Annotated in this window: 53 protein-coding genes, 4 tRNA genes and 1 pseudogene (1 of these 58 cut by a window edge); 33 read left to right on the top strand and 25 right to left on the bottom strand. The window is 59.1% G+C overall.

Going from position 1 to position 55,960, the window contains the following annotated elements; all coding sequences use genetic code 11:
• The 4 genes from prmC to AACY44_RS23710 form a co-directional block, all read left to right on the top strand.
• On the top strand, positions 1–154 hold the end of the coding sequence (prmC, locus tag AACY44_RS23725; protein WP_339436860.1) for a peptide chain release factor N(5)-glutamine methyltransferase. The gene continues 677 nt to the left of window position 1, outside the view; the window shows 154 of its 831 coding nt (coding positions 678–831); its start codon lies beyond the left edge, outside the window; the stop codon is at positions 152–154.
• Complete coding sequence (locus tag AACY44_RS23720) at positions 148–903, top strand: molybdopterin-synthase adenylyltransferase MoeB (protein WP_339436859.1); 756 nt, start codon at positions 148–150, stop codon at positions 901–903. The genes prmC and AACY44_RS23720 overlap by 7 nt, the downstream gene beginning before the upstream one ends.
• Positions 896–1,690, top strand: a complete 795-nt coding sequence (gene murI / locus AACY44_RS23715) for a glutamate racemase (protein WP_339531176.1) — start codon at positions 896–898, stop codon at positions 1,688–1,690. The genes AACY44_RS23720 and murI overlap by 8 nt, the downstream gene beginning before the upstream one ends.
• Positions 1,691–1,803: 113 nt before the next feature.
• Complete coding sequence (locus tag AACY44_RS23710) at positions 1,804–2,322, top strand: acyloxyacyl hydrolase (protein ID WP_339419586.1); 519 nt, start codon at positions 1,804–1,806, stop codon at positions 2,320–2,322.
• Positions 2,323–2,398: 76 nt separating this feature from the next.
• On the opposite strand, the gene AACY44_RS23705 is transcribed toward AACY44_RS23710, so the two are convergent.
• The 12 genes from AACY44_RS23705 to AACY44_RS23650 form a co-directional block, all read right to left on the bottom strand.
• Positions 2,399–2,704: a YkgJ family cysteine cluster protein gene (locus AACY44_RS23705; RefSeq protein ID WP_339419584.1), complete on the bottom strand. Its 306-nt coding sequence runs from the start codon at positions 2,702–2,704 to the stop codon at positions 2,399–2,401.
• Positions 2,705–2,756: 52 nt separating this feature from the next.
• On the bottom strand, positions 2,757–3,242 hold the full coding sequence (locus tag AACY44_RS23700; RefSeq protein ID WP_339419583.1) for a DUF2878 domain-containing protein: 486 nt from the start codon (positions 3,240–3,242) through the stop codon (positions 2,757–2,759).
• Entirely contained in the window at positions 3,235–4,506 is a 1,272-nt protein-coding gene (locus AACY44_RS23695; RefSeq protein ID WP_339419581.1) for a cyclopropane-fatty-acyl-phospholipid synthase family protein, read from the bottom strand. Before AACY44_RS23695 ends, AACY44_RS23700 begins: the two co-directional genes overlap by 8 nt.
• A complete protein-coding gene (locus AACY44_RS23690) occupies positions 4,493–5,302 on the bottom strand; it encodes a DUF1365 domain-containing protein (protein ID WP_339531174.1) in 810 nt (269 codons plus the stop codon). Before AACY44_RS23690 ends, AACY44_RS23695 begins: the two co-directional genes overlap by 14 nt.
• The gene (locus tag AACY44_RS23685) at positions 5,299–6,546 is read right to left on the bottom strand and encodes an NAD(P)/FAD-dependent oxidoreductase (protein ID WP_339419577.1); all 1,248 of its coding nucleotides are present in this window, start codon (positions 6,544–6,546) and stop codon (positions 5,299–5,301) included. Before AACY44_RS23685 ends, AACY44_RS23690 begins: the two co-directional genes overlap by 4 nt.
• Positions 6,543–7,325 carry an SDR family NAD(P)-dependent oxidoreductase gene (locus AACY44_RS23680; protein WP_339419575.1) on the bottom strand — a complete coding sequence of 261 codons (783 nt, stop codon included), beginning with the start codon at positions 7,323–7,325 and terminating at the stop codon, positions 6,543–6,545. The genes AACY44_RS23685 and AACY44_RS23680 overlap by 4 nt, the downstream gene beginning before the upstream one ends.
• Positions 7,322–7,744 carry a nuclear transport factor 2 family protein gene (locus AACY44_RS23675; RefSeq protein ID WP_339419573.1) on the bottom strand — a complete coding sequence of 141 codons (423 nt, stop codon included), beginning with the start codon at positions 7,742–7,744 and terminating at the stop codon, positions 7,322–7,324. Before AACY44_RS23675 ends, AACY44_RS23680 begins: the two co-directional genes overlap by 4 nt.
• Positions 7,737–9,182: a deoxyribodipyrimidine photo-lyase gene (phrB, locus tag AACY44_RS23670; protein WP_339439080.1), complete on the bottom strand. Its 1,446-nt coding sequence runs from the start codon at positions 9,180–9,182 to the stop codon at positions 7,737–7,739. The genes AACY44_RS23675 and phrB overlap by 8 nt, the downstream gene beginning before the upstream one ends.
• Positions 9,183–10,112 (bottom strand): MerR family transcriptional regulator, encoded by a 930-nt coding sequence (locus AACY44_RS23665; protein ID WP_339439081.1) that lies wholly within the window; start codon positions 10,110–10,112, stop codon positions 9,183–9,185.
• A gap of 3 nt (positions 10,113–10,115) precedes the next feature.
• On the bottom strand, positions 10,116–11,075 hold the full coding sequence (locus AACY44_RS23660; RefSeq protein WP_339419567.1) for a YbgA family protein: 960 nt from the start codon (positions 11,073–11,075) through the stop codon (positions 10,116–10,118).
• Positions 11,076–11,187: 112 nt separating this feature from the next.
• On the bottom strand, positions 11,188–11,403 hold the full coding sequence (locus AACY44_RS23655; RefSeq protein ID WP_049710090.1) for a TIGR02450 family Trp-rich protein: 216 nt from the start codon (positions 11,401–11,403) through the stop codon (positions 11,188–11,190).
• Positions 11,400–12,386, bottom strand: a complete 987-nt coding sequence (locus tag AACY44_RS23650) for an NAD(P)/FAD-dependent oxidoreductase (protein WP_339419564.1) — start codon at positions 12,384–12,386, stop codon at positions 11,400–11,402. The genes AACY44_RS23655 and AACY44_RS23650 overlap by 4 nt, the downstream gene beginning before the upstream one ends.
• 210 nt (positions 12,387–12,596) lie before the next feature.
• On the opposite strand from AACY44_RS23650, the gene AACY44_RS23645 reads away from it, so the two are divergent.
• Together AACY44_RS23645 and hemH are read left to right on the top strand one after the other, a co-directional pair.
• Entirely contained in the window at positions 12,597–13,496 is a 900-nt protein-coding gene (locus AACY44_RS23645; RefSeq protein ID WP_339531172.1) for a TIGR01777 family oxidoreductase, read from the top strand.
• A 14-nt stretch (positions 13,497–13,510) separates the two neighbouring features.
• Positions 13,511–14,536 (top strand): ferrochelatase, encoded by a 1,026-nt coding sequence (gene hemH / locus AACY44_RS23640; RefSeq protein ID WP_339419561.1) that lies wholly within the window; start codon positions 13,511–13,513, stop codon positions 14,534–14,536.
• 83 nt (positions 14,537–14,619) lie between these two features.
• On the opposite strand, the gene AACY44_RS23635 is transcribed toward hemH, so the two are convergent.
• Positions 14,620–16,716 carry a TonB-dependent siderophore receptor gene (locus AACY44_RS23635; protein WP_339436855.1) on the bottom strand — a complete coding sequence of 699 codons (2,097 nt, stop codon included), beginning with the start codon at positions 16,714–16,716 and terminating at the stop codon, positions 14,620–14,622.
• 112 nt (positions 16,717–16,828) lie between these two features.
• Positions 16,829–17,983, bottom strand: coding sequence for a Do family serine endopeptidase AlgW (gene algW / locus AACY44_RS23630; RefSeq protein WP_339531169.1), 1,155 nt, complete (start codon positions 17,981–17,983; stop codon positions 16,829–16,831).
• Positions 17,984–18,085: 102 nt separating this feature from the next.
• Here algW and AACY44_RS23625 point away from each other — a divergent pair, with 102 nt between their 5' ends.
• From AACY44_RS23625 to cysN, 4 genes are all read left to right on the top strand, one after another.
• Positions 18,086–18,844 (top strand): Nif3-like dinuclear metal center hexameric protein, encoded by a 759-nt coding sequence (locus AACY44_RS23625; protein WP_339419555.1) that lies wholly within the window; start codon positions 18,086–18,088, stop codon positions 18,842–18,844.
• 245 nt (positions 18,845–19,089) lie between these two features.
• Positions 19,090–20,007, top strand: coding sequence for a sulfate adenylyltransferase subunit CysD (gene cysD, locus AACY44_RS23620; protein ID WP_339531167.1), 918 nt, complete (start codon positions 19,090–19,092; stop codon positions 20,005–20,007).
• Positions 20,008–20,110: 103 nt separating this feature from the next.
• Positions 20,111–20,452, top strand: coding sequence for a four helix bundle protein (locus tag AACY44_RS23615; protein ID WP_339436854.1), 342 nt, complete (start codon positions 20,111–20,113; stop codon positions 20,450–20,452).
• Between the two features lie 53 nt (positions 20,453–20,505).
• Positions 20,506–22,404 carry a sulfate adenylyltransferase subunit CysN gene (gene cysN / locus AACY44_RS23610; RefSeq protein WP_339419551.1) on the top strand — a complete coding sequence of 633 codons (1,899 nt, stop codon included), beginning with the start codon at positions 20,506–20,508 and terminating at the stop codon, positions 22,402–22,404.
• A gap of 106 nt (positions 22,405–22,510) precedes the next feature.
• On the opposite strand, the gene AACY44_RS23605 is transcribed toward cysN, so the two are convergent.
• The 3 genes from AACY44_RS23605 to AACY44_RS23595 form a co-directional block, all read right to left on the bottom strand.
• Positions 22,511–23,410: an acyltransferase gene (locus AACY44_RS23605; RefSeq protein WP_339439091.1), complete on the bottom strand. Its 900-nt coding sequence runs from the start codon at positions 23,408–23,410 to the stop codon at positions 22,511–22,513.
• Entirely contained in the window at positions 23,411–25,510 is a 2,100-nt protein-coding gene (gene pta, locus AACY44_RS23600; RefSeq protein WP_339427187.1) for a phosphate acetyltransferase, read from the bottom strand. It abuts the gene before it with no gap.
• A 79-nt stretch (positions 25,511–25,589) separates the two neighbouring features.
• The gene (locus AACY44_RS23595) at positions 25,590–25,880 is read right to left on the bottom strand and encodes a DUF3565 domain-containing protein (protein ID WP_339419699.1); all 291 of its coding nucleotides are present in this window, start codon (positions 25,878–25,880) and stop codon (positions 25,590–25,592) included.
• Between AACY44_RS23595 and AACY44_RS23590 the strand changes: the two genes are divergently transcribed.
• The gene (locus AACY44_RS23590; RefSeq protein ID WP_058412780.1) at positions 25,879–26,364 is read left to right on the top strand and encodes an FKBP-type peptidyl-prolyl cis-trans isomerase; all 486 of its coding nucleotides are present in this window, start codon (positions 25,879–25,881) and stop codon (positions 26,362–26,364) included. The two genes, AACY44_RS23595 and AACY44_RS23590, sit on opposite strands and share 2 nt — an antisense overlap.
• Positions 26,365–26,609: 245 nt before the next feature.
• Here the strand turns inward: AACY44_RS23590 and rpsT are convergent, their stop codons facing one another.
• Positions 26,610–26,888 (bottom strand): 30S ribosomal protein S20, encoded by a 279-nt coding sequence (rpsT, locus tag AACY44_RS23585; RefSeq protein ID WP_003188401.1) that lies wholly within the window; start codon positions 26,886–26,888, stop codon positions 26,610–26,612.
• Positions 26,889–27,141: 253 nt separating this feature from the next.
• Here rpsT and murJ point away from each other — a divergent pair, with 253 nt between their 5' ends.
• The 6 genes from murJ to ispH all read left to right on the top strand — a co-directional run bounded on the left by murJ (position 27,142) and on the right by ispH (position 34,672).
• Complete coding sequence (gene murJ / locus AACY44_RS23580; RefSeq protein WP_339427186.1) at positions 27,142–28,680, top strand: murein biosynthesis integral membrane protein MurJ; 1,539 nt, start codon at positions 27,142–27,144, stop codon at positions 28,678–28,680.
• A gap of 119 nt (positions 28,681–28,799) precedes the next feature.
• Positions 28,800–29,738 carry a bifunctional riboflavin kinase/FAD synthetase gene (gene ribF, locus AACY44_RS23575; protein ID WP_339427185.1) on the top strand — a complete coding sequence of 313 codons (939 nt, stop codon included), beginning with the start codon at positions 28,800–28,802 and terminating at the stop codon, positions 29,736–29,738.
• A 14-nt stretch (positions 29,739–29,752) separates the two neighbouring features.
• A complete protein-coding gene (ileS, locus tag AACY44_RS23570) occupies positions 29,753–32,584 on the top strand; it encodes an isoleucine--tRNA ligase (RefSeq protein ID WP_339419534.1) in 2,832 nt (943 codons plus the stop codon).
• A complete protein-coding gene (gene lspA / locus AACY44_RS23565; protein WP_339439094.1) occupies positions 32,577–33,086 on the top strand; it encodes a signal peptidase II in 510 nt (169 codons plus the stop codon). The genes ileS and lspA overlap by 8 nt, the downstream gene beginning before the upstream one ends.
• A 7-nt stretch (positions 33,087–33,093) precedes the next feature.
• Entirely contained in the window at positions 33,094–33,531 is a 438-nt protein-coding gene (fkpB, locus tag AACY44_RS23560) for an FKBP-type peptidyl-prolyl cis-trans isomerase (RefSeq protein WP_010213263.1), read from the top strand.
• Between the two features lie 193 nt (positions 33,532–33,724).
• Complete coding sequence (gene ispH, locus AACY44_RS23555; protein ID WP_049710073.1) at positions 33,725–34,672, top strand: 4-hydroxy-3-methylbut-2-enyl diphosphate reductase; 948 nt, start codon at positions 33,725–33,727, stop codon at positions 34,670–34,672.
• On the opposite strand, the gene AACY44_RS23550 is transcribed toward ispH, so the two are convergent.
• On the bottom strand, positions 34,626–35,207 hold the full coding sequence (locus AACY44_RS23550; protein WP_339436851.1) for a GspH/FimT family pseudopilin: 582 nt from the start codon (positions 35,205–35,207) through the stop codon (positions 34,626–34,628). The two genes, ispH and AACY44_RS23550, sit on opposite strands and share 47 nt — an antisense overlap.
• A gap of 193 nt (positions 35,208–35,400) precedes the next feature.
• Between AACY44_RS23550 and pilV the strand changes: the two genes are divergently transcribed.
• From pilV to thiO, 5 genes are all read left to right on the top strand, one after another.
• Positions 35,401–35,886 carry a type IV pilus modification protein PilV gene (gene pilV / locus AACY44_RS23545; protein WP_339419527.1) on the top strand — a complete coding sequence of 162 codons (486 nt, stop codon included), beginning with the start codon at positions 35,401–35,403 and terminating at the stop codon, positions 35,884–35,886.
• Positions 35,883–36,590, top strand: coding sequence for a PilW family protein (locus AACY44_RS23540; protein WP_339427184.1), 708 nt, complete (start codon positions 35,883–35,885; stop codon positions 36,588–36,590). Before pilV ends, AACY44_RS23540 begins: the two co-directional genes overlap by 4 nt.
• A 6-nt stretch (positions 36,591–36,596) precedes the next feature.
• Positions 36,597–37,127, top strand: a complete 531-nt coding sequence (locus AACY44_RS23535; RefSeq protein WP_339419523.1) for a pilus assembly PilX family protein — start codon at positions 36,597–36,599, stop codon at positions 37,125–37,127.
• Positions 37,128–37,138: 11 nt separating this feature from the next.
• On the top strand, positions 37,139–37,540 hold the full coding sequence (locus AACY44_RS23530; protein ID WP_339419521.1) for a type IV pilin protein: 402 nt from the start codon (positions 37,139–37,141) through the stop codon (positions 37,538–37,540).
• 62 nt (positions 37,541–37,602) lie between these two features.
• Positions 37,603–38,712 carry a glycine oxidase ThiO gene (gene thiO, locus AACY44_RS23525; RefSeq protein WP_339531164.1) on the top strand — a complete coding sequence of 370 codons (1,110 nt, stop codon included), beginning with the start codon at positions 37,603–37,605 and terminating at the stop codon, positions 38,710–38,712.
• Here the strand turns inward: thiO and AACY44_RS23520 are convergent.
• Both AACY44_RS23520 and AACY44_RS23515 read right to left on the bottom strand, forming a co-directional pair.
• The gene (locus AACY44_RS23520) at positions 38,699–38,932 is read right to left on the bottom strand and encodes a PP0621 family protein (RefSeq protein WP_339419518.1); all 234 of its coding nucleotides are present in this window, start codon (positions 38,930–38,932) and stop codon (positions 38,699–38,701) included. The genes thiO and AACY44_RS23520 overlap by 14 nt on opposite strands.
• Before the next feature lie 124 nt (positions 38,933–39,056).
• The gene (locus tag AACY44_RS23515; protein WP_339419516.1) at positions 39,057–40,082 is read right to left on the bottom strand and encodes an outer membrane protein assembly factor BamD; all 1,026 of its coding nucleotides are present in this window, start codon (positions 40,080–40,082) and stop codon (positions 39,057–39,059) included.
• A 149-nt stretch (positions 40,083–40,231) separates the two neighbouring features.
• Here AACY44_RS23515 and rluD point away from each other — a divergent pair, with 149 nt between their 5' ends.
• The 7 genes from rluD to AACY44_RS23480 all read left to right on the top strand — a co-directional run bounded on the left by rluD (position 40,232) and on the right by AACY44_RS23480 (position 45,341).
• Positions 40,232–41,194, top strand: coding sequence for a 23S rRNA pseudouridine(1911/1915/1917) synthase RluD (gene rluD / locus AACY44_RS23510; protein ID WP_049710064.1), 963 nt, complete (start codon positions 40,232–40,234; stop codon positions 41,192–41,194).
• Entirely contained in the window at positions 41,191–41,916 is a 726-nt protein-coding gene (gene pgeF / locus AACY44_RS23505) for a peptidoglycan editing factor PgeF (protein ID WP_339419514.1), read from the top strand. Before rluD ends, pgeF begins: the two co-directional genes overlap by 4 nt.
• Before the next feature lie 130 nt (positions 41,917–42,046).
• Positions 42,047–44,611 carry an ATP-dependent chaperone ClpB gene (gene clpB, locus AACY44_RS23500; RefSeq protein ID WP_339419512.1) on the top strand — a complete coding sequence of 855 codons (2,565 nt, stop codon included), beginning with the start codon at positions 42,047–42,049 and terminating at the stop codon, positions 44,609–44,611.
• A gap of 316 nt (positions 44,612–44,927) precedes the next feature.
• Positions 44,928–45,003 (top strand) — tRNA-Asn (locus AACY44_RS23495).
• A 9-nt stretch (positions 45,004–45,012) separates the two neighbouring features.
• A tRNA-Pro gene (locus AACY44_RS23490) sits at positions 45,013–45,089 on the top strand.
• Between the two features lie 5 nt (positions 45,090–45,094).
• A tRNA-Lys gene (locus AACY44_RS23485) sits at positions 45,095–45,170 on the top strand.
• Positions 45,171–45,264: 94 nt separating this feature from the next.
• Positions 45,265–45,341 (top strand) — tRNA-Pro (locus AACY44_RS23480).
• Positions 45,342–45,513: 172 nt separating this feature from the next.
• Here AACY44_RS23480 and AACY44_RS23475 read toward each other — a convergent pair.
• The 3 genes and pseudogenes from AACY44_RS23475 to AACY44_RS23465 form a co-directional block, all read right to left on the bottom strand.
• A complete protein-coding gene (locus AACY44_RS23475) occupies positions 45,514–46,566 on the bottom strand; it encodes a site-specific integrase (RefSeq protein ID WP_339457460.1) in 1,053 nt (350 codons plus the stop codon).
• 16 nt (positions 46,567–46,582) lie between these two features.
• Positions 46,583–46,651 (bottom strand): annotated as a pseudogene (locus AACY44_RS23470) (hypothetical protein); the annotation flags it as partial.
• A 134-nt stretch (positions 46,652–46,785) separates the two neighbouring features.
• Positions 46,786–47,559, bottom strand: a complete 774-nt coding sequence (locus AACY44_RS23465) for an SDR family NAD(P)-dependent oxidoreductase (RefSeq protein ID WP_339437747.1) — start codon at positions 47,557–47,559, stop codon at positions 46,786–46,788.
• A gap of 185 nt (positions 47,560–47,744) precedes the next feature.
• Here AACY44_RS23465 and gcvA point away from each other — a divergent pair, with 185 nt between their 5' ends.
• A complete protein-coding gene (gene gcvA / locus AACY44_RS23460) occupies positions 47,745–48,662 on the top strand; it encodes a transcriptional regulator GcvA (RefSeq protein WP_339531161.1) in 918 nt (305 codons plus the stop codon).
• A gap of 328 nt (positions 48,663–48,990) precedes the next feature.
• Here gcvA and AACY44_RS27850 read toward each other — a convergent pair whose 3' ends face one another.
• A complete protein-coding gene (locus AACY44_RS27850) occupies positions 48,991–49,236 on the bottom strand; it encodes an outer membrane protein transport protein (protein WP_445261933.1) in 246 nt (81 codons plus the stop codon).
• Positions 49,237–49,613: 377 nt separating this feature from the next.
• Here AACY44_RS27850 and tssI point away from each other — a divergent pair, with 377 nt between their 5' ends.
• The 3 genes from tssI to AACY44_RS23445 are packed head-to-tail and all read left to right on the top strand — an operon-like array spanning position 49,614 to position 55,800.
• Entirely contained in the window at positions 49,614–51,683 is a 2,070-nt protein-coding gene (gene tssI, locus AACY44_RS23455) for a type VI secretion system Vgr family protein (protein ID WP_339457496.1), read from the top strand.
• Positions 51,680–52,531, top strand: a complete 852-nt coding sequence (locus tag AACY44_RS23450) for a DUF4123 domain-containing protein (RefSeq protein ID WP_339531158.1) — start codon at positions 51,680–51,682, stop codon at positions 52,529–52,531. The genes tssI and AACY44_RS23450 overlap by 4 nt, the downstream gene beginning before the upstream one ends.
• Positions 52,528–55,800, top strand: coding sequence for a toxin VasX (locus tag AACY44_RS23445; RefSeq protein ID WP_339531156.1), 3,273 nt, complete (start codon positions 52,528–52,530; stop codon positions 55,798–55,800). The genes AACY44_RS23450 and AACY44_RS23445 overlap by 4 nt, the downstream gene beginning before the upstream one ends.
• Positions 55,801–55,960 lie beyond the last annotated feature (160 nt).

Genomic DNA, 55,960 nt, shown 5'->3' with positions numbered 1-55,960 from the left:
CCTGAATGCCGGCGGCCGGCTGTTGCTGGAGCACGGTTACGACCAAGCCCCGGCTGTGCGCGATCTGCTGTTGAGTGAAGGCTTTGAAGAGGTACACAGCCGTATCGATCTCGGCGGACACGAGCGCATCACGCTGGGACGCCGGCCGTGCTGAGCGATCAGGAGCTGTTGCGCTATAGCCGACAGATTCTGTTGCAGCATGTCGACATCGACGGCCAGTTGCGCCTGAAAAACGGCCGTGCATTGATCGTTGGTCTTGGTGGGCTGGGCGCACCCGTTGCGCTGTACCTGGCGGCCGCGGGTGTGGGTGAGTTGCATCTGGCGGACTTCGACACGGTCGACCTGACCAACCTGCAACGCCAGATCATCCATGACACCGACAGCGTTGGGCAGACCAAGGTCGACTCGGCCCTGCGCCGCCTGAGCGCCATCAACCCCGAAATCAAGCTGACTGCCCACCGCGCTGCGCTGGATGCCGATTCCTTGGCTGCCGCGGTTGGTGCGGTCGATGTTGTGCTCGATTGCAGCGACAACTTCTCCACGCGCGAGGCGGTCAACGCTGCTTGCGTTGCCGCCGGCAAGCCATTGATCAGCGGCGCGGCGATTCGCCTTGAAGGCCAATTGTCAGTGTTCGACCCGCGTCTCGCCGAAAGCCCGTGTTACCACTGTTTATATGGGCACGGCAGCGACACCGAGCTCTCCTGCAGCGAAGCCGGCGTAGTTGGTCCGCTGGTGGGCGTGGTGGGCAGCCTGCAGGCGCTGGAAGCCTTGAAACTGCTGGCCGGTTTCGGCGAACCCTTGGTGGGCCGCCTGTTGCTCATCGATGCCTTGACCACGCGTTTTCGCGAGCTGCGCGTTAAGCGTGACCCCGGCTGCAGCGTGTGCGGGACCCAACATGGTTAAGGGCGCGCCCATCGGTGTGTTCGATTCCGGTGTTGGCGGCTTGTCGGTACTGGCCGAAATTCAGCAATTGCTGCCCCATGAGGCGTTGCTGTACGTGGCCGACTGCGGGCATATCCCCTATGGCGAGAAAACCCCGGCGTTTATTCGTGAGCGTTCGCGGCAGGTTGCGGCATTTCTGCGCGACAAGGGCGCCAAGGCATTTGTGATTGCCTGCAACACCGCGACCGTCGCGGCAGTCGCCGACTTGCGCCAGGACTATCCCGACTGGCCACTGGTGGGCATGGAGCCCGCCGTAAAACCTGCTGCCGCCGCCACCCGCAGCGGCGTGGTCGGTGTGCTTGCCACTACCGGCACCCTGCACAGCGCCAAGTTCGCTGCGCTGCTGGACCGCTTCGCCACTGATGTTCGGGTCATCACCCAACCCTGCCCAGGCCTGGTGGAGCTGATTGAAACCGGCGACCTGAACAGCCCCGCCCTGCGCCAGTTATTGCAGGGTTACATCGAACCGCTGCTCAGCGCCGGTTGCGACACCATCATCCTCGGCTGCACCCACTATCCCTTCCTCAAGCCGCTCCTGGCGCAGATGCTGCCCCCCAGCATCATCCTTATCGACACCGGTGCCGCCGTGGCCCGCCAGCTCAAGCGTTTACTGAGTGAGCGCGATCTTCTGGCCGTCGGCGACCCTGAACCGGCACACTTCTGGACCAGTGGCGATCTGCAACATTTCAGAAACATCCTACCTACATTATGGAAAACTTCCGGAAATGTGAGTGATTTCAGCTTGTGAAAAATTCGTGAAAAAATCACGGTTTTCGACTGAACTTCTGCATTAACGGCGACTTCTATAGCACGTTAGCCTGTACATAAAATCTTACAACGTCGTTTGAAGGGATGTTTCATATGAAGCGTTTTCTCTGTTTGGCTGCGCTTGCGGCTGCGGTAATGGGACACTCTTTTTCGGCGCACGCCGCCGGGTTGGAGTTTGGTCTGGGGGCAACCAGTGATTCAACGCTGACCTATCGGCTGGGGTTGACGTCCGATTGGGACAAGAGCTGGATGCAGAGCGATACGGGTCGCCTGACGGGCTATTGGAGCGGTGCTTACACTTACTGGGAAGGTGACGATCGCGCCGGTGCCAGCAGCCTGTCGTTCTCGCCCGTGTTTGTGTATGAGTTTGCCGGACAGTCGGTCAAACCCTACATCGAAGCCGGGATCGGCGTAGCGGTGTTCTCCCGTACCCAGCTGGAAGACAACAACATTGGCCAAGCCTTTCAGTTCGAAGACCGCCTGGGTTTTGGTCTGCGGTTTACCGGTGGGCATGAAGTGGGCATTCGTGCCACGCACTATTCCAACGCCGGGATCAGCAGCAATAACGACGGGGTAGAGAGCTACTCGTTGCATTACACCATGGCGCTGTAATCTTCAGGCCACTGAAGATCCCCTTGTGGGAGCGGGCTTGCTCGCTTCCACATTTGGATTTCTACCTGTTTCAAGGTCAGCGATACGCCGTCGCAATCCCTTCGCGTTCGGTCAAGCACTCCGGCGCACCCATCTCGAACTCTCGGCAAATCAACGGCCGTCGCTCATAGATCGTGCACATCATCGTGTCCCGATCCAGCGCTGCGCACCAGCCGTCTTCCAGGCGCAGCATCACTTCGCCGCCCCAATCGTCGGTATCGATATAGCGCTCCGGCACGCCGGTGTCGGTAATCAGCATCACTTCCAGCTGGCAGCAGCAGGCCGCGCACGTCGAGCAGGTGACGGCGGGTTCAGCGATTTGGGTGTGGGGGATGTTGGACATGGCGGCAGCTTCCAGCTTTGAGCGGCAAGCTGCAAGTAAAAGCCGACCGACTTCAGTTTTTTCTGGCAACGCTTGCCAGGAGTATGAAGAGTAAAGCCCACAGCAGTGCCAATCCCACCAGGCTCGGCCCCAGGGCGTAACCGAAGCTTACCCCGGCCAGCTGACTGCCTGCGAAATAAGACATCGGACCGCCGACGGCCCCCAGTAACGCTGCGAGCCACCGAGGTTGGGTGCTCCAAGCCAGGCAATGACGTAGCGTGGTTGCCAACAGCGCCCATAGCATCACTAACCACAGCGGAATCAAAGGCCCAGGCTCACTGAACTGAAAAAAGCCGACGGTGCGTAATGACGTATCGACCAACGTGCCCAGCAAGGTCACGCCCAGGATCAACCTGCCGTCTTGCGCCCATGAACTTATCCACAGCAGATGAATGCCCAGTACAGCCAGCCCTACCAGTAACCATAAGCTGTCACCGCCGAGCACACAGGCGAACCAGCCGCACTGAAACAGCACGGCATTGGCCAATGTCTTAAGCACTGAAGCGGCCAAGCAACGGCGGGTTGATCGCCGACGGTTTGGCCAGCAGCAATTGCGCGGTGCCAATGGTGCGCTCCATAAAGCCGCCTTCGCAGTAACACAGGTAAAACTCCCACAGCCGAAGGAAGTATTCGTCGTAGCCCAATTCGGCGAGGCGGCCATGGGCGCGGCGAAAATTCTCATGCCACAGGCGCAAGGTTCGTGCGTAATGCAGGCCGAAATCCTCCATGTGCAGCAGGTTCATATCGGTGTCGCGGCTGACGATGTGCAGCATGTTCTGCACACAGGGCAAAGCGCCGCCTGGGAAGATATAGCGCTGGATGAAATCCACACTGCGCTTGGCCTGTTCAAAGCGTTGCTCACGAATGGTGATGGCTTGCAGCAACATCAGGCCGTCACTTTTGAGCAGGTGCGCGCACTGTTTGAAGTAGGTCGGCAGAAAGCGATGGCCCACTGCTTCGATCATCTCGATGGACACCAGCTTGTCGTACTGGCCGGTCAGGTCGCGGTAATCCTTCAGCAACAAGGTGACCTGGCTTTGCAGCCCCAGGACCTCGATGCGTTTTTCAGTGTAGGCAAACTGTTCCTTGGACAAGGTCGTGGTGGTGACCTTGCAGCCGTAATGCTGCGCCGCATACAGCGCCATGCTGCCCCAGCCGGTGCCGATTTCCAGCAGGTGGTCGCTGGGCTTGAGCGCCAGCTTCTGGCAGATGCGCTCAAGCTTGTTCAGTTGCGCCTGCTCCAGGGTGTCGTCGGGGGTCAGGAATTGCGCCGCCGAGTACATCATGGTGGGGTCGAGGAATTCTTCGAACAGGTCGTTGCCGAGGTCGTAGTGGGCGGCGATGTTTTTTTGCGAACCCTTGTGTGTGTTGCGATTGAGCCAGTGCAGGCCCTGGGTGAACGGCCGGGCCAGGCGTGCTAGGCCGCCTTCCATCGCATCCAGCACATCCAGGTTGCTGACCATCACGCGCACCACGGCGGTCAGGTCCGGGCTGCTCCAGTAACCGTGAATAAACGCCTCGCCAGCGCCAATAGAACCGTTGGCCGCCACTAGGCCCCACACGGCGGGGTCGAGGATCTGGATCTCCCCCAGCAAGTGCGCTTCGCGCGCGCCGAATACTTGCTGCTCGCCATCCTCGATCACCACCAACTGGCCATGGCGCAATTGGCTGAGTTGGCGCAGTACGCCTTTGCGCAACAGCGCGGTGGTCATGCCGTTGACGTTCAGGCGGTTGGCCTTGACCGATACGTTAGGGGATTTCATGGCGGCGATCCTTGGAATAACCGACTGCGGTGCGGGAGGCGCCATCGGCGGCCCGGTGAGGAAAAATCGGTGTGCGTTTAAGCAACAGGCGCATGGCTTGCCAGTAGATCGCCAGGCAGGTCTTGGCGGTCATCCAGGGGAAGCGCCTTAGGTAACGATGCAAACTGGTGCGGTTCAGCGCTTCCTTGTGCAGGCTCAAGGTGGCGTCGAACACTTTCAGCTCGCCCTGCCAGTCGGCCATGTGCACGCCGAGTTTGGCGGCGGGTGCGCTGAAGCTCATGCGGTATTCCAGGTCGCGCGGCAAAAACGGCGACACATGGAAGGCCTTGGCCACGGCGAAGTGCTGGTGTTCATCTGCGCCGAGGGTCTGGGCGGGCAGCACGTAGTGATAGCGCTCGCGCCATGGGGTGTTGGTCACTTCACACAGGATCGCGGCCAGACGTCCGTCGACCTCGAAGCAGTAGAAGAAACTCACAGGGTTAAAAGCCAGGCCCCAACTGCGAGCCTGGGTCAGTAGGCAGATAACGCCCTGAGGTGTACGCCCCAGTGCCTTGCCGACTTCCTGGCGCACGGCATCGCTCAAGCTCATGCCGGTGCGCGTCAATTCACGCAGGTAATCCTGTTGGCGAAAACCAAAGGGCGCCAGCCAACTGCGCCCGGCCAGGGGCGAGAGCCCAAGCACTTCGTGTTCTTCGCTCAAGTCCAGGTACAGCAGGCCGATGCGGTAGCGAAAGGCGTGGGCCTTGGGCGTAAATCGGCGATGGGCAATCCAGCCGCTGTACAGGGCGCTGTTCACAGGGTTTCCCCAAACGCCTGGGCGACGCGCAAAGCGCTGACCACGCCGTCTTCGTGGAAACCGTTGGCCCAGTAGGCACCGCAATAGAAGGTGTTACGCACGCCAGACACTTCCTCCCAACGGCCTTGGGCCGCCACCGCTGCCAGGCTGTATTGCGGATGGGCGTAGGTGTAGCGCGCCAGGACCTTCAGCGGGTTGATCATCGACGTCTGGTTCAGGCTCACGCAAAAGGTCGTGGCGCTGTCGATGCCTTGCAGTATGTTCATGTCATAGGTCACCGCCGCCGGCGCCTGCCCATTGCCGGTCAGCCGATAATTCCAGCTGGCCCAGGCCAGTTTGCGGTCGGGCAGCAGGCGGGTGTCGGTGTGCAGCACCACTTCGTTATCGGCATAGGGCAGGGCGCCGAGGACCGCTTGTTCGGCTGGGCTTGGATCGGCCAGCAGCGCCAGGGCCTGGTCGCTGTGGCAGGCGAAGACCACTCGATCAAATGCCTCGCTGCCGGCCGGGCTGTGGATAACCACGCCGTCGTCGGTACGCTCAACGTTATGCACAGGGCAATTGAGGCGGATCTGTTCGCGGAAGCTGCGGGTCAGCGGTTCGATGTAACGGCTGGAGCCACCCTCGATCACGCACCATTGCGGGCGGTTACTCACCGAGAGCAAGCCGTGATTCTTAAAGAAGCGCACAAAGAACTGCAAGGGGAATGCAAGCATGTCAGCCAGGGACATCGACCAGATCGCCGCGCCCATCGGCACGATGTAGTGCCGGATAAACCGCTCGCCGTAGTGACCGGCGTTGAGGTAGTCACCCAGGGTCATTTCGGCGCTGATGCGTTGGTCTTGCAGGTCCAGCGGTGCCTGGCGATTGAAGCGCAAGATGTCGCGCAACATGCCCCAGAAGCCCGGCGAAAGGATATTGCGACGCTGGGCAAACAGGCTGTTGAGGTTGTTGCCGTTGTACTCGAACCCCGTCTGCTCATCGCACACCGAAAAGCTCATCTCGGTAGGTTTGAACGTTACCCCTATCTGCTCCAGCAGGCGGATGAAGTTGGGGTAGGTCCAGTCGTTAAACACGATGAAGCCGGTGTCTACCGCGTAGCTTTTGCCCTCGACGGTCACGTTGACCGTGTGGGTATGCCCGCCAATACGATCACCCGCTTCGAACAGCGTAATCTCATGCTGGCGGCTGAGCAGGTAAGCACTGGTCAGCCCCGCGATGCCGCTGCCGATGATGGCGATCTTCACAGGTCGTCCTTTTTCGGCGGCGGACTGCGCAACATGCGTTTACCGATGATCAACTGCGCGCGATTCGGCAATTTCGACAGCGGCCAGAGGGTGGCGATAAAGAGTGCAGGAAAGGCGATTTCCAGCGGGCGTTTTTCCAGCTTGGCGAAGATGTGCCGCGCGGCTTTGTCTGCCGACCAACTGAGGGGCATGGGGAAGTCGTTGCGTTCGGTCAGCGGCGTGTCGACAAAGCCTGGGCTGATCACGGTAACGTCGATGTTTTCCGGCGAAAGGCTGATGCGCAGTGCCTCGAACAGGTAGCGCAAGCCGGCCTTGGACGCGCCATAGGCTTCGGCGCGAGGCATCGGCAGGTAAGTCACGGCGCTGGCGACACCCACCAGGTGGGGGCTGCGCCCTGCCCGCAAAAGCGGCAGGGCTGCTTCGATGCAATAGCTGCTTGCCAGTAGGTTGGTGCGCACCACGTGCTCGATGATTGATGAATCAAACTGCTTGGCGTCCACATATTCACAGGTGCCGGCATTGAGGATCACCGTGTCCAGGGAACCCCAGGCCACGCCGATATGTTCGCCGATCTCGCGCACGGTCTGGCTGTTGGTCAGGTCGCCGGCCACCACCAGCACTTGGCCGGGGTAACGTTGGGCGAGTGCTTCCAAAGGCTCTTTGGTGCGGGAGCTGAGTGCGACGTGTGCGCCGCTGTTGAGCAGCTCCACGGCCAGCGCTGCACCGATACCACTGCTGGCGCCGGTCAGCCAATAACGACGGGGCGGTACTGCGTTCATCCCACTCTCCTTTTCAGCCAACTGACGAGTCTGCCCAGTACCGGCAAATGTTCGTACAGCATGGCGCCGGCATCGAAGTAGTCACGGTGGCGGTACACCTTGTCACGCCACATCAAGTGCGAGCAGCCTTCCACCCGAATCACCTTGCCCTTGGCCAGGCGCGGGTGGCAGAAACTCATTTTCCAGCGCAGGTAACCTTCGCCCTCGGCCACTTGGTCGAAACCGTGGAAGTCGAAGCGTAGCTGGCTGACGTTGCCATACAGCTCGCTGAAGTAACGGTGCAAGTCGGGCAGCCCATGGACTTCGTGGAGCGGGTCGGTAAAGACGATGTCCTTGCTGTACAAGCTGTCGAGCAGGTGCAGGTTGTGCTTGTCCAGCGTGGCAAAGGCCTGTGCGAAGCGGCGCAGGAAATCACTCATATTCGCCCCCTGCGGCTTGTCGCGAGGGCAGGCTACGGAAGGCGGCCAGGGCGCGTTCGCGGGATTTCTTCAGGTCGACAATCGATCGTGGGTAGTCGGCCACGCCGAACAAACCACCGGCTGCATCCGGGTTGTGCACGCCCTTTTTATTCAGTGCGGCAAGTTCCGGCAGCCAGTGCTTGATGAAGACGCCTTCGCTGTCGAATTTTTCCGACTGGCTCAAAGGGCTGAAAATCCGGAAGTACGGCGCCGAGTCGGTGCCGGTGGATGAACTCCACTGCCAGCCGCCGTTATTAGCGGCCAGGTCACCATCAATCAGATGGCGCATAAAGAAGCGCTCGCCTTCGCGCCAATCGATCAGCAGATTTTTAGTCAGGAACATCGCCACGACCATGCGCAGGCGGTTGTGCATCCAGCCAGTTTCAAGCAGTTGACGCATGGCGGCGTCGATGATCGGCAGGCCGGTGCGCGCTTCCTGCCACGCGGCGAGATCTTTGGGTGCATTGCGCCAAGCCACGGCTTCGGTTTCGGGGCGGAACGCACGGTGGCGCGACACCCGTGGGTAACCCACTAGGATGTGCTTGTAGAACTCGCGCCACAGCAATTCGTTGATCCAGGTGATGGCGCCCATGTCGCCACTCTCGAACTCGCCACCGTTGGCTTGTAACGCGGCGTGCAGGCATTGGCGCGGCGAAATCACCCCCGCCGCGAGGTAGGCAGAGAGCTGGCTGGTGCCGGGCTTGGCCGGGAAGTCACGCTCGTCCTTGTAGTAGCTGATCTGCTGGTCGGCGAAGGCGTCGAGGCGCCGCTGGGCCTCGTCTTCACCGGCGGGCCAGAGGGCACGCAGCGTGTCGCTGGGCGGCTCGAAACCTTCGACCGTGTTCGGGATGGGGTCGCTTTTCAGCTTGAGCGCAGCCTGGGCCTTTGGCGCAGCGACCCTCTGGGGTAACGCGCTGTGCAGGCGGGTGTAGCAAACCTTGCGGAACTGGCTGTACACCTGAAAGTAAGTGCCGGTCTTGGTCAGCACACTGCCAGGCTGGAAGAACAGTTGATCCAAGTAGCTGTGGAAAGTGACACCTGCCTCTTCCAATGCCTTGGACACTGCCGCATCGCGACGGCTTTCATGAATGCCGTATTCCTCGTTGACGTGCACCGACTCCACCGAGAGTTCGCGGCACAGCGTGCCCAGCACGCTGGGCGCCTGGTCCCAGGTGGCGGCGGTGCGAATCAGCAGGGGAATGTTCAGCTCGCCCAGCGTTTTACTCAGCGCTTGCAGGTTGCGCAGCCAGAAATCCACTTTGCACGGCGCATCGTCGTGGGCCAGCCATTGCTCGGGTGTGATCAGGTAGACGGCCGCCATCGGACCCCGCTGGCTCGCGGCGGTCAGGGCGGTGTTGTCGTGTTGGCGCAAGTCTGTGCGCAGCCAGATCAGATGCATTTAAAGAAGTCCACGCTGGATCAGTAGCTGATGAGCCGACAACGGCTCTTCGGCGACGAGCAACTCAGGGATGTCATGGGTTAATACCGCCAACTCCGCCTGGTGGATGCACACCGTTGGTCCGACGATCAACTTAGGGCAACTGATGCCGCCCAGAAGTTTCGCGAATGTCGACAACTGCAGCGCCTTGCTCGAATACAGCAACACGGCGCGCGGCCGCAGGTGTTCCACCGCCAGGGCCAGCTCGCCGACGGGCAGCGGCCAGTCGAACACTTCCACCGGGCAGTCGGCACTGCTGGCCAGCCAGGCGCTGAGCCACAAATGCGGTTCCAGTGGCAGGTCGGACTGGTTGACCAGCAGCAATGGCGCACCCTGCAGCTGGCGATTGTTGTGGTAGATGCGCGCACCAAACTTGCTTCGCAGCCAGGACAAGAAAAATACCCGTTCCATCTGCGCGCGGAATTGACCTTGCCAACGCTGTTCCAGCTCCTGCAGCAGCGGTAACAGCAGTTGCTCGCATAAGGTGCGTGGCGGGTACAGTGCCATGGCCTGGTTGAAGGCGTCGTCGACCCGGCGCTCAGTCAATTCACTGATGGCGTGTACCAGGTTCTGGCGCAGGGTGTGCCATTCATTTTCCACGGCATGGGGAATGGCCTGGGCGGAGTCGATCAGGCCTTTGACTTGGCTGACCGGCACGCCACGATTGAGCCAGGTGAGAATGGTGTGGATGCGTTGCACATGCTCGGCGCTGAACAGCCGGTGGCCCTTGGGCGTGCGCTGGGGCACGATCAGGCCGTAACGGCGCTCCCAGGCGCGCAGGGTCACGGCATTAACGCCGGTCTGGCGCGCCACTTCGCGGATTGGCAGCCAGCCTTCTTGGAGGGCTTGGGCGATGTCTTCGCCGGGTTCGTCTAGCAGGGCAGCTCTCATGGTCTAGATCGCATTTCGCAGGCTGAGGTTTTCCGGGTGCGGTTGCAGGTAGGCCTGCTGCGCGATGTAGCGGTCCGGGTGTTGGCGAAAGTGGTGCTTTAGCAGGGTCAACGGCACCACCAGCGGTACGATGCCGTGGCGGTATTGGCCGATGACGGTTTGCATTTCCTGCTTGTCTTCGGCGCTGATGGCCTGTTTGAGGTAACCGCTGATGTGTTGCAATACATTGGAGTGGGTGCCACGGGTCGCACATTTGCTCAGGCCGGTCATCAGGTCGCTGAAATAACAGCTGGCCAATTCGTCGAGGTTGGCGCCCTTGGTCATGCTGCCCAGCAGGTGGCCAAGGCTTTTGTAATGCGCCGGGCTGTGGGCCATCAGCAAGTATTTATAGCGCGAATGAAAGGCCAGCAAACGGTGGCGTGTCAGTCCTTCGGCCAGCAGTTGTTGCCAACTGGCGTAGACGAATACACGGGCCAGGAAATTTTCCCGCAGCACGGGGTCATTCAGCCGACCGTCCTCTTCCACCGGCAGGTTAGGGTGGCGTTCACAAAATGCCTGGGCGTAGATGCCACGCCCGCCTCCGTCCACCGGGGTGCCGTTGTCGCGGTACACCTTGACCCGCTCCAGGCCACAGGACGGCGACTTCTGCATAAAGATGTAGCCACACAGGTCGGTGTGTTCCGCGGCCATTTGCTGGCCGTAGTCGTCGAGCGGCTGGGTCACGTTCAGTGCGCGATTAACGGTGCCGACAGCTTGCGGATGGGTCGCGTCGCCCACCAGGCGGATCGGTTCGCGGGGGATACCCAGACCGATCGCCACTTCAGGGCACAACGGCACAAAGTCGAAATAGTCAGCGAGGGTCTGACTGCACAGCAGTGATTGTTTATGGCCGCCGTTGAAGCGCACGTTTTCGCCCAGCAGGCAGGCGCTGATGGCGATCTTCGGTTTGGTAGTGCTGGACATAAACCAACCCTCTGCAAGGTTCCTGTACAACATAAAAATGTTGTACAACTAAGCCTCATCATAGGTTCGGTGCTGTACAAGTCAAATTATTTGTACAAGTTTTGCGTGCGGTCTATTTCCAGCCGATTTTCCAGGCGTCGATATCTTGCAGGGTTTGCCAGGGCAGGCGTTCGCTGCGCCGGGTCATGACGGCTTGCAGTTCTATTTCCAGTACGGTGCCTTCATCGTCGCGAAACAATTCGGTGACCAGAAAGTGTTTTTCCTTGTTTCGGGGGCGTGCTGCTGTCCACTTCGACAGCAGCAATTTGGCGGGATTGATACGGTTCATTGCAGGTGCTCGATCAAGCGTCGCGCGGCTTCCTGGCCGCTGAGCCATGCGCCCTCGACGCGGCCCGACAGGCACCAGTCGCCACACACATACAGGCCGAGGTCGGCATCAGCCAGCACGCCGAATTCGTGGCTGCTGGATGGTCGTGCGTAGAGCCAGCGGTGCGCCAGGCTGAACGACGGCGCGGGCATGGCGCTGTGCAGCAGTTCGGCGAAAGCACCGTGCAGGTGCTCGATCACGGCCTCTCTGGACAGGTCCAGGTGGGCCTTGCTCCAGGCACTGGTGGCGTGCAGTACCCAGGTGTCGAGTGTGGCGTCGCGCCCTGGTTTGCTGCGGTTGCGCGCCAGCCAATCGAGGGGGCTGTCTTGTACAAAGCAGCCTTGCATGGGCGTATCCAGGGGGGTGTCGAACGCCAGGGCGATGGCCCAGGTAGGGTCCATTTTCACACCGGCGGCGGCACTCGCCAGCTTGGGAGCGGCGGCCAGCAGCGCGGTGGCTTGCGGAGCCGGGGTGGCGATGATCACGTGGCTGAACGGGCCGTGGTTCTCGCCGTCGGCGTCCAACAGGTTCCAGTGTTGTTTGCCCTGGAACACTTCGGTGATGCGGCAACCAAACGCCACCGGCAGGTCGTCGAGCAGGGCGCGGGTGATCGCGCTCATGCGGGGAGTGCCGACCCAGCGGATCTGTTCATCGGGGGAGGGTGTGAGTTGGCCGGACTTGAAGTTGTACAGCTGGGGCTTCCATTGCTCGGCCCAACCGTTACTTTGCCAGCGCTGGACTTCGTTGACGAAACGCCGGTCGCGGGCGGTGAAGTACTGCGCACCCATGTCCAGGGCACCGGCATCGCTGCGCTTGCTGGACATGCGGCCACCGCTGCCGCGGCTTTTATCGAAGAGTTGTACAACGTGCCCCGCGTCTTGTAACGCTCGGGCGGCGGAGAGACCGGCGATGCCGGTGCCGATGATCGCGATGGGAACAGTCATGGGAGGCCTCGTTTTACCGTTGGGTACAGACTACGCCGACACCAATAGCTGTACAATATTGTTTTTTGGTATAAGTTTTGGCTTACCTGTTCTTACGGCGTGACCTATGGTTAACCCATAGGCTTAATCCAACGTTACGCCCGTTCAAATTGATCCCTGCTTATAAAATAGACCAGTGATCGGCGGCGAACGTTACATGAGGAGCGTCCCATGCACATTTTGCTGACCGGCGGTACTGGCCTGATCGGCCGCCAACTCTGCCAACACTGGATTGCGCAGGGCCATCGCCTGACGGTGTGGAGTCGTCATCCGGACCAGGTCGCCAAGTTGTGTGGCGACCAAGTGTCGGGGGTTGATCGCCTGCAAGAGGTTATCGGCCCGGTGGATGCGGTCATTAACCTCGCCGGCGCCGCCATCGCCGATCGCCCCTGGACCCACAAGCGCAAGGCCTTGCTGTGGAGCAGTCGTATCAGCCTCACCGAAACCTTGCTGGCGTGGCTTGAAGGTCTGGCACAAAAACCAGCGGTGTTGATTTCCGGCTCGGCGGTGGGCTGGTATGGCGATGGCGGTGAACGCGAATTGACCGAAGCCAGCGGCCCCGTGCAGGACGATTTCTCCAGCCAGCTGTGCATCGCCTGGGAAGAAACCGCCCAGCGCGCCGAAGCCTTGGGCATTCGCGTAGTGCTGGTACGTACCGGGCTGGTGCTGGCGGCTGAGGGCGGCTTTTTGTCGCGGCTGTTGCTGCCTTTCAAACTGGCGCTGGGCGGGCCTATCGGTAATGGTCGGCAGTGGATGCCGTGGGTCCATATAAAGGATCAAATCGGCCTGATTGATTTTCTTCTGCACAAGCCTGACGCCAGCGGTCCTTATAATGCCTGCGCGCCACACCCGGTGCGCAATCGCGAGTTTGCGAAAACCCTGGGCCAGGTGCTGCACCGCCCGGCGTTCATGCCGATGCCGGCCTTTGTGTTGAAGGTGGGCCTGGGCGAGTTGTCCGGCCTTTTGTTGGGTGGGCAGAAGGCGGTGCCCGAACGGTTACTGGCCGCTGGTTTCACTTTCCAGTTCACTGAGTTGCGCGCGGCTCTGGATGACTTGTCCAGCCGCCTCTAGAGATAGGATGTTGCATGACGGATCACGCGTTATTACTGGTCAATCTGGGCTCGCCAAAGTCCACTTCGGTGGCCGATGTGCGCAGCTACCTCAATCAATTCCTGATGGACCCTTATGTGATCGACCTGCCGTGGCCGGTGCGGCGCTTGCTGGTGTCGCTGATCCTGATTAAGCGCCCCGAGCAGTCGGCGCACGCCTACGCCTCCATCTGGTGGGACGAGGGCTCGCCGCTGGTGGTGCTCAGCCGCCGTCTGCAACAGCAGATGACCACGCAGTGGACCCAAGGCCCGGTGGAGTTGGCGATGCGCTACGGCGAACCGTCCATTGAAACTGTGCTGACGCGCCTCGCCGCCCAAGGCATCCGCAAAGTGACCTTGGCGCCGTTGTATCCGCAGTTTGCCGACAGCACCGTGACCACTGTGATTGAAGAGGCCAAGCGGGTTGTGCGCGATAAACAGTTGGACGTGCAATTCTCGATCTTGCAGCCGTTCTACGATCAGCCGGAATACCTTGATGCGCTCGCGGCGAGCGTTCGGTCCTATGTGGAGCAGGATTACGATCACCTGCTGCTGAGTTTCCACGGGCTGCCCGAGCGCCATCTGACCAAGCTCGACCCGACGGGCCAGCATTGCTTCAAGGACGCCGATTGCTGCAAGAACGCATCGGCTGAGGTGCTGCAGACGTGCTACCGCGCGCAATGCTTCAGCGTCGCCCGCGATTTCGCCGAACGGCTGGGTTTGCCGGAGGGCAAATGGTCGGTGGCCTTCCAATCGCGCCTGGGCCGGGCGAAGTGGATCGAACCCTACACCGAAGCCCGCCTGGAAGCCTTGGCCCAGCAAGGTGTGAAAAAGCTGCTGGTAATGTGCCCGGCGTTTGTCGCCGATTGCATCGAGACGCTGGAAGAAATCGGCGATCGCGGGCTGGAGCAGTTCCGCGAGGCCGGGGGCGAGGAGTTGGTGCTGGTGCCGTGCCTGAATGATGATCCACAGTGGGCGAAGGCGCTCAATACCTTGTGTGAAAGAGCGCCCACGACGCTATAACTTAAGCCGAATGAACATCAAACTGTGGGAGCGGGCTTGCTCGCGAATCGTCGCACCGCCGCTCCCACATTTTTTTACTGTGTTTACAGCTTGAGGGTCAGGCTGACCGTGAGATTGCGCGGCTCACCCGGATTGATCCAATAGCTGCTGTAGGACCGCTCGTAGTACTTCTCATCAAACAGGTTGTTCAGGTTCAAACCCACGGTGACATTCTCCGTGGCTTTGTAATGGGCCAGCAGATCCACCGTGTGGTAAGCCGGCAGTTCGAAACGCGTACCTGCTTCACCGGAGCGATCGCCCACGTAGGTAAACGCTGCACCCAAATCGGATCCGCGCAACGCGCCATCCTGAAACTCATACACCCCCAACAGACTGCCGCTGCGCTTGGCCACGCCGAGAATCCGGCTGCCGGCTGGAATGGCTTTGTCGCCCTTGGTGACTTCGGCCTCGATGTAGGCAACCGCGCCGATCACCCGTACCGCATCGGTCACTTGCCCGGTCAGTTGCAGGTCAAAGCCCTGGCTGCGCGCTTTGCCCATGGCGCGATTCAGGTTGGTGGCAGGGTCCAGGGCCAGCACGTTTTCCTTTTCGATATGGAACGCGGCGAGGGTGGCGCTGAGGCGGTCGTCGAACAGCTCGCTCTTGATCCCCACTTCATAACCCACGCCTTCTTCCGGCTTGAAGGTTCTGCCGTTGGCATCCAGGCCGCTGTTGGGTTTGAACGAGGTAGAGGCGTTGGCGAACACGCCGACGTCGGGCGTTAGCTGGTAGAGCAGGCCAGCGCGTTGGGTAAAGGCGTCGTGGGTTTGCCGGCTCTTGGCGTGATTGCGTGTGAAGTCGTCGGTGCTTTGTTCGAAATGCTCGAAGCGCGCGCCAACCATGCCGCGCAAGCGATCGGTGAAGATGATCTGGTCTTGCAGGTTCAGTGCCTGGCTTTTGGTCTGTTCGAAGAAGTCGGTGCCGGAGCGCACGCCGTTGGGTTTGGCCTTGCCGTAGACCGGGTTGTAGATGTCGATGGCATAGTCGCTGCCGCCGATAGCCGTCACGCGTTCCTTCTTGCGGTAGTCCTCGTATTCAGTGCCGACCAGCAGCTCATGCTGCCAGCTGCCAATGTCGAACAACCCACGCAGTTCAAGCTGGGTAATGCTGTCGTGCCAACCCATGGAGCGTTCGCGATAGCGGCGGTTGATAGTGTGGCCGTCGGGATTCAGTGTGCGGTTTTCCGAAGCGTCGCCCCACAGGCTGCCTTGTTTGTAGTGGCTAGCCAGGCGTAGTTTCCAGGCGTCGCTGAGGTGATGTTCCAGCGTGGCCTGGATGCGGTTGTTGTGGTTGTCGATGTCGCCATCATTGGGCTCGCCGAGGAAGGTGGAGCGCGATACGCCGCTGGCGTCGACGATGCCGCGGTCGAAGGTAGAGCTGTGGCGGACGAATTCGCTTTCCACCAGCAAGCTCGTATCCGGGTCCAGTTGCCAACTGAACGAGGGCGCGACGAATACCCGCTTGCTCTGCACGTGATCGCGGAAGCTGTGGTTGTCTTCCACGGCCAGGTTGACCCGCGATAGCACGTTGCCTTCGCTGTCCAGCGGGGTGTTCACATCCACGGCGGTGCGGTAGCGGTCCCAACTGCCGGCGCTGGTTTGCACGGTGGTGAAGGCTTCCGGTTGAGGCTTCTTGGTGACGATATTCACTGTGCCGCCGGGGTCGCCACGCCCATACAGGCTGGCGGCGGGACCCTTGAGTACTTCAATGCGCTCGATGTTGGCCGTATCCGGTGTGCTCGGGTAGCCGCGGTTGGCGCTGAAGCCGTCCTGGTAGAACTCTGACGTGGTGAAGCCGCGCACACTGTATTCGTAGAGGGTGAGGCCGCCGAAGTTGTTTTGCTTGGACACACCGCCGGCAAATTCCAAGGCACGTTCCACGTTGTTGCTGCCCAGGTCGTTGAGCACTGTGGCGGGAATCACGCTGATGGATTGTGGGATGTCACGAATGGCAGTGTCGGTTTTTGTCGCGCTGGCGGAGCGGGTGGCGCGGTAGCCTTTGACCGGGCCGGTGGCGGATTCATAGGCATCGGTGGTGACACTGATGGTGTCGAGTTCCAGGGTGTTTTCTTCAGCGAAAGCGGGTTCGAGCAGCAAGCCTAAGGCCAGGCCAGCCAAGGGCGCGATTTTTCGAGACGGCATGATAGAGCGTTCCAATAGCGATATTGAAACAATATAACATGACTAATGAGAATGGATTGCTTTGAAATATAAGATTACAGGTGTCCTCGAGCGGACACCCGTATGAGTCGGCTTATTCCTCTTCTTTAACCGGCGCGGGCGGAGGGCGCAGGCCTATTTCTGCCAGTAGCTTGATCTCCTTGCCGTTGCGCATGACCTGGATCGCCACCTTGTCGGTCGGCTTGATCCGCGCGACCTGGTTCATCGACTTGCGGCCATCGCCTGCCGGTTCGCCGTTGATGCTGAGGATCACATCGCCCAGATGCAGGCCGGCTTTCTGCGCCGGGCCATCGCGGAAGATCCCGGCGACCACAATGCCTGGGCGCCCGGTCAAGCCAAACGATTCGGCCAGCTCCTTGGTCAACGGCTGTACTTCAATCCCCAACCAGCCGCGAATCACTTGGCCGTGCTCAATGATCGATTTCATCACTTCCATCGCCAGCTTTACCGGGATCGCAAACCCGATGCCCTGTGACCCGCCAGACTTGGAGAAAATCGCCGTGTTGATGCCGGTCAGGTTGCCATTGGCATCCACCAGTGCACCGCCGGAGTTGCCCGGGTTGATCGCGGCGTCGGTCTGGATGAAGTCTTCGTAGCTGTTAAGCCCCAACTGGTTACGCCCGGTAGCGCTGATAATGCCCATGGTCACCGTCTGGCCCACCCCGAACGGGTTACCGATGGCCAGCGCCACGTCACCTACTCGCAAGCCGTCGGAACGGCCGAGGGTGATGGAGGGCAGGCTCTTCAAATCGATCTTCAGGACCGCGAGGTCGGTTTCCGGGTCGCTGCCCACTACGCGCGCCAGGGTTTCGCGGCCGTCACGCAGGGCCACGACGATCTGGTCGGCGCCGGTTGTCACGTGGTTGTTGGTAAGGATGTAGCCTTCCGGGCTCATGATCACCCCGGAACCCAGGCTGGATTCCATGCGGCGTTGTTTGGGCCCGTTGTCACCGAAATAGCGGCGGAACTGCGGGTCTTCAAACAGTGGGTGCGCCGGTTTGTTGATGATCTTGGTGGTGTACAGGTTAACCACGGCAGGTGCGGCAATTATCACCGCATCGGCATAAGTCACCGGGCCTCGCACCACCGCGTTGGTTTGCGGCGCCTGTTGCAGGTTCACATCAAGGCTGGGTAGACCCACCAGCTCGGGGAAACGCTGAATAATCAGCATCGCGATCAGCACGCCAGCCAACAATGGCCATCCAAAAAAACGCAGCGCCTTGAGCATCAAGTAAGTCCTGACAGGTTGCAGGGGGCGGGAGAGCGCCCATAATGTCGCGCATTATACGAGGCTGCGAGCGCCTTCGAACGGGATATTTAGGAGTCTTTTATGGCCGTCCCCCTTACCACCCTCGTCGAGGAAGCAGACCGCTACCTCGGCAGCGCAAAAATTGCCGATTATTGCCCCAATGGCCTGCAGGTCGAGGGCCGCCCGCAGGTGATGCGCATCGTGAGCGGCGTGACCGCAAGCCAAGCCTTGCTGGACGCGGCGGTTGAAGCCCAGGCCGACCTGATCCTGGTGCACCACGGCTATTTCTGGAAAGGCGAAAACCCTTGTATCACCGGCATGAAACAGCGCCGCTTGAAGACGCTGCTCAAGCACGATATCAGCCTGTTGGCCTACCATCTGCCACTGGACCTGCACCCCGACGTCGGCAACAACGTGCAGTTGGCGCGTCAGCTCGACATCACCGTCGAAGGCCCACTGGACCCGAACAACCCCAAAGTCGTCGGCCTGGTCGGCTCCCTTGCCGAGCCCCTGTTGCCCCGCGACTTTGCCCGTCGGGTGCAAGAAGTCATGGGGCGCGAGCCGCTGTTGATCGAAGGCAGCGAAATGATCCGCCGCGTCGGCTGGTGCACCGGCGGTGGTCAGGGCTATATCGACAACGCGATTGCTGTCGGCGTCGACCTGTTCCTGAGCGGCGAGGCCTCGGAGCAGACCTTCCACAGCGCCCGCGAAAACGACATCAGCTTCATCGCCGCCGGCCACCATGCGACTGAGCGCTATGGTGTGCAGGCGCTGGGCGATTACCTGGCACGGCGCTTCGCGCTGGAACATATTTTCATCGATTGCCCTAACCCGATCTGAGCCTCACCACGGGACAAACTGTGGGCGCTGGCTTGCCTGCGAACGCATCGCTGCGGTTCACCTGACTGACCGCGGTGCTTGCATCACAGGCAAGCCGGCTGCCACAGGAAGCCCAAACTTGGGGGCATATTCATATACCGTTTCGATCTAGCTGGCGCCCTGAATAGAAGCAGGTGCTGTGCTAGCATGCCCCGCTCGAACACGGCCCGCTGGCCGTCCACAAGATCGTTTTTCCGTGAGTAACCATGGTCGACAAACTGACGCATCTGAAACAGCTGGAGGCGGAAAGCATCCACATCATCCGCGAGGTCGCCGCCGAGTTCGACAACCCGGTGATGCTCTACTCGATCGGTAAAGACTCCGCCGTGATGCTGCATCTGGCACGCAAGGCCTTCTTCCCGGGCAAACTGCCGTTCCCAGTGATGCACGTCGACACCCGCTGGAAATTCCAGGAAATGTACAAGTTCCGCGACAAAATGGTCGAAGAGCTTGGCCTGGACCTGATCACCCACATCAACCCGGATGGCGTGGCGCAGGGTATCAACCCGTTCACCCACGGCAGCGCCAAGCACACCGACATCATGAAGACCGAAGGCCTCAAGCAGGCCCTGGACAAGCATGGTTTCGACGCAGCATTCGGCGGTGCCCGTCGCGATGAAGAGAAATCCCGTGCCAAAGAGCGCGTGTACTCGTTCCGCGACAGCAAGCACCGCTGGGACCCGAAAAACCAGCGCCCGGAGCTGTGGAACGTCTACAACGGCAACGTCAACAAGGGCGAATCCATCCGTGTGTTCCCGCTGTCCAACTGGACCGAGCTGGACATCTGGCAGTACATCTACCTGGAAGGCATCCCGATCGTACCGCTGTACTTCGCCGCCGAGCGCGACGTGATCGAGAAGAACGGCACGTTGATCATGATCGACGACGACCGCATCCTTGAGCACCTGTCCGACGAAGACAAAGCCCGAATCATCAAAAAGAAAGTCCGTTTCCGTACCCTTGGCTGCTACCCGTTGACGGGCGCGGTGGAGTCCGAAGCCGAGACGCTGACGGACATCATCCAGGAAATGCTCCTGACGCGAACTTCCGAGCGCCAGGGCCGTGTCATCGACCACGATGGCGCAGGCTCGATGGAAGATAAAAAACGTCAAGGGTACTTTTAAGCTTCGAGTTACAAGCGGCAAGCTGCAAGTTAAAGGCGGTATGCGTACTTTGCAGTTTGGTGCTTGCAGCCGGTTTTTGCGAGCCGCTATCGAGTGACTTGTAATGGACTTCGAGAAGTTGGTCGTTTGGCAGAGAAGCAAGTGTTTAGCGGTGGAAATCTACCGGGAGTTTGCACAATGCAAAGATCTTGGTTTTAAGGATCAGATCACTCGGTCAGCACTTTCGGTGCCCTCCAATATTGCTGAAGGTATGGAGCGTTGCAGTGCTACAGAGAAGGTACGTTTTCTTTGGATAGTGAAAGCTTCTTGTGGGGAGTTACGAACACAGATTCTCATCGGCAGCGACATTGCTTACATCGCCCACCCGCTGGCTGAAAACTGGATTGCAGAAACTCGCGAGCTCTCAAAAATGCTCTGCGGCTTGATCAACAAAATTTCTGACTAGCTGTACGCCGACAAGCTTGCCGCTTGAAGCTTACAGCTCGGAGCTTGAACGCAATGAGCCATCAATCTGATTTGATCAGCGAGGACATCCTCGCTTACCTGGGCCAGCACGAGCGCAAGGAAATGTTGCGCTTCCTGACCTGCGGCAACGTCGACGACGGCAAGAGCACCCTGATCGGGCGCCTGCTGCACGACTCCAAGATGATCTACGAAGATCACCTGGAAGCCATCACCCGCGATTCGAAGAAGTCCGGCACCACTGGGGACGACATCGACCTGGCGTTGCTGGTCGACGGCCTGCAGGCTGAGCGTGAGCAAGGCATCACCATTGATGTCGCCTATCGCTACTTCTCTACCGCCAAGCGCAAATTCATCATCGCCGACACCCCCGGCCATGAGCAGTACACCCGCAACATGGCCACCGGTGCGTCCACCTGTGACCTGGCGATCATCCTGATCGACGCCCGCTACGGCGTGCAGACCCAGACCCGACGCCACAGCTATATCGCCTCGTTGCTGGGCATCAAGCACATCGTGATCGCCGTCAACAAGATGGACATCAATGGCTTTGACCAAAGCGTATTCGAGTCGATCAAGGCCGATTACCTGAAGTTTGCCGATGGCATCGCCTTCAAACCGAGCACCATGGCCTTTGTGCCAATGTCGGCGCTCAAAGGCGATAACGTGGTCAACAAGAGCGAGCGTTCGCCCTGGTACACCGGGCAGTCGCTGATGGAGATCCTCGAAACCGTCGAGATCGCCAACGACCGCAACTACACTGACCTGCGTTTCCCGGTGCAGTACGTCAACCGTCCGAACCTGAACTTCCGTGGTTTCGCCGGCACCCTGGCCAGCGGCATCGTGCACAAGGGCGACGAAGTCGTGGTGCTGCCGTCGGGCAAGAGCAGCCGCGTCAAATCCATTGTCACCTTTGAAGGGGAGTTGGAGCACGCCGGCCCTGGTCAAGCAGTGACGCTGACCATGGAAGACGAGATCGACATTTCCCGTGGCGACCTGTTGGTACATGCCGACAACGTGCCGCAAGTGACCGACGCTTTCGACGCCATGCTGGTGTGGATGGCCGAAGAACCGATGCTGCCGGGCAAGAAATACGACATCAAGCGCGCCACCAGCTACGTGCCGGGTTCCATCACCAGCATCGTGCACCGTGTGGATGTGAACACCTTGGCCGAAGGCCCGGCGAGTTCGCTGCAGTTGAACGAGATTGGTCGGGTCAAGGTCAGCCTCGACGCGGCCATCGCCCTGGACGGTTACGACAGCAACCGCACCACCGGTGCGTTCATCGTCATCGACCGCTTGACCAACGGCACTGTGGCCGCGGGCATGATCATCGCACCGCCAGTCACTCACGGCAGCGCGTCGCAGCACGGCAAGCTGGCCCACGTGGCCACCGAAGAACGTGCCCTGCGCTTCGGCCAGCAGCCGGCCACCGTTTTGTTCAGCGGCCTGTCCGGCGCCGGCAAGAGCACCTTGGCCTACGCAGTTGAGCGCAAGCTGTTCGACATGGGCCGTGCGGTGTTTGTACTGGACGGCCAGAACCTGCGTCACGACCTCAACAAAGGTTTGCCGCAGGATCGTGCCGGGCGCACCGAGAACTGGCGTCGTGCCGCTCACGTGGCGCGTCAGTTCAACGAAGCGGGCCTGCTGACCCTGGCCGCGTTCGTCGCACCCGATGCCGAAGGCCGTGAACAGGCCAAGGCGCTGATCGGCGATGACCGTCTGCTGACGGTGTACGTGCAAGCGTCACCGCTGGTGTGTGCCGAGCGTGATCCGCAAGGCCTGTACGCGGCGGGTGGGGATAACATCCCTGGCGAGTCGTTCCCGTATGACGTGCCGTTGAATGCCGATCTGGTCATCGACACCCAGGCCCTGTCGCTGGAAGACAGCGTCAAACAAGTGCTGGAGTTGTTGCGTCAGCGCGGCGCGATCTAAGAGGGGAGCAGTGACAAGCTGCTAGTTTCAAGCGGCAAGAAAAAGCCCGCCACCGAGTCATCGGTGGCGGGCTTTTTACATTCTCAAGCCCGCTCCCCCATTTTGATCAGTGTTTGCCTGGGAATTCTGTGTGCAGTTTCTCCAGCAATTGATCCTTCTCTTCCCACAACCGATTGATCCACCCCTGGAACGCCAGCCGATACTCCCCATCCTGCTCATAATTCTTTCCAATGAACTCAGCCGGGATCTGCACCTCTTCAAACTGCACCACCACGTCCTTCACGTTCCCGCACAGCAAATCCCAATACCCAGGGCGCCCGGCAGGGTAGTGAATGGTCACGTTGACCAATGACTTCAACTGCTCACCCATCGCGTCCAGCACAAACGCGATACCACCGGCTTTGGGCTTGAGCAAATAGCGAAACGGCGAGTTCTGCTGTGCATGCTTGCCGGGGGTAAACCGCGTGCCTTCGGCAAAGTTGAAAATTCCCACCGGGTTGTCGCGAAACTTCGCACAAGTCTTGCGCGTAGTTTCCAGGTCCTTGCCTTTTTTCTCCGGGTGTTTTTCCAGATAAGCCTTGGTGTAGCGCTTCATGAACGGGAAGCCCAGCGCCCACCATGCCAGGCCGATGACCGGCACCCAGATCAGCTCCTGCTTGAGGAAGAACTTCAGCGGGCGGATCCGACGGTTCAGCACATATTGCAGCACCATGATGTCGACCCAGCTCTGGTGATTGCTGGTCACCAGGTAGGAGTGCTGGTAATCCAGGCCCTCCAGGCCTTTAAGGTGCCAGCGCGTGCGCCGGACCAGGTTCATCCAGCCCTTGTTGTTGGTGACCCAGGCCTCATGCGTGTGGTTCATCAGCCATTCGCTGAAACCCTTGGCAAACGGCAGCGCCTTGAACAGTGCGACGATAAACAAGAACGAGCACAGCAGGATCGTGTTCAGCGCCAGCAACAGCGATGCGATCACCCCGCGCACGGCGGCAGGTAGAAAATCCAGCATTTAGATATCCATAGGTCGGTTGGCGGCTTGGATCGCGGTGAGCGCGATCGTGTACACAATGTCGTCCACCTGGGCGCCACGCGGCAGGTCGTTGACCGGTTTGCGCAGGCCTTGGAGCATCGGCCCCAGGCTCACGCAATCGGCGCTGCGTTGTACCGCTTTGTGGGTGGTGTTGCCGGTGTTCAGGTCGGGGAACACGAACACCGTGGCCTTGCCGGCAACCAGGCTGTCGGGGGCCAGTTGGCGTGCCACGGCTTCGTTGGCCGCGGCATCGTATTGCAGCGGGCCGTCGATCAGCAGTGAGCTTTGCTGTTCATGGGCGAGCAGGGTGGCTTCGCGGACTTTCTCTACTTCCTCGCCGCTGGCCGAGTCGCCGCTGGAATAGCTGATCATCGCCACGCGCGGCGTGATGCCGAAGGCAGCGGCCGAGTCAGCGCTTTGCAGGGCGATCTCCGCCAGTTCGGCGGCGCTCGGGTGCGGGTTCATCACACAGTCGCCGTACACCAGCACCTGCTCAGGGAACAGCATGAAAAACACCGACGACACCAGCGTGCAACCCGGTGCGGTCTTGATCAACTGCAGGGCAGGGCGGATGGTATTGGCGGTGGAGTGGATAACGCCGGAAACCAACCCGTCCACTTCATCCAGCGCGAGCATCATGGTTGCAATCACCACGGTGTCTTCCAGTTGCTGCTCGGCCATCGGCGCGTTGAGGCTCTTGCTCTTGCGCAGCGCGACCATCGGTTCCACATAGCGCTGGCGGATCAGGTCCGGGTCGAGAACCTCCAGCCCTTCGGGCAATTCGATGCCTTGGGCGCGGGCGACCGCTTCCACATCCGCCGGCTTGGCCAGCAACACGCAGCGAGCAATGCCGCGTGCCTGGCAGATGGCGGCGGCTTGTACGGTCAGCGGTTCGCTGCCTTCCGGCAACACAATGCGCTTGTTGGCGGCCTGGGCACGCTGGATCAGCTGGTAGCGGAACACCGCCGGCGACAGGCGCATCTCCCGCGGCGTGCCGCAACGCTGGTGCAGCCAGCGCGCATCGAGGTGACTGGCGACGAAATCGGTGATGATTTCCGCGCGCTCGCGGTCATCGATGGGAATTTCTTTATTGAGGCTGTTGAGCTGGTTGGCAGTGTCGTAGGAACCGGTGCTCACCGACAGCACCGGCAGGCCGGCCTGGAATGCGCCTCGGCATAAATCCATGATGCGCGGGTCGGGCAGGGTGTCGCTGGTGAGCAACAGGCCTGCCAGCGGCACGCCGTTGATCGCGGCCAGGCTGACGGCGAGGATGATGTCGTCGCGGTCGCCGGGGGTTACCACCAGCACGCCGGGCTTGAGCAATTCCACGGTATTTCGCATGGTGCGGGCGCAGATGATGATCTTGGTCATGCGGCGGGTTTCGTAGTCGCCGGCGTTTAGGGTCTGCGCGCCCATCAGGTCGGCCACGTCGCGGGTACGTGGGGCGTTGAGTTCGGGCTGGTAGGGGATGCAGCCCAGCAGGCGGAAATCACCGCTGCGCAACAGGGGCGAATGTTCCTTGAGGCGCGCGGAGAAGGCTTCCATGCTTTCGTCGGTGCGCACCTTGTTAAGGATCACGCCGAGTACTTTCGGGTCTTTCGGGCCGCCGAACAGTTGGGCCTGCAATTCCACGCGGCCGGAGAGTTCGGTGAGCACTTCGTTTTCCGGAGCCGAGACCAAGATCACTTCCGCATCCAGGCTCTTCGCCAGGTGCAGGTTGACCCGCGCTGCATAGCTGGCGCTGCGGGTCGGCACCATGCCTTCGACGATCAGCACGTCCTTTCCCACAGCGGCCTGTTGGTACAGCGTGATGATTTCTTCCAGCAACTCGTCGAGCTGGCCGTCGCCAAGCATCCGCTCGACATGGGCCAGGCCCAGGGGTTGTGGCGGCTTGAGGCCGTGGGTGCGCGCTATCAGTTCGGTGGAGCGTTCAGGGCCAGTGTCGCCCGGGTGTGGTTGAGCAATCGGTTTGAAAAAGCCGACTTTCAGCCCGGCTCGCTCAAGGGTACGCACCAGCCCAAGGCTGATGGAGGTCAGACCCACACCAAAATCGGTGGGCGCGATAAAAAAAGTTTGCATGCGAATTCTCTGGAGTTGCATGGCTTGGGTGGCGCTCTATGGCTGAGCGTCTACCGCGAATCAGATGCCAAGGTTATCGTTATTCGTGCACTTGCGCACACCAGCCGCAGGCAAAGGGCTGGCCTATTTTTTCAATACGTTGCGCGGGGTCAAGCACCCAGGCGCGCGACTGCCAGGGCGGCTGGTGGCGCAGGTGCTGAGTGTGGCCGCAGGACAGCTCGGCAACCCAGTGCCGGTCTTCATCCTGATGAAAGCCGGTGATCGCCGAGTGGCTTGTCTGACCCCGTCCGTCCGGGTTCTGTTCGCTTTCGGGCAAATCCTTGTTTAGACTTGTCCGTTCTTCATTCTTATGCAAAAGGTCTCGCCCCATGACGATCGCCGCTAACAAGGCTGTCTCCATCGACTATACCCTGACCAACGACGCTGGTGAGGTCATCGACAGCTCCGCCGGCGGCGCGCCGCTGGTCTACCTGCAAGGCGCAGGTAACATTATCCCAGGCCTGGAAAAGGCGCTGGAAGGCAAGAGCGTCGGTGATGAGCTGACCGTCGCCGTAGAACCTGAAGATGCCTACGGCGAATACTCGGCCGAGTTGGTCAGCACGCTGAGCCGCAGCATGTTCGAAGGCGTTGACGAACTGGAAGTAGGCATGCAGTTCCACGCCTCCGCTCCGGACGGCCAAATGCAGATCGTCACCATCCGTGACCTGGACGGCGACGACGTTACCGTCGACGGCAACCACCCTCTGGCTGGCCAGCGCCTGAACTTCCAAGTGAAGATCGTTGCCATCCGCGACGCTTCCGAGGAAGAAGTGGCTCACGGCCACGTCCACGGTGAAGGCGGTCATCACCACTGATTGATGCATTGATCAGTTGCTAGCAAAAACGCCCCGACTGGTTCGGGGCGTTTTTTTGCCTGTCTGAAAGCGTTCAGTCGGGTTGCCGGGCTTTTGTAGTGAGCGGGCGGTGCGACGATCCGACAAGCCCGCTCACACAGGAGGCAGTGGTAATTTTGGGGCACACACAAAAATGCCCCGGACCTTTCGGTACGGGGCATTTCTTAACTGTTTCACAACCTGGGTTGCGTTGCAGTTGTTACCACTTAGGCTGCAGCAGGAACGCTCAGAGCCTTGATGTGGCCATTCAGGCGGCTCTTATGACGAGCGGCCTTGTTCTTGTGGATGATGCCTTTATCGGCCATACGGTCGATAACTGGCACAGCCAGAACGTAAGCAGCTTGGGCTTTTTCAGCGTCTTTGGTGTCGATGGCTTTAACTACATTCTTGATGTAGGTACGAACCATGGAACGCAGGCTGGCGTTGTGGCTGCGACGCTTCTCAGCCTGTTTTGCACGTTTTTTGGCGGAAGGTGTGTTGGCCACCGTCGAGCTCCTCGAAAGACTTTTTAGGAAATAGCAAACAAAATAGGCCGCGAATCATGCCGATGACTTGATGTGTTGTCAAGAGCGGCTGATGCGAACTGCTGAGTGGTCGATCTGAAGAGGCGGGTGATTTATTTCCGGCGCTTGACCTGTAAACTCGCGAGCTTTGGCTCTGTGCTGTTGCAGGCGCGCAGTATCGCATAAGTGGGCGCTTCTTTCGCCTGCTGTTTATCTATAGGCGCAAACTCTTTCAATGAATCTGCTCAAATCGCTGGCCGCCGTCAGCTCTATCACAATGATCTCCCGGGTTTTGGGGTTTGTGCGTGACACCCTGCTGGCGCGCATTTTTGGCGCCAGCATGGCCACGGATGCCTTCTTTATTGCTTTCAAATTGCCCAACCTGTTGCGGCGGATCTTCGCCGAAGGCGCGTTTTCCCAGGCGTTCGTGCCCATCCTGGCGGAATACAAGACCCAGCAGGGCGAGGAAGCGACGCGCACCTTTATTGCCTATGTCTCGGGCCTGTTGACCTTGGTGCTGATGCTGGTGACCGTGCTCGGCATGCTTGCTGCTCCCTGGGTCATCTGGGCCACGGCCCCGGGTTTCGCCAATACGCCGGAAAAATTCGCGCTGACCACTGACCTGCTGCGCGTGACCTTTCCTTATATATTGCTGATCTCCCTTTCATCGCTGGCCGGGGCGATCCTCAATACCTGGAACCGCTTCTCGGTGCCGGCCTTCGTGCCGACCCTGCTGAACGTCAGCATGATCATCTTCGCGCTGTTTCTCACGCCGTACTTCGATCCTCCTGTGATGGCGCTGGGCTGGGCAGTGCTGGCCGGCGGCTTGGCGCAATTGCTCTACCAACTGCCCCACCTGAAAAAGATCGGCATGCTCGTGTTGCCGCGCCTGAACCTCAAGGACACAGGCGTCTGGCGCGTGATGCGCAATATGCTGCCGGCGATCCTCGGCGTCTCAGTCAGCCAGATTTCCCTGATTATCAACACGGCGTTCGCTTCGCTGCTGGTGTCCGGCTCGGTGTCGTGGATGTACTACGCCGATCGCTTGATGGAATTGCCGTCCGGCGTGCTCGGCGTGGCGCTGGGCACGATTTTGCTGCCGACCCTGGCGCGCACCTATGCCAGCAAGGACCGCCAGGAATACTCGCGCATCCTCGACTGGGGCCTGCGCCTGTGCTTCGTGTTGGTACTGCCATGTGCCCTGGCCCTGGGGATTCTGGCGGAGCCGCTGACCGTGTCGCTGTTTCAATACGGCCAATTCGATGCCCACGATGCATTGATGACTCAGTACGCACTGGTCGCCTATTCCGTAGGGTTGCTCGGCATTATCGTGATCAAGGTGCTGGCCCCAGGCTTCTACGCCCAGCAAAACATTCGTACACCGGTGAAAATCGCGATTTTCACGCTGATCGTCACGCAACTGCTCAACCTGGTATTTATCGGCCCGCTGGCCCATGCCGGCCTGGCGCTGGCGATCAGTGTCGGTGCGTGCATCAATGCCGGGCTGTTGTTTTACCAGCTGCGCAAGCAGCAAATGTTTCTGCCGCAGCCCGGTTGGGGCCTGTTTGCCCTCAAATTGCTGGTAGCGGTGGCGGTGATGTCGGCCGTGCTGCTGGGCTTGATGCACTATATGCCCGCATGGGACGAGGGCCAGATGCTGCAACGCTTTATGCGCCTTGGCGTGCTGGTAGTCGCCGGCGTGGTGGTGTACTTCGGGATGTTGCTGCTGCAAGGCTTCCGCCTGCGAGATTTCAATCGCAAGTCACTGAGCTAGAGAGTTTGCCGCAATAAAACGGTTGTTTTATCGATTCGATCCATTTGGCCTGTGCTGTTGCCTGTCGTCCGGGGCCGGGTGTGGTTATAATCGACCACTTTATGAGCAAGAAGCGCGTTATGCAGCTGGTTCGAGGTCTTCACAACCTGCGCCCTGGACATCGGGGCTGCGTCGCCACTATTGGCAACTTTGACGGTGTTCACCGTGGTCACCAGGCTATTCTGGCCCGGCTGCGCGAGCGTGCAGTCGAGTTGGGCGTGCCCAGCTGCGTGGTGATTTTTGAGCCGCAGCCGCGTGAATACTTTACCCCCGAGACAGCGCCGGCGCGTCTTGCCCGCTTGCGGGACAAGCTGCAATTGCTGGCTGAAGAAGGTGTGGACCGCGTCCTTTGCCTGGCTTTCAACCAGCGCTTGCAAAGCCTGAGCGCCGCCGAGTTTGTCGAACGCATCCTGGTCGATGGCCTGGGCGTGCAGCATTTGGAGGTCGGTGACGACTTCCGCTTTGGTTGCGACCGCGTCGGGGATTTCGATTTCCTGCAACAGGCCGGCGCCAACCAGGGGTTTACCGTCGAAGCCGCGCAAACCGTCGAACTGGATGGCCTGCGCGTGAGCAGTACCCAGGTGCGTAACGCCCTGGCCGCTGCCGACTTCGCCTTGGCCGAGCGTTTGCTCGGTCGCCCGTTCCGCATTGCCGGTCGGGTCCTGCACGGCCAGAAGCTGGCGCGCCAATTGGGCACGCCAACCGCCAACGTGCAACTCAAACGTCGTCGTGTGCCGCTGACCGGGGTGTATCTGGTGAGCGTCGACATCGACGGCCAAGCGTGGCCGGGAGTCGCCAACATAGGCGTCAGGCCCACGGTTGCAGGTGATGGCAAGGCCCACCTGGAAGTTCACCTTTTGGATTTTGCCGGTGATCTGTATGACCGGCGTTTGACGGTGGTTTTCCACCAGAAGCTGCGTGAAGAGCAGCGTTTCGCCTCCCTTGAGGCGTTGAAAACGGCGATCAATGCGGATGTCGCCGCCGCCCGTGCACTAGCCGCACCTAGCGCCCATCGCTAACCGAAGAGCCTTAAATGACCGACTATAAAGCCACGCTAAACCTTCCGGACACCGCCTTCCCAATGAAGGCCGGCCTGCCACAGCGCGAACCGCAGATCCTGCAGCGCTGGGACAGTATTGGCCTGTACGGAAAGTTGCGCGAAATTGGCAAGGATCGTCCGAAGTTCGTCCTGCACGACGGCCCTCCTTATGCCAATGGCACGATTCACATCGGTCATGCGCTCAATAAAATTCTCAAAGACATGATCCTGCGCTCGAAAACCCTGTCGGGCTTCGACGCGCCGTACGTCCCGGGATGGGACTGCCACGGCCTGCCGATCGAACACAAAGTCGAAGTGACCTACGGCAAGAACCTGGGCGCGGATAAAACCCGTGAACTCTGCCGTGCCTACGCCACCGAGCAGATCGAAGGGCAGAAGTCCGAATTCATCCGCCTGGGTGTGTTGGGCGAGTGGGACAACCCGTACAAGACCATGAACTTCAAGAACGAGGCCGGTGAAATCCGCGCCTTGGCCGAAATCGTCAAAGGTGGTTTCGTGTTCAAGGGCCTCAAGCCTGTGAACTGGTGCTTCGACTGTGGTTCGGCCCTGGCTGAGGCGGAAGTCGAGTACGAAGACAAGAAGTCCTCGACCATCGACGTGGCCTTCCCGATCGCCGAAGACGCCAAGTTGGCCCAGGCTTTCGGCCTGGCAAGCCTGAGCAAACCGGCTGCCATCGTGATCTGGACCACCACCCCGTGGACCATTCCGGCCAACCAGGCGCTGAACGTGCACCCGGAATTCACCTACGCCTTGGTAGACGTCGGTGACCGCCTGCTCGTGCTCGCTGAAGAAATGGTCGAGGCTTGCCTGGCGCGTTACGAGCTGCAAGGTTCGGTGATCGCCACCACCACCGGCTCTGCGCTGGAACTGATCAACTTCCGTCACCCATTCTATGACCGCCTGTCGCCGGTGTACCTGGCTGACTACGTCGAACTGGGTTCGGGTACTGGCGTTGTTCACTGCTCGCCGGCCTACGGCGTGGACGACTTCGTGATCTGCAAGAAGTACGGCCTGGTCAACGACGACATTATCAACCCGGTGCAGAGCAACGGCGTCTACGTGCCGTCGCTGGAGTTCTTCGGCGGCCAGTTCATCTTCAAGGCCGACCAGCCGATCATCGAAAAGCTGCGTGAAGTCGGTGCGCTGATGCAAACCGCCACCATCCAGCACAGCTACATGCATTGCTGGCGCCACAAGACTCCGCTGATCTACCGCGCCACCGCGCAGTGGTTCATCGGCATGGACAAAGAGCCGACCCGCGGCGACACCCTGCGTAACCGCGCGATCAAGGCTATCGAAGAAACCAAGTTCGTCCCGGCCTGGGGCCAGGCGCGCCTGCACTCGATGATCGCCAATCGTCCGGACTGGTGCATCTCCCGCCAGCGTAACTGGGGCGTGCCGATCCCGTTCTTCCTGAACAAGGAAAGCGGCGAGCTGCACCCACGTACCGTTGAACTGATGGAAATCGTCGCCCAGCGCGTTGAACAGGAAGGCATCGAAGCCTGGTTCAAGATGGACGCCGCCGAACTGCTGGGTGATGAAGCGCCGCAGTACGACAAGATCAGCGACACCCTCGACGTGTGGTTCGACTCCGGTACCACCCATTGGCACGTCCTGCGCGGCTCACACCCCATGGGCCACGAGACTGGTCCGCGTGCCGACTTGTACCTGGAAGGTTCGGACCAACACCGTGGCTGGTTCCACTCGTCGCTTCTGACCGGTTGCGCCATCGATGACCACGCGCCGTACCGCGAACTGCTGACACACGGCTTCACCGTCGACGAGACGGGCCGCAAGATGTCCAAGTCGTTGAAGAACGTGATCGAGCCGAAAAAGATCAACGAGACCCTGGGCGCCGACATTATGCGTCTGTGGGTAGCGTCGACCGACTATTCGGGCGAGATCGCCGTGTCGGATCAGATCCTGGCTCGTAGCGCCGATGCCTACCGCCGTATCCGAAATACCGCACGCTTCCTGCTGTCGAACCTGACCGGTTTCAACCCGGCCACCGACATCCTGCCGGCCGAGGACATGCTCGCCCTGGACCGTTGGGCTGTGGACCGTACCCTGTTGCTGCAGCGTGAGTTGCAGGAGAGCTACGGCGAATACCGCTTCTGGAACGTCTATTCGAAGATCCACAACTTCTGCGTGCAGGAGCTGGGTGGTTTCTACCTCGACATCATCAAGGATCGCCAGTACACCACTGGCGCCAACAGCAAGGCACGCCGCTCGGCGCAGACTGCGCTGTATCACATCAGCGAAGCGCTGGTGCGCTGGATCGCGCCGATCCTGGCGTTCACCGCCGACGAACTGTGGGAATACCTGCCGGGCGAGCGTAACGAGTCCGTGATGCTCAACACCTGGTACGAAGGCCTGACCGAACTGCCGGCCGACTTCGAACTGGGCCGCGAGTATTGGGAAGGTGTAATGGCCATCAAGGTTGCGGTGAACAAGGAGCTGGAAGTGCAACGTGCGGCCAAGGCTGTCGGTGGCAACCTGCAAGCCGAAGTCACGCTGTTTGCCGAGGAAGGCCTGACCGCCGACCTGGCCAAGCTGAGCAACGAACTGCGCTTCGTGCTGATCACCTCCACCGCGAGCCTGGCACCGTTTGCCCAGGCTCCGGCAGACGCGGTTGCCACCGAAGTTCCGGGCCTCAAGCTCAAAGTGGTCAAGTCGGCCTTCGCCAAGTGCGCCCGTTGCTGGCACTGCCGTGAAGATGTCGGCGTGAACCCGGAGCATCCGGAAATCTGCGGTCGTTGTGTCGACAACATCAGCGGTGCTGGTGAGGTTCGCCACTATGCCTAATGCCGGTCGTTTCGGACGTCTGGGCTGGCTCGTATTGAGCTTGCTGGTGCTGGTCATTGACCAGATCAGCAAGGCTCATTTCGAGGGCACTCTGGAAATGTTCCAGCAGATCGTAGTCATCCCGGATTACTTCAGCTGGACCCTGGCCTACAACACCGGCGCGGCCTTCAGCTTCCTCGCTGAAGGAGGCGGCTGGCAGCGCTGGCTGTTCGCCGTGATCGCGGTGGTGGTCAGTGCGGTGCTGGTAGTGTGGCTCAAGCGTCTTGGGCGCGATGACACCTGGTTGGCGATCGCCTTGGCTCTGGTGTTGGGTGGCGCGCTAGGCAACCTGTACGATCGCATTGCCCTGGGCCATGTGATTGACTTCATCTTGGTGCATTGGCAGAACCGTTGGTACTTCCCAGCGTTCAATTTTGCCGACAGTGCCATCACCGTCGGTGCAATCATGCTGGCGTTGGACATGTTCAAAAGTAAGAAACCCGGAGAGACCGTCAATGACTGATCAGGTATTGGCTGAGCAACGCATCGGCCAGAACACGGAAGTCACCTTGCATTTCGCACTGCGCCTGGAGAATGGCGACACGGTCGACAGCACGTTCGACAAAGCCCCGGCTACCTTCAAGGTGGGCGACGGCAACCTGCTGCCGGGTTTCGAAGCGGCCCTGTTCGGCTTCAAGGCGGGTGACAAGCGTACCCTGCAGATCCTGCCGGAAAACGCCTTTGGCCAGCCTAACCCGCAAAACGTGCAAATCATCCCGCGTTCGCAGTTCCAGGACATGGACCTGTCGGAAGGCCTGCTGGTGATCTTCAACGATGCGGCGAATACCGAGCTGCCCGGCGTGGTGAAAACCTTCGATGACGCGCAAGTGACCATCGACTTCAACCACCCGCTGGCCGGTAAAACCTTGACCTTTGACGTTGAAATCATCGACGTTAAAGCGCTCTGACCGAGGACGCGGTTAAAACTGTGGGAGGGGCGGTGCGACGTTTCGACTTGCTCGCGAATGCGCTCTGTCAGTTATGCATATGTCCACTGACCCACCGCTTTCGCGAGCAAGCCCGCTCCCACCTTTGATCTTCATTGTCAGTTGAGTTAGCGTCAAACTTGACCCTAAGTGGCTGCAAGACACGAGGCACAGCATGCAAATCAAACTCGCCAACCCCCGTGGCTTCTGCGCGGGTGTGGACCGGGCGATCGAAATCGTCAATCGCGCCCTGGAAGTCTTCGGGCCGCCGATTTACGTGCGCCATGAAGTCGTCCACAACAAATTCGTGGTCGAGGACCTGCGCGCGCGCGGTGCCATCTTTGTCGAAGAGCTGGACCAGGTGCCGGACGACGTAATCGTCATCTTCAGCGCCCACGGTGTTTCCCAGGCCGTGCGTACCGAAGCGGCAGGCCGTGGCCTGAAAGTCTTCGATGCCACCTGCCCGTTGGTCACCAAGGTGCACATCGAAGTCGCGCGCTACAGCCGTGACGGTCGAGAGTGCATCCTGATCGGCCATGCCGGCCACCCGGAAGTTGAAGGCACCATGGGCCAGTACGATGCCAGCAATGGCGGGGCTATCTACCTGGTCGAAGACGAAAAGGATGTTGCCAATCTTCAGGTGCAAAACCCTGAACGCCTGGCGTTCGTGACCCAGACCACTTTGTCCATGGACGACACCAGCCGTGTTATCGACGCGCTGCGCAGTCGCTTCCCGGCCATCGGCGGGCCGCGCAAGGACGACATCTGCTACGCCACCCAAAACCGGCAGGACGCGGTCAAGCAACTGGCCAATGAATGTGACGTGGTCCTGGTGGTCGGCAGCCCTAATAGCTCCAACTCCAACCGCCTGCGTGAGCTGGCTGAGCGCATGGCAACCCCTGCGTACCTGATCGACGGCGCCGAAGACATGCAGCGCAGCTGGTTCGATGGCGTCGAGCGCATTGGTATCACGGCGGGCGCTTCGGCCCCGGAAGTGCTGGTGCGCGGCGTTATCCAGCAGTTGCATGCGTGGGGGGCCACCGGTGCGGACGAACTGGCGGGGCGCGAAGAAAACATCACGTTCTCCATGCCCAAGGAGCTGCGGGTTCGCTCGCTGCTCTGATTACACGGGTGCCGGAGTAGCTCCGGCACAATGCCTGCTCGGCGCGGTCGCTGCGCAGGCTGATGCGCCCGCTGGGCGCCAGTACGACCTGATACAGGCTCTGTGGCTTCTCCGAGTCGCACACATGCACAGTACCTGCACGAAATCCTCCCCCTGAAAATATTGGCTCGCCCAGCCTGCTGAAGCGCACCTGGTTCTTGAGCGGGCCATTGCCGACGATCGGTACCTTCCCGCTGTCCTGGCGCTCCAGCAGTACCGGGTTTTTATCGTCCAAGTGGCCGCGTCCGCTCTCATCCACGATCACCCGCCAACCCCGGCTCCAGTCGTCGTCCAGCGCGTGAATGACCACCGCTCGGTTGCGTGCGACGGCTTCGGTGCGTGCGTAGCGCAGCCCTCCCGCTAAGGACTGTGCCGCGCTATGTCTTTGCTGTGACTCCAGCAGGCTCTTGAAACTGGGCACTGCCAGGTTAGCCAGGATGCTGCTCACGATCAGTCCGAGTAGCAGTTCAATCAGGGTGAAACCTCGTTGTCGCATATGCCATCCCTCCATGGATTTGAGTACAGCCATAGGTATAGCGCCCGTGCTGTGGTGCTGGATGGTGGCCTTTATGTCCAAAGTATTTCGCTTTGTTCCTGGAGCAGCGCGGGAGAAAAACCGACGCTAGTCTTGGGCCGTACAGCAGATTTCAGCTGCTTTTTTCTGGCCTTCGACACGGATGACGACGGTAATGCTTGCCTGCCCAAACACCCGTTTTTCCCACGCCTTAGCGCGGCATCAGCTCGGCATGACGCTGATCGAGGTGTTGGTTGCGGTGCTGATTCTCACCATCGGGCTGTTGGGTGCGGCGGTGATCCAGCTCAATGCGCTGAAATACACCGACAGTTCCAGGATGACCAGCCAGGCCAGTTTCATTGCCTACGACATGCTCGACCGAATCCGCGCCAATTCCGCTGCCGACTACGCATGGGATCGGTCCGAGCATGCCCCGGCGAGCAGCGCTACCGCCAGCGTGCGCGACCAGGACCTGCATGATTTCGAGGCTAATATTCTCGGCTTCGCTGGGGATAGCGCGAAGGGCGCGGTGTCGATCAGTGCAAACGAAGCCACTGTCAGTATCAGTTGGGATGACAGCAGAGGCGCTAACAGCCCGGGTGCTCGGGAAACATTCATTCTGACCAGTCGCGTCAGTGATAAGCCGGGGGTGACGCAATGAGGCGTCGCACTCGAGGTTTCAGCTTGGTGGAATTGCTGTTGGCTTTGGCGATGGGCTTGGTGCTCGTGCTAGGGGTCAGCCAGGTGGCGATCAGTTCCAGGACCACCCACGACAGCCAGCAGGCCGCCATGATGCTGCAGGATGATGCACGGTTCTTGCTGGGCAAGATGACCCAGGATATCCGTCAGGTGGGCATGTTTGGCTGTTTGGCCACGGAGTTTATCGACAACGCTCCTCCGGCCTTTGATCGGCCTGTCAGTTGGAGTGCCGGGGCGGGTGCAAAGTCGCTGACGCTGGTGACCGCGGATGTCGGCAATGAGAGTGGCAAACCCGATTGGACGGTGCTGTCTGACTGCACAGGCAGCGCCCAAGCGTATGCCGGAAATTCCCCTGTGCCTGCACCCGGACAGATCCGTTTTGCACTGCGCCAGCTCACGTACATCTTCGAAGCAGGCCAATTAAAGGTCAGCACGCCTGCGGCGCCCGCCAAGACAGTGCTGGTGGATAATGTGCAGGCTTTTGATATCAGCTTTGGCGTGGTGGCCAAAGCCGCATCAACGGAGGTAGTGCGCTACGACTCGAGTCCCGCCGATGTATCCCTGATACGCAGTGTTCGCATCCTGATGACGCTGCGAGATCCGGCCGAACGGGTTAAAGATCAAACCTACAGCGTCGTGGCGGCGCTGCGAAACCGTCTGGGGTAAGCCACCATGATGCTCACGGAGGGTATTCGTTTGCGCCAGGCGGGCATGGTTCTGCTGACCAGCCTGGTGTTCCTGTTGCTGGTGTCGCTGATCGGTTTGTCGTCGATGCAAGGCGCAGTCACCCAGCAAAAGATCGCCGGTAGTCTCTGGCAGCGCAATCAGTCGCTGCAAAGTGCCGAGAGTGGCTTGAGGCGCGGTGAACAGGCCATACAGCGGTCATTCGCGGCGCTGCCGTTGTGCCCGTCGATGGTTGCCTGTGCGCCGCCGCAAGCAGCATTGTCAGTGGTCGGAGCGGGAGTGGACCCCGTTTCTGGCGTCACCTGGGTTGCGCTTAAGGGCGGTGTATACGGCATTCAATTCCTGGGCCCCGCAGTAGGGGTGGTCCATTTACCGCCGCAAACCCGCGCTGCGGTGTATCGAGTGACAGCTGTGGGGCTGAGCGGCCAGTTGCGCACGGTGCTGGAGAGCGTCTACGTACGGGTGGACGAGGAGGGTGGCTCGCGTTTTCGGCGTGTGGCATGGCGGCAACTTCAATAAGGAGCAATGTAATGGGCATGGATAGCCAGGGTTTCACCCTGATCGAGTTACTGATCGCTGTGGCGCTCATCGCGGTTCTCGCTGGGATCGCTTATCCCGGATACACCGGCCATATGAAAAGGGTGTATCGCGCTGAAATCGTCGCGTTGTTGACCGAGCAAGCTCAACACCTGGAGCGCTTTTATACGAGGAACGGCACTTTTATTGACGCGAACGGCGTCAGTGCGGGCAATGATCGCTATAGAATCAGCGCTGCATTGAACCCTCAGGATTTCCAGTTGGTTGCTACGCCTGCTGTCGACTCGATAATGGTCGGCGACCCTTGCGGCGACTTCAGCCTGACCAGCACCGCTGCGCGGTCCAATCCGGGCGCCGCGCCGGACATGTCGCGCAAGCTGTGCTGGGGGCAATAATGAGGGTGCTGGATGATTGGGCGCCGGGTGCGCTTGTTCCTATTTATCGGCTGGATCAAATGATGGCAGAGCAACAGCAGGTAGTGATAGTCGGTGGCGGGGTCATCGGCTTGTTGACGGCGTTCAACCTGGCGACCCAAGGGCAAGCGGTGGTGCTGCTGGAGCGCGCGGGGTTGGGGCAGGAGTCTTCCTGGGCGGGCGGCGGGATTATTTCGCCGCTGTATCCGTGGCGCTATAGCTCGGCAGTCACCGCGCTGGCGCATTGGTCCCAGGATTTTTATCCACAGCTCGCAGAGCGTTTGTTTGCTGCGACGGGTGTCGACCCTGAGGTGCACACCACTGGGCTGTACTGGCTGGACTTGGACGACGAAGCCGAAGCCTTGGCTTGGGCTGCACGTGAAGGCCGGCCATTGAGCAAAGTGGATGTATCAGCCGCCCATGATGCCGTTCCGGTGCTGGGCAGCGGGTACTCCCAGGCGATCTACATGGCCAACGTCGCCAATGTGCGCAACCCGCGCCTGGTCAAATCCCTCAAGGCTGCACTGCTGGCGTTGCCCGGTGTGACCCTTCATGAACAGTGTGAAGTAACCGGGTTTGTCCTGGACGCTGGCAATGTGGTGGGCGTGAAGACGGCCGATGGTCCGATCTTCGGTGATCAGGTCGTCCTTGCGGCGGGCGCCTGGAGCGGTGAGTTGCTGGGCACGCTGGGCTTGGCGCTACCGGTGGAACCGGTCAAAGGCCAGATGATCCTGTACAAATGCGCATCGGACTTCCTGTCGAGCATGGTCCTGGCCAAGGGGCGATATGCGATCCCTCGGCGTGACGGGCACATCCTGATCGGCAGTACGCTGGAGCATGAAGGCTTCGACAAGACCCCCACTGAAACAGCGCTGGAAAGCCTCAAGGCGTCAGCGGTTGAGTTGATTCCTGCCTTGGCGGACGCCGAGGTTGTTGGGCACTGGGCCGGATTGCGCCCAGGTTCGCCGGAAGGTATCCCTTGCATCGGCCGCGTGCCGGGCTTCAACGGGTTGTGGCTCAACTGCGGGCATTACCGCAACGGCCTGGTGCTTGCGCCGGCGTCCTGCCAATTGTTTGCTGACTTGCTGCTGGCGCGTACGCCGATCATCGACCCGGCGCCTTATGCGCCTGAGGGGCGGATCAGCGCTGGATAGACGTCGGCCCCTGCTCAAGATGCGCCTGGGTGCAATACCACTCCTGGCGCGAGCTCAAGGCGCGATCCTGCGGCAGGTGCACGCCGCAGTGGGCGCAGCGCACCATCAAGGCGGCGTCGGGCTCACTGGCGCGTTGCTGTTTGGCGGCCGGACTTTTGAATTTGCGCCAGAACCATACTGCAGCGGCAATGACGGCAATCCAGAACAGTAGACGAAGCATGATGGGCAGTTTCTCGACAAGGAATGCGCCAGTTTAGCCAAGGACGTGCCAGGCGCACAGCGCAATAATACCGCTCACAAAAAAGGAGCCTCGAAAGGCTCCTTCTTGATGACGCAGGGTGCAATCAGTCAAACACACCAAAGGTCATGTAGCTGAACCATGAGCGGTCCTGGTTGTTGCCCAGGGCCTGTGGCTCTTCCTCTTCGATCACGTCGCCGTTTTCGTCATGCGGCTTGAGGTCCGAAGGGATAGCGTCCTTGGCGTCCTGGTACTGCTTGATCACGTCCTGGTTGGCGCGGGTTTCGCCCGGCGGCAGCGGTGGACGGGACTCAATCAGGCCCAGAGTGTACTTGCTCAGCCACGAACGGTTGTCGGCTTCGGCAACCTGAGGCACCAACTGGCCATCTTTCAGGCTCGGGTGATCCGGGTAGTTGAGCTTCAGGGTTTCCAGGCTGGTGCTGGCCAGTTCGTCCAGGTGCAGACGTTGGTAAGCCTCGGTCATCACCGCCAGGCCGTCACCCACGGAAGGGGTTTCCTGGAAGTTCTCGACAACATAACGGCCACGGTTGGCGGCAGCTACATAGGCCTGACGGGTCAGGTAGTAGTGAGCCACGTGGATCTCGTAGGAGGCCAGCAGGTTGCGCAAGTAGATCATGCGCTGCTTGGCGTCCGGCGCGTAGCGGCTGTTGGGATAGCGGCTGGTCAGCTGCGCGAACTCGTTGTAGGAGTCGCGGGCAGCGCCCGGGTCACGCTTGGTCATGTCCAGCGGCAGGAAGCGCGCCAGCAGGCCAACGTCCTGGTCGAACGAGGTCAGGCCCTTCATGTAGTAGGCGTAGTCGACGTTCGGGTGCTGCGGATGCAGGCGGATAAAACGCTCGGCGGCGGACTTGGCAGCTTCTGGCTCGGCGTTCTTGTAGTTGGCGTAGATCAGCTCGAGCTGAGCCTGGTCGGCGTAGCGCCCGAACGGATAACGCGACTCCAGTGCCTTCAGCTTCGCTGTGGCGCTGGTGTAGCTATTATTGTCCAAGTCTTTCTGAGCCTGTTGGTACAACTCGACTTCGCTCAGGTTTTCGTCGACGACTTCCTTTGTTGACGAGCAAGCAGCAGTCATGGCGAGGATGGCGATCAGCAGCAGGTGTTTCACTTGCATGGCGGCTTGCGTCCCTATGACGGCCGCTGTCTTGGGCGGGGCCGTCCTGTTATGATGAGCGCCCCGTTGAAAGCCTCGGGGCAAAAGACGCCGTATTTAACCACAAGCGCGCAGCCGAAACCAAAGGCTGTGCCACGCCTAGTCTGAGCATGTCCGATAAAATTGAACTTCGCGCAGAGGTGCCGTCCGAATTGGGCGGCCAACGCCTCGATCAAGTCGCCGCACAATTATTCGCTGAGCACTCGCGCTCGCGCCTTTCCGCCTGGATCAAAGACGGCCGCCTGACTGTGGATGGAGCGGTTATCCGCCCGCGAGACACAGTCCATGGTGGTGCGATTCTTGAGCTGACTGCCGAGCAGGAAGCCCAGGGAGAATGGGTCGCCCAGGACATTGAGCTGGACATCGTCTATGAAGATGACGACATCCTGGTCATCAACAAACCCGCAGGCCTGGTGGTTCATCCGGCTGCCGGGCACGCTGACGGCACTTTGCTCAATGCCTTGTTGCACCACGTGCCGGACATCATCAATGTCCCGCGCTGCGGCATCGTGCACCGTCTGGACAAGGACACCACCGGCTTGATGGTGGTGGCCAAGACCATTCAGGCGCAGACGCAGTTGGTCACACAATTGCAAAGCCGCAGCGTCAGCCGAATCTACGAGTGCATCGTGATCGGCGTGGTGGTGGCAGGTGGCAAGATCAACGCCCCGATCGGTCGTCACGGCCAACAGCGCCAGCGTATGGCGGTGATGGAGGGCGGCAAGCAAGCTGTCAGTCATTACCGTGTACTTGAGCGTTTCCGCTCCCACACGCATGTGCGGGTCAAGCTGGAAACCGGCCGCACGCACCAGATTCGCGTGCACATGGCGCACATCAACTTCCCGTTGGTCGGAGATCCGGCCTACGGCGGTCGCTTCCGTATTCCGCCGGCGGCCAGTGTGACAATGGTTGAATCGCTTAAATCCTTCCCGCGCCAGGCACTGCATGCACGCTTCCTGGAGTTGGATCATCCGACGAGCGGTAAGCGGATGAGCTGGGAATCGCCTCTTCCGGACGATCTGGTCTGGTTGTTGTCGCTGCTCAAGCAGGATCGCGAGGCATTTATCGGATGAGTGACTGGCTGATTCCTGACTGGCCTGCGCCGGCTCAGGTGAAGGCCTGCGTCACCACTCGTGCGGGCGGCGTCAGTCTGGCGCCGTTCGACAGCCTCAATCTGGGCGATCATGTCGAGGACAGCCTGGACGCCGTCCTGGAAAATCGCCGTCGGCTTACCGATGCCTTCGTTATACAGCCGGCTTGGCTGCGCCAAGTCCACGGTATCAAGGTGGTCGAGGCCGATCCTGGCCAGACTGCCGAAGCCGATGGCAGTTGGACAAGCACTCCAGGCATTGCCTGTACCGCAATGACTGCTGATTGCCTGCCCGCTTTGTTCTGCAACCGCGCCGGCACCCGTGTGGCGGCTGCCCATGCCGGTTGGCGCGGGTTGGCGGCAGGCGTGTTGGAAGCTGCTCTCGACAGCCTGGACGCCGAACCCGCTGACGTGTTGGTCTGGCTCGGCCCGGCCATTGGCCCACAGGCCTTCGAAGTCGGCCCTGAAGTGCGTGAAGCCTTCATGCAGCAACTGCCGATTACCGCCAAAGCCTTTGTGCCCAGCCGCACTCCCGGCAAGTTCATGGCCGACATCTATCAGTTGGCCCGTCTGCGCCTTGCCGCGCGCGATGTCACGGCTGTTTACGGTGGCGGTTTCTGCACGGTGACCGATCCACGCTTCTTTTCTTTCCGCCGCAGTTCGCGCACCGGTCGGTTTGCCTCCCTTATCTGGCTCGAGCGCTAGACTCTTCTGATCTGCGTCAACTACCCGTAGCTTGAATCTCCCAGAATCGACCGCATCTATAGGGGTATCTGGCAGGTTTCTTCATTCAGGATGTTTTATAGCTCCGGCCTGCTCAAAAGGAAGGTGACTAATGCGTATTGATCGTTTAACCAGCAAATTGCAGTTGGCCTTATCAGACTCCCAATCCTTGGCGGTGGGCCTTGACCATCCGGCCATTGAGCCTGCGCACCTGATGCATGCACTTCTGGAACAGCAAGGTGGTTCTATCAAGCCCTTGCTGATGCAGGTGGGCTTTGACGTCAACAGCCTGCGCAAGGAGTTGAGCAAAGAGCTCGACCAACTGCCGAAAATCCAAAACCCGACCGGCGACGTGAATATGTCCCAGGACTTGGCGCGTCTGCTCAATCAGGCAGACCGTCTGGCCCAGCAGAAAGGCGACCAGTTCATTTCCAGTGAGCTGGTGTTGCTCGCCGCGATGGACGAGAACAGTAAGCTTGGCAAATTGTTGCTGGGCCAGGGCGTGAGTAAGAAGGCCCTGGAAAACGCCATCAACAACCTACGTGGCGGTGACGCGGTAAACGACCCCAACCACGAGGAGTCGCGTCAGGCCCTGGATAAATACACTGTCGACCTGACCAAGCGTGCCGAAGAGGGCAAGCTTGACCCGGTGATCGGCCGTGACGATGAAATTCGTCGCACTATCCAGGTGCTGCAACGCCGCACCAAGAACAACCCGGTGCTGATCGGTGAGCCTGGTGTGGGTAAGACCGCGATTGCCGAAGGCCTGGCTCAGCGCATTATTAATGGCGAAGTGCCAGACGGCCTGAAAGGCAAGCGCCTGCTGTCCCTGGACATGGGGTCGTTGATTGCAGGTGCCAAGTTTCGCGGTGAGTTCGAAGAACGCCTCAAATCCCTGCTTAATGAACTGTCGAAGCAGGAAGGGCAGATCATTCTGTTTATCGACGAACTGCACACCATGGTCGGCGCCGGTAAAGGTGAGGGCTCCATGGATGCCGGCAACATGCTCAAGCCTGCCTTGGCGCGAGGTGAGTTGCACTGCGTCGGTGCTACCACGCTCAACGAATATCGCCAGTACATCGAAAAAGACGCCGCCCTTGAGCGTCGCTTCCAGAAAGTGCTGGTGGAAGAGCCGAGCGAAGAAGACACCATCGCGATCCTGCGTGGCTTGAAAGAGCGCTACGAGGTTCACCACAAGGTGGCGATCACCGACGGCGCGATCATTGCGGCGGCCAAGTTGAGCCATCGCTATATCACTGACCGTCAGTTGCCGGACAAGGCCATCGACTTGATCGACGAAGCGGCCAGCCGTATCCGCATGGAAATCGATTCCAAGCCGGAAGTACTCGACCGTCTGGATCGGCGGCTGATTCAACTGAAAGTCGAGTCCCAGGCCCTTAAGAAAGAAGAAGACGAAGCGGCGAAGAAACGTCTGGAAAAACTTCAGGAAGAAATCGTGCGTCTGGAGCGCGAGTATTCCGACCTGGAGGAAATCTGGACCTCGGAGAAAGCTGAAGTGCAGGGTTCTGCGCAGATCCAGCAAAAGATCGAGCAGTCCCGCCAGGAACTGGAAGCCGCGCGTCGTAAAGGCGACCTGAACCGCATGGCCGAGTTGCAATACGGGGTGATCCCGGACTTGGAGCGCAGCCTGCAGATGGTCGATCAGCACGGTAAAAGCGAGAACCAGTTGCTGCGCAGCAAGGTGACCGAGGAAGAAATTGCCGAAGTCGTTTCCAAGTGGACCGGCATTCCGGTGTCGAAGATGCTCGAAGGCGAGCGCGACAAATTGTTGAAAATGGAAAGCCTGTTGCACCAGCGGGTCATTGGTCAGGAAGAGGCCGTGGTGGCGGTGTCCAACGCAGTGCGGCGTTCCCGTGCCGGGTTGTCCGACCCGAATCGCCCAAGTGGTTCGTTCATGTTCCTCGGCCCGACCGGCGTGGGTAAGACCGAGCTATGCAAAGCCTTGGCCGAGTTCCTCTTTGATACCGAAGAAGCCATGGTGCGCATCGATATGTCCGAATTCATGGAGAAGCACTCGGTGGCTCGCTTGATTGGCGCCCCACCAGGCTATGTGGGCTACGAGGAGGGCGGTTACCTGACCGAAGCCGTGCGGCGTAAGCCTTACTCGGTGATCCTGCTGGATGAGGTCGAGAAGGCGCATCCGGATGTGTTTAACATCCTGTTGCAAGTGCTGGAAGATGGACGCCTGACGGACAGTCACGGGCGTACCGTGGACTTCCGCAACACGGTGATCGTGATGACCTCCAACCTGGGCTCGGCGCAGATCCAGGAGCTGGTAGGTGATCGTGAGGGCCAGCGCGCTGCTGTAATGGATGCATTGACCACGCACTTCCGTCCGGAATTCATCAACCGGGTCGACGAAGTGGTGATCTTTGAGCCTCTGGCACGTGACCAGATCGCGGGTATCACCGAGATCCAGCTGGGGCGTCTGCGCAGTCGTCTGGCTGAGCGCGAACTGTCGCTGGAGCTGGGCAGTGACGCGTTGGAGAAATTGATCGCGGTTGGTTACGACCCGGTGTATGGGGCACGGCCGTTGAAACGTGCGATCCAGCGCTGGATCGAGAACCCGCTGGCCCAGTTGATTCTGTCGGGTAGCTTCATGCCGGGCACCAGCGTCACGGCGACTGTGGAAAACGACGAAATCGTCTTCCACTGAGCCCAGGCTGTTGGCTGATAAGACAAGGCCTCGCATTGCGGGGCCTTTTTTTTCGATAGGGCGTTGAACTGTAAGGCAAAGGCTTGTAAAGTGCGCCCCGCAGCAACGTCAGCCCACGGGTTTCTTCTCCCCAAGAAGAAATCAGAAACAAGCGCAAATCATTGTCTTAAAAGCAATTTAAAGGGTTGACAGGGGTTTTTAAGATTGTAGAATAGCGCGCCTCAGACACATGAACGTAGCGATACGGGAAAGTCGAAGAGAAGGTTACACCGCAGTAAAAATGCTTTGAAATAAGTAACACTTTGAAATGTGTAGTTCCGTGATAGCTCAGTCGGTAGAGCAAATGACTGTTAATCATTGGGTCCCAGGTTCGAGTCCTGGTCACGGAGCCAATTTCAAACCGGGGTATAGCGCAGTCCGGTAGCGCGCCTGCTTTGGGAGCAGGATGTCAGGAGTTCGAATCCCCTTACCCCGACCATATTTGGGTCGTTAGCTCAGTTGGTAGAGCAGTTGGCTTTTAACCAATTGGTCGTAGGTTCGAATCCCACACGACCCACCATTTTTGAGACCAGTTAACGCTGGAATCAGATCTTAAGATCAGAGGCCAAAAGCACTGATCGAAGAAGGCGACTGAAAGGTCGCCTTTTTATTACCGGGGTATAGCGCAGTCCGGTAGCGCGCCTGCTTTGGGAGCAGGATGTCAGGAGTTCGAATCCCCTTACCCCGACCATTTTTCAAGAAAAAAGGCGCCTTTTTGGCGCCTTTTTTCGTTTGTTGATCAGATAGATACCTCGAATCTAATGTATCAGGGCGGTTTTCTCAGAAAATTATTTCGCAGGCAGGCGAAAGCCTCTGATTAACCAGAGCTCGCTATAACGGTGCGTTTTGCCTTAGGTGTCGTGCTACGGAGATGCTCGAGAGAACGAAGTGATTCCTATTGATCGCTCAGACGAGGTGCGCTTCCTAAATGTGCCGGCGCCTAGCCCGCTTGATATTAACGTTAACAAAAGACTCTGCTCTATTTGATCGGCTGGCGATTCCATGGCAGGTGGCATGGAGCCGCGATGTAGTTGGGCAGATGCGAGCTCGAGAGCCTTCTGAAGCGCGCCTGTGCCAGTCGATCTGCTCGGCCGATCAAGACCGACTTCCGTGGTATCTGGTTGTTGTAGGTTCGGTAGGTTCTTGGGTTCTGGGTGGGCGCTATCTCGCGATGGCAGCCTTATTTGAGTGGGTGGGGGAGTAACGGATGAAGCCGGGGGGGTACGGCTTGGATCAACCCTTCTAACCTGGTTCAAAGCACCCTGAGCCAAGCTTCTCTCATGCAGAACGACACGCATATGGTCGTAGTCTACTTCGATATAATTCATCGTCGTCGCTATATTGGAGTGGTTCAGTAGACTTTTCGTTAGATGGATGTTTCGCTCTGGCTGCTTCATCAAGTCTGTCGCAAGGGTGTGCCTAAAGCGGTGAGGTGTAATTCGCACGCCGATTTTATCGGTGAGCTTGCGGTACATTGACTCCACCTGGTCGATGTTCATTTCCTTGCCGTGATAGTGCCGGGAGAATCGGTTGACGTTAAAAAGTTGATCGTCCGGTGAAAAGCCAACTTTCTCCGCTTCTCCCAGGATTCTGCAAAGGTGTGGAGCGAGCCCATCCATGATGGGTAGGAAAAATTCGCGATGGGTTTTCTCTGTTTCACCCCGGACCAAGATCATCTGACTGTCCCAGTCAACATCTTTGAAACGCAGGCACAACAGAGCATTCAGCCGAATGCCGGTGTAATAAAACATCTCAAAAGCGGCAAGCCAGAACCAAGCAGGCGTTATCTGGCTCCGCTCGTGAGTAGAGCGTTCTTGCCCAACAAGACCGGTGAGCCAGTTGCGTGCCCGTTGGATGGCGTCTCCATTGATTGTCTTGCAGGTGTTGATGAAAAGCGAAGCTGGCACCTGCTGAATAGCGAACGATACTCGTCGCCCGAGCTTGTTCGCCGCCGACCCGATCAAGCCTGACGCGCTCAACACCTAGTTGTGGCGATGCCACCCAATCGTAGTCCTGGGCAGCGACGGTAGCGCGCTGGTTGAAGTCAGCATTGATGAGCACTGGTGCGGTATCTCCAAGGAGTCAAAGAATTAAAAATCGAGCATGCCGGCTAAGCAGGCATGCCCGAACTCATATCAGTTACGACCGGCCATAACACCGCCGTCTACGTCCCAGATAGCACCGGTGACCCAACTGGCCTTTTCGGAGAGAAGGAAGACAACAACTTCGGCGACATCTTCAGGAGTACCTACTCGTCCGATAGGGTGGAAGCTATTGAAGCCCTGCAGCGCGGCATGAACTTCAGCTTTAGGAATGAAACCTTCGTAAATCGGGGTCTGCACCACCGCAGGTGATACGGCATTGACGCGGATATGCTTGGATGCAAGCTCCATCGCCAAGTGCTGAGTCAGCGAGTGCAGGCCAGCTTTTGCCATCGAATAGGCAGAGGAAGGAGTGGCGGCGATTGCCTGTTTGCCCCACATGGAGCCGATGTTGACGATGGCGCCGGGATTTCCCTTGGAGACGAGGTTCGCAGCGACTTTTTGCGTTATGAAGAAAGAGGCTTTGTTAAGTTGCATGTACTGATCGTAGTCAGCGTCCAAGTGCTCCAGAAAAGGCTTCGGGAAGAATACGCCCGCCGCATTCACCAGCAGGTCGACGTCCGCGTGGCGCTGATCAATTTCCTTCAGCAGCGTCGCAAGGCTTTCTGGGTTGGTCAGGTCTGCTGTGAGTGCGCTTACAGTCCCTATTACGCCGAGCTCTTGGCGAGCTTGTTCGGTTTTTTCTGCGCGGCTGCCCACAATAACGACGTTGCCGCCTTGCTGTAAGAAGAGTCGGGCAGTTTCAAACCCCATACCACTGGTGCCGCCCACGACTAACAATTTTTTTCCGGCGAATTGACTGCTCATTTGAGTGCTCCAAAAAAGGTGAGTAATGGCATGCAGGAAGCCGAGAGCCTGTTGCCAGCCCAGAGGCTGACGTTTAAGTGTCTAGCCACCGATGTACTGCTGAGGTACGAGTGAAGTATTCGCTTCTACCGGGAGCTGAACAAACGAGATAAAGTGTCAGTACGATAAAGAAAAGGTTTACCGCTATGGTCGCGCCTGTGCACCTCAACGCGCTGAGAGCTTTCGAAGCCAGCGCTCGGCACCAAAGCTTTTCTGCTGCTGCGGATGAGTTGAATGTCACCCCCGCAGCCGTAGGGCAACTGGTACGCACGCTTGAGCAATGGTTAGGTACGTCTCTGTTTCATCGTGGCACCACCGGCAAATCACGTTTGGTCGCTACGGAGTCCGCTGAGCGCGCGCTTCCCGACATTCAGGCCGGATTCGAGCGGCTTACGTTAGGGGTAGGGCGGATGAGGGAACATTCACCTAACGGGGTGTTAACTGTCACGGTTAGTCCCGCCTTCGCTGCCAAATGGTTGTTACCGCGAATAGAGCGTTTCCATACGGCTTGGCCAGATACCGACGTTCGACTCGACACGCAACTCAAAGCGTTGGATTTCCAGGCTCAACGAATAGATATCGGCGTCCGATATGGTGCCGGTAAGTGGCCTGGTCTTATCGCAGAAAAACTGATGGACGAGGACATTTTCCCTGTGTGCTCCCCTAAGCTGAAAAACACTTCGGATTGTTTGAGCACTCTGGCCGAATTGGCCAATCAAACGCTGATCCACGATCTATCGATGGACGGTAGCGCTGGGTTCACTACTTGGGAAACCTGGTTGAGCTTGGCTGGGGCGAAAAATATACAGACGCGCCGGGGCATGAAGATCAACAACAGTGCAGCTGTGCTCCAAGCAGCGATAGATGGGCAAGGTATCGCGCTCGCGCGTAGCGTTATGGCAAGAGATGATTTGGCTGCAGGCCGCCTAATTCGCTTGTTTCCAGACATCCAGGTCGTTTCTCCGTTGGCCTACTACGTTGTATATCGTCCTGAGTGTGCGAACCTGCCGAGGTTGAAAGCATTTCGAGATTGGATATTTATGGAGGTGGCGCCTAATCAATGACCCGAAATCTCGCGTTCTTGACGATTATCATCTCAAGACTGAGAAAAGGGACAGCGGTCTGCAATTGCTCGGTACGCCTTGATCAAGACTGATCCGGCTGATGCAATTCCAGATTGCAGGAGTTTTCCACTCCTGCAATACTGACATTCATTAATCAACATAGACAGCCATGTGCAGGCTCAAGTCGACAGGCATTAGCTCTGAACGACTTGACCGCCTTTTAGCAGAAACACCTACAAAGGGAATTTTGCATTCAACCTGAACCACCTGGAAAATTGTGTTACAGCGCGATAATTTTGCTTGGGTATTCCTGAGAGGCGCAACCATCCTAAAACTTATACGTTAGCTGTGCAGCCATAATGTGTGCGCTATTATTGTATTCAGCTTTATAGCTAGGCTGCGCGCCATTTGTATCGACTTGATTAATGATTGTTGATGACTCACGCAAATAACCGTACGCAAGATCAACGGTCAGCTCACTGCTTGGTGAGAAAGCCGCGCCCAAAGTTATTGCATTTCTATTGCCAACTGGGAGTCGAACATTACGATGTCCTCGCTGGGCTGACCATCTCATTAAGTGCGGGTATCGCTGGCGTATTCGGTCACAAGATTGGCGCATTCGGGCGATCTTTCCAGGGGTAGAGCCCCTATCTTTATTTTAATGTCGTCAACCAGAATTTTTTTAAATCGCTCTAGCTATCAAAAATTATTATTCACTCTTTTTGATAACTATTCGTTTTACGTTCAGCGTCTACGGAGTGCTCAATTTGTCCTCGTTCGCAGAACAATGGACAAGCATTCCGAGCAATCAACGTCCGCGCGAATTTTTAGGACTTTTCCTACATTAATTTTTTTATCCGCTTGCTAGCGTGATCGAAGTTTTAAGTTTGCTCCGGCCACGAATGGCCAGAGAGCCTGTGTAGTCTTCTCTTTCAGCTTAAGGAAAAGCGTATGTTCGCGCCGGCCAATACTGCGCACTTCGCGTTACTGATCCCCTCCGTTCGCAACGACTTCAAGGTTTTGGCCTTTAAGGGCACTGAAGCCATCAGCAGCTTGTATGCGATCCAGGTTGAACTCGTCAGCGAGTCCCCTGATTTCGATCTGGAAAGCCTGCTCAGTCAGTCAGCATTCCTTCAGTTCGGCCTGAATGGCGAAGGGATTCATGGACGCATCGAGGATGTGTTGGTGGGGGACGCCGGTACACGCCTGACCCGCTACCACCTGACTTTGGTGCCCGCGCTGCACTATTTGCAGTTCAGCCATAACCAGCGGATTTTTCAGCATCTGACGGCGCCGCAAATCATCGCCCAAGTACTCAAAGGCCACGGCATCCTGGCCGATGCCTATTCCTTCCATGTCAGCAGCAGTCCCGAGCGCGAATACTGCACGCAGTATGGGGAATCCGACTACGAGTATGTCCAGCGGTTGTGCAGCGAGGACGGGATGTCGTGGCACCACCAACACGATCAGGATGGTCATCATCTGGTATTTACTGACGACCAGACCTATTTCCCCAAGTTGGGCGAAACACCGTATCAGCAAGGTTCTGGCCTGGCGGCGGATCACCCGGTCATCAGCCAGTTCTCTATGCGCTTCAGCACCCGAACCAGCACGACCACGCGACGGGCCTATGATCTAAAACGCCCAAGCCTGTTGCTGGAAAGCCAATTCACCGCAGAGTTCACACCGGCACTCGAAGACTACCGCTACCCGGTGCTGATCGAGAATGAAAAGCTCGGCAAACAGCTTGCCCGACAAGCCCTGGAGCGGCACCGCGCTGACTACCAGTTGGCCGAGGGCAAAAGCGACCAGCCGAACCTGCGCAGCGGTCACTTCTTCGACCTGACCGAGCATCCGCGTCAACAATGCAACGACCTGTGGTTGTTGCTCAGTGTGACCCACTCAGGCAAGCAGCCCCAAGTTCTGGAGGAAGCGATCACCAGTGACGTCAACCCCGACGACGGCTTCACCCAAGGTTACCGCAACAGCTTCAGTGCGATTCCCTGGGATGTGTTCTACCGTCCGCCGTTGGTGACGCGTAAAACGGTGTTGGTCAGCCAGACGGCCCGCGTCACAGGCCCTGCGGGGGAAGAAATTTTCTGCGATGAATATGGTCGGGTGAAGGTTGAGTTCCACTGGGATCGCGCCGAACTGGGCAGCGACAAGAGCAGTTGCTGGCTACGCGTGTCGAGCAGTTGGGCGGGTGAAAGCTTCGGTGCGGTGACCATCCCGCGCATCGGCATGGAAGTGGTGGTGACCTACCTGGAAGGCAATCCTGACAACCCGTTAATCACGGGGTGCGTGCCTAACAAGGTCATGCCTGTGCCGTACCCATTGCCCGCGAACAAAACTAAAACCATGTTGCGCAGCCACAGCTCGCCGCGCACTGGCGGCTACAATGAACTGTCGATTGAAGACCGGGCGGGGCAGGAAAAAATCTACTTGCGCGCCCAACGCGACATCCAGCAATTGGTCCTCAACGACAGCGATACCAAGATTGGTAACGACCGCCGTGAACAGATCACCCGCGACAGCCACAGCCTGATTGGCAATGACCGATCAGAACAAGTCGACAAGAACAGTTCCAGCTTGATCAAGGGTGACGAACTGCATAACACCGAAGGCCTGCGCAACACCCTGATTGGTGGCGACGAGGTGATCTCGATCACCGGCAACAGCAGCACCACGGCCGGTGGCACGCTGGTGATTCAGGCTGGATCTCAAGCCCATGTCACCGCGACCAATGTGGTGATCGATGCGGGCATGAGCCTGACGCTTGAGGCAGGTGGACAGTTCATTGTGATCAACTCAGGGGGCATTTTCAGCAGCGTACCCATTGTTCAAGGTGGCGCGCCCGTCGCAGGGATCCCTGCGCAGCAGGCCCTTTCGGTTATACCGATGGTCGCCGAGGCGTTGGTTGCTCCGTCACTGGTCACGCAAACATCGGCGTTGATTCAGGCCGCACGTCACGCCGCACCGGTCTGTGCGGTGTGTCAAAAACTTGCGGAGTTGACTGCATGAATCAGGCTTATTTACTACTGGATGGTGCTCAGATCGACAACCTGTCCGAGCGCCTGCTGTATCAGGGGGAAAACACTAAGTTTCAGTCGCTGTATCAGCACACTGCCTACAACAAGCTGGCGGATATCGGCCCGATACTGGTGCCGGTTTCCCCCAGCAGCCCGTTGGCCCACATCTTTGCACTGGAGTGGAGTGCAACGGCGGGTATCTGGCTGGAGTCAGAGGCCGGTGAAGACGTTGTATTTCAGCACCTGCGCAGCCTGATTCACGCCCGCGTCGAGGGCGATGCCACGGTCCTTTTTCGTTACTACGACCCCCGTATCACGCGTTTGTGGCTGACTGGTCTGGAGCCCCAGGCGCGTGATCGATTGATGGGGCCAATCCGACTTATTTTGCTGCCGGAATTGGCTCACGATTCCGGATGTATTCGTCAGGAAAACCCTGAACAGCCCATCGGGCAGTACACGGATAAGCCTTGGTTATGCCTTACCCCAGAACAACTGGCTCAGTTGAGCGAAGCCAAGCGGCTACGTCTTGCCCAGCAGTTGATCGAACATTGTCAGCAGCACTTCCCTCAATGCCTGCAAGGATTGGATCACGCCGCACAGCAGCAGTGGGTCACAACCTGTCAGCTCAGCGCTGAAAGGCAAGGCTACGCTGCCGCCGATGAAGTCACTCGCTGGGCCAGCTTTCACGCCTTACTAGGTAATGACTTTCCTGACGCTCCCGGCCATGCCGTTTACCGACAGATTCTCACCGAACCTGGGGTTTTACCTGAGCAACGCCTGGACAACCTGAGTGCTGAACTAAAGCGTCAGCAACTCACCGATAAGGAACTATCCGTATGAGTGCTGAAAAACTGGCCATGGTTGACCAGTTGGCTCAGGCAGACCGAGCCGCCAAGGCGATGCCCCACGAAGATATCAACAGTTCAATTACGCCCTGCCCAGCCCACCAATCCGACATATTCGTAGTGCCCGTGCGGTATGCCCTGGCAGAAGAAAAAGCCGCCCATCCTTGCTGCATGCCCGGCGTGGCTACCCAGAGCCACCCTATGGCCGCCCGCCGCCTGCGGGGAGGTTTTCTTTATCTGTGGCAGGACCAGGGGCCTCTCAAGCGCTATGCCATCGGGCCGAATGGTTTGCTGAGTGAACAAGCGCTGGAAGCCGATGCCACCGTTGTGCTGGATGGCACCCTGACAGGTCTGGCCCTGAAGAAAATCTATGATGCCTGGATGCTCTATAGCGAGTTCCCACTGAATCCGGAACACTGCAAGGCGCTGAGCGACAGCAGCGCCAAACGCAGTGCGCACATGCGTCACGTTGCCTTGCGCACGGTGGCTAACGAGCTACAGGCGCCTCATTGCCCGCCGCTGGCCAAAGCCGATCAGGTCATGGCCGAACTCATCGCGGCCACCTATGCCCGGTCGATGAAGGCTGACCAACAACGGGGCGGTGACGATACGGATGCACTGGGTGCGACCGCGATGAAAGACCCGACGACCCTGAACATCAATGCCTATACCGAGGCCATGCACCGTTCACGTGAGCGGGAGAAAGTCATCGCCCAACACCCCGAGGCCAGTGATCAGCCTCCGGGCGAGTGGAGTGCCGAACGGTGGGAGGGGCAGAGCACTCAGGATTGGCTGGAAACCGCCAAAGCGCAGGCCAAAGGTTTGTTCCCGGTCTTCGCGTGCCTGGATGACGACCTGGGCGTACTGCGTGATATCAACCATGAGCAAGAGTCGGTGGAGGCGCGACACGAACAGTGGATCGGTGATAACAACCTGCGCCTAAGCATCGGTGGATTTATTCGCAGTCTAGTCAGCGAAGATGGGGCTGAACTGGCGGGCACTCTCAGCTATCGCTACAAGAGCCGTGACATCAACCTTACTCCTGAGCAGGGTAAGGTCATGCTGGATGCTCAGCACCAGCTGGACGATGCGCTCAAGGATGAAACCCATGCCCGTCAATACGGCGGTCAGCCGAGCGCGAGCGAAGCCTCCGCCCGTGATGCGCGAATTGCCAGTATCGTTGCGCCCGTACAGGCCTTTATTCCGGCCGATTTGTACAACGAAGCGGAATACGTGGTGCGTGAATACCGTGCTGAAAAGCAGGCCAACCTCGACAACGATTTCCTCAGTGCCAAGGTCGGCAAGTATATCGATCTGACAGCGATGAACAGCTGGCTCGATACCACCGCGCCAGCGCATTTCCAGCATGTCGAACAACGCCATCAGACACTGTTTGCGGACCGGGACGTTTACCTCAAACGGTCCGCCAGCGGCACCTGGTTTGTCGATTACTATGACCTGGACACACGGCACTGGTTAACCGACCTGGCCACCGGTTGCCTGACCGCCCAATGCATTCGTGCCCAAGGTGCCGAACAATACGCCGACTACGTGCAGGCCGCCGATGGCGGCGCACTGACACAACTGTTCCGTGCCTGGACGCCCTCGCTCGATGCGGGCATTAACAACACCACTCGCCTGGGCGAGTTGATGGCTGCGCTGGCCGCTGAGAATATCGCGGCTACCCATCAGGCACTTGCGCCACTGGCCGCGCCGATTCTGGACGACCTTGCGAGCATGGCCCGAGACGCCCATGGCGCATGGAGCGTGCTGGTCAACCGTCTGGCTGCGTCGTTGCTGTTACTCAAAGGCGATAAAACCTTCAGCAGTGCCTGGCTGGGCGTCTTCGTTGCTGCTCGCCTGGGCAGCGAGGCCCGTTTACAGTCTGTGAGCGAGGGAGGCACTCAAGTCTGGAGATTACTGGGCCAACAAGCGGAAGGGCTGACCCAATGGGCCCGCACCACGGGGGAAGCCATTGGCGTCGGACGCGTGTCAGGCATCGCGAACTCCTCCTTCGTGACCAATAGCGGTGGGGTCGTGCCACTGGCGGCCTTGCTGCTGAACACGCTCAATGCGAGTAACTACTTGAGTCAGGCCGCAGCCGTGAAGGGGATGGACAGTCAGCGCGTCAACGATACGGTGTCAGCATCGTTGTATGCTGCCGCCGCGTTGACGGCGGTGATTGACAATCAGGTGCGGCAGGGGTTGGGGAAGGATCGACTTCACTTCTTTGGCTCAGCGGCCCCAACCTTGACGCTGTTTGGTGGGGTGATTGGTGGGTTGTCATTTGGCGCGGCCCTAAACGAATACAAGTCACTGCAACTACAACTGGAAAGCAGCCAGACGCATATCGATCCTTGGTTGCAGATGCGCAAGGCAGTAGTTACGGGCCAGGTAACTGCCTATGGGGCTCAAGCGCTATTAGGCTTTGGCCAGACGGCGAGAGCCTTGGCGGGCTTAGTGGAAGTGGAGGCGGCGATCATGCGCTACTCGCTATGCATGGGCCCGCTCAACTGGATCATGTTCGCGCTGGGTGTGCTGTACCTGATCACTTGGTTCTTTCAGCAAACCCCTCTGCAAAACTTCCTCAACTTCTGCTGCTGGTCAAAAGCCAGAGCTGGCAATCTAGAGCCTATTGCGGCCAAAGCACAGAAAGACGAACTTAACCAACTCTACGGCATCCTGTATACCCCCCGCGTCAGCGCAGAAAGCAGCTCGGTGATGGGCAGTTCCAATGGCCCTTCCGGACTGACCTCCGTAAATGCCATCAATAGCTTGACAATTGACTTGCCAGGGGCTGAACCGGGCAGCGCCTACCTGGAACTGAGTCTGATCGGTGATCCGGTGGATACCCAGCGCTACCGCGACTTGATCAAAAACAGCCCGACCAACAACTACCAACCGCCTCGCCCTTGGCGGGATATGGCACCGCACTGGCTGCCCGGCAGTACCTGCTGCTGGATACCCGCTAACGAAGGCCAAGGTTTACGCCTGAGCGGCCCCTTCAGTTCAGTACAAGGTGTCCTTAGCACCCCACCCAGCACGATCTCCCTGCGCTTGCGGTATCGCACGCCATTGACCGCGCTGCTGGGCGCCCGCAACTTTATCGGCGGTGAACGCGGCGTGGCCTTTACCCTGAGTGACAACGGAGGTGTGATCGCCCTGCGGGATGATCCGACACCGGAACTGGATCGTGTGCCAAGCTATCCGCTCGACAGTGAGCGTTCAGGCTCTACTTACCTGCAACCTAAGGACAGCGCATGAGCACGCCACCGGCAGGCACCACAAAAAAAAGGATGTTTGCGCGCAATGACTACTTGGCGCCGTTGCCCATTCCCACCGGTGAAAAACCCTCGGATGTGCTCAACACCATTTGGCGCAAGAACGAGGTGTTTCTCGACATCGGAAACTACAGCATCGGCTC

This window comes from Pseudomonas sp. RA_15y_Pfl1_P11, from assembly GCF_963970975.1.
In the GTDB taxonomy this organism is placed as follows: Bacteria; Pseudomonadota; Gammaproteobacteria; order Pseudomonadales; family Pseudomonadaceae; genus Aquipseudomonas; species Aquipseudomonas tritici.
Note: the sequence above shows the minus strand (reverse complement) of the source record. Positions and strands in the feature narration are given on the sequence as shown.

Excerpts from the sequence above, each read along its gene's own strand:
- pilV (WP_339419527.1), top strand. The coding sequence starts at position 35,401 with ATGCTTGCCTGCCCAAACACCCGTTTTTCCCACGCCTTAGCGCGGCAT.
- cysD (WP_339531167.1), top strand. The coding sequence starts at position 19,090 with ATGGTCGACAAACTGACGCATCTGAAACAGCTGGAGGCGGAAAGCATC.
- AACY44_RS23465 (WP_339437747.1), bottom strand. The coding sequence starts at position 47,559 with ATGAGCAGTCAATTCGCCGGAAAAAAATTGTTAGTCGTGGGCGGCACC.
- rluD (WP_049710064.1), top strand. The coding sequence starts at position 40,232 with ATGTCCGATAAAATTGAACTTCGCGCAGAGGTGCCGTCCGAATTGGGC.
- AACY44_RS23605 (WP_339439091.1), bottom strand. The coding sequence starts at position 23,410 with ATGCTGGATTTTCTACCTGCCGCCGTGCGCGGGGTGATCGCATCGCTG.
- AACY44_RS23675 (WP_339419573.1), bottom strand. The coding sequence starts at position 7,744 with ATGAGTGATTTCCTGCGCCGCTTCGCACAGGCCTTTGCCACGCTGGAC.
- AACY44_RS23710 (WP_339419586.1), top strand. The coding sequence starts at position 1,804 with ATGAAGCGTTTTCTCTGTTTGGCTGCGCTTGCGGCTGCGGTAATGGGA.
- tssI (WP_339457496.1), top strand. The coding sequence starts at position 49,614 with ATGTTCGCGCCGGCCAATACTGCGCACTTCGCGTTACTGATCCCCTCC.
- ileS (WP_339419534.1), top strand. The coding sequence starts at position 29,753 with ATGACCGACTATAAAGCCACGCTAAACCTTCCGGACACCGCCTTCCCA.
- AACY44_RS23540 (WP_339427184.1), top strand. The coding sequence starts at position 35,883 with ATGAGGCGTCGCACTCGAGGTTTCAGCTTGGTGGAATTGCTGTTGGCT.
- AACY44_RS23535 (WP_339419523.1), top strand. The coding sequence starts at position 36,597 with ATGATGCTCACGGAGGGTATTCGTTTGCGCCAGGCGGGCATGGTTCTG.
- murJ (WP_339427186.1), top strand. The coding sequence starts at position 27,142 with ATGAATCTGCTCAAATCGCTGGCCGCCGTCAGCTCTATCACAATGATC.
- hemH (WP_339419561.1), top strand. The coding sequence starts at position 13,511 with ATGACGGATCACGCGTTATTACTGGTCAATCTGGGCTCGCCAAAGTCC.
- AACY44_RS23595 (WP_339419699.1), bottom strand. The coding sequence starts at position 25,880 with ATGGGGCGAGACCTTTTGCATAAGAATGAAGAACGGACAAGTCTAAAC.
- AACY44_RS23705 (WP_339419584.1), bottom strand. The coding sequence starts at position 2,704 with ATGTCCAACATCCCCCACACCCAAATCGCTGAACCCGCCGTCACCTGC.
- ispH (WP_049710073.1), top strand. The coding sequence starts at position 33,725 with ATGCAAATCAAACTCGCCAACCCCCGTGGCTTCTGCGCGGGTGTGGAC.
- pta (WP_339427187.1), bottom strand. The coding sequence starts at position 25,510 with ATGCAAACTTTTTTTATCGCGCCCACCGATTTTGGTGTGGGTCTGACC.
- AACY44_RS23665 (WP_339439081.1), bottom strand. The coding sequence starts at position 10,112 with ATGAGAGCTGCCCTGCTAGACGAACCCGGCGAAGACATCGCCCAAGCC.
- lspA (WP_339439094.1), top strand. The coding sequence starts at position 32,577 with ATGCCTAATGCCGGTCGTTTCGGACGTCTGGGCTGGCTCGTATTGAGC.
- AACY44_RS23590 (WP_058412780.1), top strand. The coding sequence starts at position 25,879 with ATGACGATCGCCGCTAACAAGGCTGTCTCCATCGACTATACCCTGACC.
- phrB (WP_339439080.1), bottom strand. The coding sequence starts at position 9,182 with ATGCATCTGATCTGGCTGCGCACAGACTTGCGCCAACACGACAACACC.
- AACY44_RS23635 (WP_339436855.1), bottom strand. The coding sequence starts at position 16,716 with ATGCCGTCTCGAAAAATCGCGCCCTTGGCTGGCCTGGCCTTAGGCTTG.
- AACY44_RS27850 (WP_445261933.1), bottom strand. The coding sequence starts at position 49,236 with ATGAGATGGTCAGCCCAGCGAGGACATCGTAATGTTCGACTCCCAGTT.
- pgeF (WP_339419514.1), top strand. The coding sequence starts at position 41,191 with ATGAGTGACTGGCTGATTCCTGACTGGCCTGCGCCGGCTCAGGTGAAG.
- AACY44_RS23660 (WP_339419567.1), bottom strand. The coding sequence starts at position 11,075 with ATGTCCAGCACTACCAAACCGAAGATCGCCATCAGCGCCTGCCTGCTG.
- AACY44_RS23515 (WP_339419516.1), bottom strand. The coding sequence starts at position 40,082 with ATGCAAGTGAAACACCTGCTGCTGATCGCCATCCTCGCCATGACTGCT.
- AACY44_RS23520 (WP_339419518.1), bottom strand. The coding sequence starts at position 38,932 with ATGCTTCGTCTACTGTTCTGGATTGCCGTCATTGCCGCTGCAGTATGG.
- AACY44_RS23695 (WP_339419581.1), bottom strand. The coding sequence starts at position 4,506 with ATGAAATCCCCTAACGTATCGGTCAAGGCCAACCGCCTGAACGTCAAC.
- AACY44_RS23550 (WP_339436851.1), bottom strand. The coding sequence starts at position 35,207 with ATGCGACAACGAGGTTTCACCCTGATTGAACTGCTACTCGGACTGATC.
- AACY44_RS23530 (WP_339419521.1), top strand. The coding sequence starts at position 37,139 with ATGGGCATGGATAGCCAGGGTTTCACCCTGATCGAGTTACTGATCGCT.
- thiO (WP_339531164.1), top strand. The coding sequence starts at position 37,603 with ATGGCAGAGCAACAGCAGGTAGTGATAGTCGGTGGCGGGGTCATCGGC.
- AACY44_RS23445 (WP_339531156.1), top strand. The coding sequence starts at position 52,528 with ATGAGTGCTGAAAAACTGGCCATGGTTGACCAGTTGGCTCAGGCAGAC.
- ribF (WP_339427185.1), top strand. The coding sequence starts at position 28,800 with ATGCAGCTGGTTCGAGGTCTTCACAACCTGCGCCCTGGACATCGGGGC.
- murI (WP_339531176.1), top strand. The coding sequence starts at position 896 with ATGGTTAAGGGCGCGCCCATCGGTGTGTTCGATTCCGGTGTTGGCGGC.
- AACY44_RS23680 (WP_339419575.1), bottom strand. The coding sequence starts at position 7,325 with ATGAACGCAGTACCGCCCCGTCGTTATTGGCTGACCGGCGCCAGCAGT.
- AACY44_RS23625 (WP_339419555.1), top strand. The coding sequence starts at position 18,086 with ATGGCCGTCCCCCTTACCACCCTCGTCGAGGAAGCAGACCGCTACCTC.
- clpB (WP_339419512.1), top strand. The coding sequence starts at position 42,047 with ATGCGTATTGATCGTTTAACCAGCAAATTGCAGTTGGCCTTATCAGAC.
- AACY44_RS23615 (WP_339436854.1), top strand. The coding sequence starts at position 20,111 with ATGGACTTCGAGAAGTTGGTCGTTTGGCAGAGAAGCAAGTGTTTAGCG.
- gcvA (WP_339531161.1), top strand. The coding sequence starts at position 47,745 with ATGGTCGCGCCTGTGCACCTCAACGCGCTGAGAGCTTTCGAAGCCAGC.
- AACY44_RS23450 (WP_339531158.1), top strand. The coding sequence starts at position 51,680 with ATGAATCAGGCTTATTTACTACTGGATGGTGCTCAGATCGACAACCTG.
- AACY44_RS23655 (WP_049710090.1), bottom strand. The coding sequence starts at position 11,403 with ATGAACCGTATCAATCCCGCCAAATTGCTGCTGTCGAAGTGGACAGCA.
- AACY44_RS23650 (WP_339419564.1), bottom strand. The coding sequence starts at position 12,386 with ATGACTGTTCCCATCGCGATCATCGGCACCGGCATCGCCGGTCTCTCC.
- cysN (WP_339419551.1), top strand. The coding sequence starts at position 20,506 with ATGAGCCATCAATCTGATTTGATCAGCGAGGACATCCTCGCTTACCTG.
- algW (WP_339531169.1), bottom strand. The coding sequence starts at position 17,983 with ATGCTCAAGGCGCTGCGTTTTTTTGGATGGCCATTGTTGGCTGGCGTG.
- AACY44_RS23645 (WP_339531172.1), top strand. The coding sequence starts at position 12,597 with ATGCACATTTTGCTGACCGGCGGTACTGGCCTGATCGGCCGCCAACTC.